This window comes from Nostoc sp. DedQUE07 (genome assembly GCF_034530975.2).
Taxonomy (GTDB): domain Bacteria; phylum Cyanobacteriota; class Cyanobacteriia; order Cyanobacteriales; family Nostocaceae; genus Nostoc.
Genome location: NZ_JAVRCC020000054.1, coordinates 1 through 52,688, shown reverse-complemented (window position 1 = coordinate 52,688; position 52,688 = coordinate 1). Strand labels below are relative to the sequence as shown.

Here is a 52,688-nt window from a genome sequence, read left to right as displayed (position 1 = left end):
TATTTTTACTTCCTAGCTTTATCGTAAGCGATCATCCGGACATGATATAACTCCTGGCTACTGGATCTAACTGCGATCGCCCTCCTGGAACAACCAGACCTATCAGGCTTTGGCGGGCGCGTGTCCGATTCGGGTGAAGGACGCTGGACGATCGCAGCCGCCATTGACGAAGGTACTCCTGTCCCTGTACTCAGCGCAGCCCTGTATCAACGGTTCAACTCACGCGGCGAAAATGATTTTGCAGATAAACTACTGTCTGCCATGCGTTTCCAGTTTGGCGGACACGTAGAACAACAGACGGAGATAAAATCATGACGATGACTCATCGAGTAAAAGAAATTCTCAGTTGGTATGGCAGCGACAATCCCGGAACGCTGACTAATTTAGCCCGGTTGCTGAATCATGGCAAACTAGCTGGAACTGGCAAAGTCGTTATGCTGCCTGTGGATCAAGGCTTTGAGCATGGGCCAGCTAGCAGTTTTGCGCCTAATCCACCAGCCTACGATCCTCGCTATCATTTTGAGTTAGCGATCGCAGCAGGATGCAATGCCTATGCCGCACCGTTAGGATTTTTGGAAGCGGGAGCGCGAGAATTTGCAGGTGAAATTCCCCTAATTCTGAAAGCTAACGATCGCGATGTGTTACTAGCTGAGTCAGACCCAACACAAGCACTCACTGGCAGCGTGGAGGATGCGCTGAGATTAGGATGCGTGGGGATCGGCTTCACTATTTACCCAGGTTCAGCCCATCGGTTTGAGATGTATCAGCAGATTCGAGCCTGTGCCGAGGTAGCAAAGCGGCATGGATTGGTCGTGATGATTTGGTCTTATGCGCGGGGATCGGGTTTAAGTAAAGTGGGTGAGACAGCGATCGATGTGATTGGCTATGCGGCTCAGATTGCGGCTCAATTGGGCGCTCACATCATCAAGGTAAAGCTACCAAACGAACACGTTGAACAGGATGCAGCCCGTAAAGTGTATGAGCAAGAGCAAATTCCGATCGCAACATTATCTCAACGAGTGCATCATGTGGTGCAATGTGCCTTTAACGGACGGCGGATTGTCATTTTTTCGGGTGGGCCCATCGACAGTGATGATGCTTTCCTCAATGAAGTTCGTGCCATTCATGCCAGACATGGATTTGGTTCGATTATCGGACGCAATTCTTTCCAGCGTTCCAAGCCAGATGCACTGCGATTGCTCAACACAATCATGGATATTTACAGTGAACAGTCTGAGACCATTCGCACTCCTGCACTGACCTAATTTGTCTATCAAAACAGCCTAAAAATTGGGTTTTTTGTCTCTATTACGAACCGACTCCTCACCTTGAAGCAATCTTCCCCACCCCAATATGCCTGACTTTTTTCATCGCTTGCATCTCTCTACTGCTGTCAGGAAAGCTAGATCGTGAGAAAATCCCGTCCAAAGCCTACCTTATTGAAAGATTATCGTGCCATCATTCCTGCTTCCTTTTTTGGTATGATTCTGGGTTTGGCAGGATTAGGTAGTTGCTGGCGAGTAGCTGCTAAACTTTGGCACTTGCCTACCTGGATTAGCGAAGCAATTATGTTGCTGACAATTGCAATCTGGCTCGTGTTGTTGCTGCTTTATGTGGGTAAATGGCTGTGGGCGAGAGCAGATGCCTTAGCTGAATTTGAGCATCCTGTTTTGTGTTGCTTTATCGGGTTAGTGCCTGTGTCTACGATGTTTGTGGCGCTAGCGAGCGCACCCTACTCTCGTGCGATCGCCATCACATTATTTGTTGTCGGTGCAATTGGTCAGTTAAGCTTTGGCGTGTATCGTTCCGGTCAGCTATGGATGGGAGGACGTAAGCCAGAAATTATTACACCCATTCTCTACCTCTCTACAGTCGCAGGTAGTTTTGTCAGTGCGATCGTTGCTAGTACCCTCGGTTATCGAGAGTGGGGCCTGTTGTTTTTTGGAGGAGGGCTGTTTTCGTGGCTAGCACTGGAGTCGATGATTATGCAGCGCCTCTACTTGTTAGAAGCATTGCCTAAACCACTACGGCCAACGCTGGGCATTCAACTTGCCCCCCCTGCCGTTGGCTGTGTTGCTTATTTGAGTATCACCACTGGTCAGCCCGATGCCTTTGCCCAGTTCCTCTTCGGCTATGGACTGTTGCAAGCACTGATTCTACTGCGGCTGCTACCGTGGTTGTTTCAACAACCCTTTACAGCTTCCTACTGGGCATTCACCCTCGGCATTGCTGCCTTGTCGCTGGCATCCTTGCGCCTTGTTGAACGCGGCATGACTGGAATGATGCAAGAATTGGCACTACTGCTATTCATTGGCGCAAATATTGCGATCAGGCAGTATTGCTCTAGGGACACTGCGGCTCTTGCTGCGGGGCAAATTACTAAGCTAACGATCGCTCATTTTTCCAGAACATATTGGAAGTAGAACTTATGGCTGCAACAACTAAGCAAAATGACACTAAATCGTTCGTTTACTCAACTCGAAATAATGACGAGTATGTTGTTTAATAGGGTTCCAATTTGATTTTAATTATGCAAAGAATTATAGGCTTCATTGAGTTTGTTGCCTGATTCTTCTAATAAGCGTTGTTCATGAGCATTTCTTGATAACAGCAGTTGGCGGTCAATACCTTTTGAGCCAATGATACATGGAAGTCCAAGAACAACTTCATTGCCAACTCCATAGTTAGCATCTGCTCTAGCCGATACTGGAAATATCTGCTTTTCATCTCGCAGGATGGTATCAACTAACTGACAAACTACTGTTGATATACCATAGCTTGTATTTCCTTTGCGTTCAAAAATGTTATGGCCTCGTTTACGAGTTAACTGTGCGTACTCTTGCTGAATTTGTTCTAGCGTTGCTCCTTGTGGTATGGGAAATTCAGTTAACAGAATTCCTCCAATAAATGCACTAGACCAAACGACAAATTGACTGTCTCCATGCTCTCCAATCACATAAGCATGAATGTCTTGTTTTGCAACATTCAGTTGCTTTCCAAGTTGATATCTCAGTCTAGCAGTATCAAGAACGGTTCCTGAACCGAAAATTAGGTTTTCTGCTCTGGTGGAAGTAGCGATTGCAATCCGCGTGAGTACATCCACTGGATTGCTAATGATAATTACGATTGAATTCGGTGCAACTCGATCCAATTCTTTGATTGTCGAACGTATAATCTCTGCATTGTCGCTCAATGTATCTAATCGCGTCTGTCCTTGTTTTGGCTGCACCCCAGCAGTCACAATAATGATATCTGAATCAGCTAAATCTTCATACTGATTTGATGGTATAATCTCCATCTCTTTAAGTAAGGGAATGCTGTCTTCGATATCCCATACTTGTCCTTCAGCTTTTGATAAGGTTCGGTCAAAAAGGACAACCCTTACACATCTACCGAGTAAAACTAAAGCATTTGCAACGTCTGCACCTACATTACCTGCACCAATAATACCGACTTTAGATGTTTTACTAATCATGCTATATCTACTTGACCTTCAAGAATGAAATGTCGTTTGTTTGGTAAGTCCTTGGGTCTGTAATTGCTGTCTTTTTACAACTTGGAAAACAATATATTTAACCCTTCGGTCATCGTGGGATGAGTCAAAATACCATCGCGTAGAACAGTGTAGGGCATCTGAGCTTGCATCACCATCTGCACTGTTGAAATCACTTCACCTGCTTCATGACACAACAGGGAACACCCTAAAATACGACCTGTATCTGCATCCACGATCGCCTTCAGAAGTCCATCAGTTTGACCGAGCGTTCTTGCTCTAGGAACGGCTGACGCATCTACCTTCGCCACACGGATTGTATATCCTTGTTGCTGTGCTTCAGTTTCAGTCAAACCCACATGAGCTAGTTCTGGATCGATGAATAGACACGATGGAAGCAATCGATCGCCTGTACTCCGGTTGCTCCCATCAATTAAATTAGCTTTGATAATGCGATAATCGTCGAGCGATATATGGGTGTATTGCGGGCCGCCATTGATATCGCCTAACGCCCAAATCCCCGGTATGTTCGTCTCTAAGCGATCGTTAACTTGAATAAATCCGCGTGTATCGGTTGCCACACCAGCAGCAGCTAAATTTAAGCTCTCGGTATTGGGCGCACGACCAACGGCGACGAGCAAATGCGACCCTTTGAGGGTGATTTCACGATCGCCAACTTGGATTTGCACGATGGTTTCATTACCAGTGCGATTCTCCAAAGGAGACGCTTCGCGAACGACCCTCAACACCTTCGCCTTTAGCAAGAATTCAATACCATCTTGTTCCAGCAAGGTTTGAACTGCGATCGCTATATCTGGATCTTGCTGAGACAGGATTTGCTCACTTTGCCCAATGACAGTAACACGAGAGCCAAAGCGCCGAAACATCTGGGCAAACTCTAAACCAATATAACCACTACCGAGAACGATCAGGTGTTCGGGCAGGTATTCTAGCTCCATAATCGACTCACTTGTTAAAAACTCAACTTCAGTGAGTCCGGGGATGGATGGAATTAACGGTCGTGTGCCTGTATTAATAAATAAGCGTTCGGCGGTAAGTACACGATTGTTCCCCTCAGTCGTCGTTACTTCAATTGTTTTAGGAGCAACAAACCTTGCTTCGCCAATAATCAAGTTCTTATCCAGAGCCGTTTCTAAATTGTGCAAGTTTATTTCACGCGCAGATTGCACAACCGATCGTTTTCGTTGGATTACCTCTGCTAGATCAACGATGGGTGTATTAGCTTTAACACCATAAGCAGCGCTATTTCGCACTGTGTTTGCGACACTGGCACTCGCCACCATAGTTTTAGTAGGAATGCAGGCAATATTAATGCACCCACCACCAATCATGTTTAAGCTGCGTTCAACTAGAGCGGTTTTACGTCCGTCAGCGACTAACGCTGGTGCTAGTGTTTTACCCGCTTTGCCGCCGCCGATAATAATGTCGTCGTAGTGTTGAGCGTTCGCTTCCATATCCTTTGAGTTTGATAAGGTGAATACGATTTCTAGAAGGTGTTATGAATTTCAGAAAAAACTGACTAAGAGGGTTTTAGCGATAATGTATTTGGCGAACGTAACTCAAGATGCTTGCCCTAGCTGGGTTGACAAAAAGTATATAACACCTGCTAGAAGATTCAACTTTTTCTACAAGCTTGCTTCATCAAAATACGGTTGTTTTTATACACCTCTAAAGTTCCAGACTGCGGGTTATCCAACGTGCCATCCCACACCCAATATTGATAAATTCCACTCCGAAACTTATACACTCGAACACCTTCTGTCGCTTGGCTAGTTCCTTTGCCCAAACTTAAATTACCGTTGGGACTAGTGGCGCGATAAAGCAGTTCACCGTTCGTATACTTCTGCCAAATATTTACGTTGTAGCCGCCTCGGCATTTCGTACTCAGGACGATGCCAGCAGTAGAATCAGCAGAAGCTCTTAAGGAAAAATTAGCTAAGATACTTATTGGTAGAGCCAGGAGTAACGCAAATGTTTTCATGAGTGTTGTAAAATTAACGAGTTTGACATTCTTACCTACCAAATCCCAGGAAACCCCTTTTTCGTTCAAGACATCGTTTTGCGGATTGATGACGACTACTGCGATGTCATTCTTGTTAATGTTCATGGTTTTTCTTGTTGATTTTCACCGTTCTCTTTCTTAAAAACTACCCGCGATATGCAGCGTTTTTCCAGTGATTCAAAATCAGAATATCTTGGTTATCAGGGCGATCGCGGTGGGCGAATTATCTAGCAGTAGTCACCCCAGTTCAGACTTTGACACCACTCCTTAAATACTGTTTCAAAAACGCCAAAGTGCGATCGCGTGCTAATTCTGCAACTTATTTGCGATCGGCGGAACTAAGTGCTTGATGGATTAAAGGTGCAATGATAGCGATATTTTTCACCAACTCATCACAGAGAGAAAATCGCTGTTTTAAGTAATTAGGATCGTTGTAACTCAACCACACCTTGCCGTCAGTTGCTTCCCATGCCAGTACTTTCAGGGGTAAATCCAGGGCGATCGTTGGTTCTGCCACCATGAGGGAAGTTCCGGCTTTCGGGTTGCCAAACAGCAACAACTGTGTAGGACACAGGCTTAGTCCGACTTTTTCGGCTTCAGCCTGTTGATCGATGCGGGCAAAAATGGTGATGCCTTTTATTTGAAGGACGGCTTCTAATCGATCAATGGTTACAGGCACTGAATATTGACTGAGCTGGCTAATGATGCCGTTGTTTGCATTCATAGCAGTGGACTTCTTGTAGGATAAAAACTAGGTGATATAGCCATTGGGCTTTTCAAAGATTGAGGTCTGACAATTCGGGGTGATCGTCAGGACGACGACCTAGTATCCAGTGGTATTTGCGATCGCTTTGGTGAATTGGCAGGTCGTTGATGCTGGCAATACGCCATCGCATGAATCCATGTTCATCAAACTCCCAATTCTCATTGCCGTAAGAGCGAAACCAGTTGCCGGAATCATCATGCCATTCGTAAGCAAATCGGACAGCAATGCGGTTGTCTTGAAAAGCCCAAAGCTCTTTTATCAGACGATAGTCTAATTCTTTAAGCCACTTACGTGTCAAGAATTGTGCGATCGCCTCACGGCCAGATAGAAATTCTGAGCGGTTGCGCCAAATGCTATCCGACGTGTAAGCGAGTGATACTAGTTCAGGGTTACGTGTGTTCCAAGCATCCTCTGCAATTCGGACTTTTTGGATAGCGGATTCATTATCAAAAGGCGGCAGGGGTAGTCGAGAATTTTCAGGGTTGTTCATAGTATGTAAGTGATATGATGGCGATTCTCGTTCCGAGAGGCTTTGCCAACGTCTCAGCATGATTAGATTAAAATTACAGCAGATTTCAAGTTGGTGGAGTACACAAACTAAGTCCCAAAGTCAGGTATGAATCCTGTTTTAATTCTGGATTCTGAATTTTGCTGTAAGTACGTGCCGGCCGAATTACCTCAAAAGCAGTTTAATACAGATCGACGACTACCACCCGCAATGTGCAGCGTTTCCGCAGAAGCCCCCGTCACAACTGCGATTTTTCCCTCTAGTTTTTTCATGATGATTTCTTAAAATCGGGCAGCGTGAACTCTACAGTTTCGCTAGTGATTACTTTGTGCGTGGGATCAGCTAGTTCGATCAGCACCTTGTGTACGCCAGGTTCTAGTCCGACTAGGATGATCGTTTCCCCACTGGAATCTACAAAGTGCCACGGCGCATCGTCAACGGTGATGTGGATATGACCGATGCGCGGCGATACTTCGAGGGCACCTTTGCCGAACACCGGCAACACGCGCAAATTCTCCGTCCGGTACTGGATAAAGACGCGTCCCTGTGCCAGTGGTTCGGGAAGCGGTGGATCGACAATCAGCTTGGGTGGTGCTTCGTTTGCGATCGCAATCAACGGTGATGATCCAATAATGTCCCTAGCGCTCGGTGTGTGGCTGTTCATAGCAGGTAATTACCTGAGAGTAGTTTGTATTACGATCCATTTAAAGGTGAAACGGCGCAGAGTCGAATGGTACTAAGAAAAGCCCAAAGGCTTGTTTAGTCTCGTTCCCAGTCTGAAGACTGGGAATGTATTCAGAATGGGCTGCTGCCTCTCGTCAAGAAAGAGGAGGCAGAGCCTCCCAGAATGGGTTCCCAGCCTGGAGGCTGGGAACCAGTTACAGCAAGGGCTGTATCTTAACTTAGTGCCATTCCGCTTTACTCTTTTCCCCTGCGCTAACTCGGTAAGCAGCAAAGCGATGGAAGAGCGTCTTTTCCTTTCCCCAAAAACATCGATCGCATCCTATTGCAGATGTTTCTTCAATTCAGCAGCAGCTTGAACAAACAGAGAGCGGACTTCTGGCAGTTCGGCTAAACCATTGAGCAGTCCAAAGTCATGAATCATGCCGTTGTACTGCACCGTTGTCACCTCTACCCCAGCTTCATCGAGCTTGCGTCCGTAGGCTGTGCCTTCGTCATGCAAAATATCGCTTTCTGCAACTGCAATTAATGCTGGAGGCAAGCCTTTGAGTTGCTCAACCGTCGCTTGTAAGGGAGATGCGTAGATGTCTTTGCGCTTTTCTGGGTCAGGGATGTACAGGTCATACATCCACTTCATTGTGGGTACGGTTAGATATCGTTTGTCGCCGAATTGATGATAAGAATTCGTTTCAAAATCGGCATCGACGATCGGCCACATCATGATGTGTAGCTTGATGTGTGGCCCTCCGTTTTCTTTTGCCTTCAAAGCAGTGACAGCTGTCATATTTCCGCCGACACTGTTGCCGACCACTGCCAAATTCTTGCCATCCACCCCAATTTCCTCACCATGCTCGGCAACCCATTTGGTCGCAGCATAAATCTCATTGATCGCTTGTGGGTACTGAGCATCTGGCGTGCGCGTGTAGTTGACAAAGACTCCTGCAAACCCTGAAAGCACAACCAGATCGCGCACCATGCGCTTATGTGTTGGATAATCACCCAACACCCAACCACCACCATGAATAAAGATGAAAACAGGCAATGTGCCTTTGATACCTTCCGGTCGCACGATGTTGAGCATAATCGAATAACCGTCAGCAGTAATTGTCTTCTCAGACTCTTCAATGCCTGAAAGGTCTACTGGAACGGAAGCCTGTGCATCTACGAGAACTTGACGCGCTTCGAGTGGAGGTAATGTCTCTAGAGGCACACCTCCTGAGTTCAGCACTTTCAAAAATGCCTTCACTCCTTTAGAAAGACGTGGATCGTCTGCAACTTCCAAAATCTTTGCTTGTGAATTTACTTGAGCAACCATGACATTCTCCTTTGATAATTAGTAAACAATCTGTTGAAATGACACTGTTAAGTGAATTGGTTTAACAGTGATGCTCGATCGGCAGCGATCGTAAAATGGCGATCGCTTTCTACTGACATCGTTTAAGAGCCGGAATTCTTTGTTACTGGTGAAAAAAATTGTCCACCTAGCGGGTCGCTACCTCGATCGGTTGTTTCCACACCGCAGCAGCATAGAGCGAGTCCTCAAAATCGGGGGCAATATCGCCTGCGATCCGTGCCTCATGATGCGCCCAGTCCTTAAAGAACAAGTCGTGGCTGATGCGCGATACTATTGCAGGTACGTCGCGGCGGATGCTATGGATGTCACCAACTGGCAATCCGAAGCTGACCAAACCAGCAGGATTAAATACGTGAATGTCTTTCAGATAAGGGGCAGTGCCAGGTACTTTTTCTTGGTATTCGTGGGCGCTACCAAGGTAAGGATGTGCCCCCAAACCGTCGTCGCGCAGTCCTTCTGGTGGCTGGTAGCGATCGCGCCAGAGGGCAATATGCTGGGCAAAGTCGGCTAGTTCGGGACGCTTGGTTGGGTCAACGAAGTAACCAGTGCCAGCGATTGCAAAATCAAACTCGAAAACATCATCGTTCACCTGGATGGCAATGCGATTACCCAGTTTCCGTGCCGATTTCCAAGGTGCAGATAGATGGATGTGAAAGTTCGGGAAAGCGATCGCTCGCTCAATCGAGTTCGGGGGTGGCGCGGTGCCTGCTTGATGAAAGCGCCAAGCCTGGAGCCAGCGTGCTGCATCGGGTAGTTGGGGATAGTTGTCGTAAGCACCAGGGTAATCCCGTACCCGAAGGAGTGACAGAGATGCGATCGCCGATCGCCGTACAAATAAATGTACTGCCTTAGCTCCCGATTCCAGCGCCACTCCTGCTGCATCGAAAGCTGAAGCCGCCGCACCCAGCACCGCCACAGTCTTACCGCGCAGTGCTTCAAAATCGATCGCATCGGCGGTATGCGCGTACAACGTGCGGGGTAAGTCAGCCAGTATTGGAGGTATGTTCGGGCCACCCGTGCCAGCCACGCCATTGGCGAAGATAATTTTGCGCGTAGTCTCTAAGAGCGGGACACCGTTTACCTCAAGGTGTAGGCGGAAGAAACCTGCGACTGGTTCAATCCGCACCAACTTCGTCTGGTAACGAACCTGGATACCCAGGAAATGCCGATACCAACTGAGGTACTCAGCCCAAGTCACTCGCCCAATGCGATCAATCTTCGCGTAGGCTGCCGCACCGTGCCGCGCTTCGTACCAGGCTTGAAAGGATAATTCTGGGATGCCTAGTTCTGGGCCAGGCAGATGTTTCGGTGTGCGGAGCGTTCTCATCCGCGCTCGCGTCAACCACACGCCTGCATGATCCTCGTCATCGGCTGCATCAATCTCCGTCACGCGACCGATCCCAGCACGTCGTAGCGCAAATACAAAGGTGCTACCGCTACCGCTGCCACCTATGATAGTGACATTATGATCGATGCCAGGGCGATCGGGTACCCAGTTTTCGGGATCGGGACCGAGCAGGCGTAGTGCCTCGCGGGCAGCAAAATCGAAATTGCTCGTTGTTGTCATGTCGATCTCCTCAGATATCGTTGCGATGGATGAAAAAATCGGAATAGTAGACAATTAAGCTGTTACTAGTAGTACGCCAAGGCAACGCAAGCGGGGTAAAGGGGAAGGGTGAAAGGGACTCATGTTTTTTATCCCTTACCATGAGTCCCTTTTCCCTTTACCCAACCTCACAAGCGCATTTTTGGGTTGGCAGACCACTAGGTTCTTATTCGCGAGTTTGGATTCGCTAAAGCGTGTTATGAACAACTGCCAGAAGCTAGAAAAGGGTTCGTGTTGCTACCACATCGTTTAAAGCTAGAAATCCCAGGCTGTTTTCTAACGGTGCTGTATCGATTGCTGCCATGACCAATCCTCCTTAATTTTTCACTAAAAGCCCTTACAAAGGTAGGTATTTTTTATTTTTTTAGAGAATTGGTATAATCCATCATTGCCACCGATCGGGTGAGAACGGATTACAGCCGTGATGTGAGAAATTGATCGATATAGTTTGCGATCGCATCTCCATCTTCTTCCAGGGCAAAATGTCCGGTATCGAGTAGATGGAACTCAACGTCTTTCAAGTCACCCTGGTAGGGATAAGCACCGTCAGCAGGAAAGATGTAGTCGTTCTTGCCCCAAACAATCAGGGTAGGGGGTTGATACTGGCGGAAATACTCTTGCCATTGGGGATAGAGCGGTGGATTGGTACCATAGCTATACAGCAGTGCCAGTTGAATCTCACCGTTGCCGGGGCGATCGAGGAAATGTTGATCGATAGTCCAGGTATCGGGGCTGATCGCTTCTAGATTGCGAACACCATTGGTATATTGCCACTTCGTTGCTTCTAAGCTGACAAGATATTTGAGCTTTTCAGCATTTTCAGGCGATCGCTCTTGCCAGTATGCCTTAATTGGTTCCCAGAATTCGCGCAGACCTTCCTCGTAAGCATTGCCATTTTGAACAATCAAAGATTGCACGCGCTCTGGATATTTAGCGGCAATCCGATAGCCAATCGGCGCACCATAATCCATTACATAAAGGCTATACTTTTTGAGAGCGATCGCAGCAATGAATTTCTCTACAATCTCAGCCAAGCGATCGAACGTGTAGTCAAATTCATTTACACTTGGCATCGAACTGTTGCCGTAGCCAGGGTAGTCAGGAGCAACGAGATGGAATTTATCAGCGAGGGCAGGTATAAGATTGCGGAACATGTGAGACGACGTTGGGAAGCCGTGCAATAACAGAATCGTCGGATTATCACGAGAACCAGCTTCACGGTAGAAGATATCTAAACCATCGATTGAAACGGTGCGATATGTAGTCATGGGATTACTCTTTGTAAGCGATCAAAGCCTTTTGAACTTCAAATTTGTGCCATACCGCCATCGACAAACAACTCAATGCCGTTCACAAAGCTGCTGTCATCTGAAGCGAGAAAGACAACGGCTTTGGCAATCTCATCGGGTTTGCCGACTCGTCCCAGTGGGATGGTGCTGGCTTGGCTGTCCACAAATTCTTGCAACTGCTGGTCATTCAGTCCCAAATGATCGTAACCAGGAGTCGGAACCACACCAGGGCTAATGGCATTCACTCGGATCTTGCGTTCTCTGAGATCGAGTATCCAATTCCGAGCAAACGATCTCACGGCGGCTTTGGTGGCGCTGTAAACACTGAAAGCTGGCGTACCTTTTATAGAAGTAATCGAAGCATTCAGGATAATAGAAGCGCCCTCTGGTAACAGTGGCAGTGCCTTTTGTACGGTGAACAGCAAACCTTTGACGTTTACGTTGAATGTTTTGTCAAAGTGTTCCTCAGTGATTGCTCCAAGTGGGGCAATTTGTCCACCGCCAGCATTAGCGAAGATGATATCGAGGTGTCCTTGTTCTTGCTTAATGGTAGCAAACAGACGATCGAGGTCTGCCAGATTAGAAACATCGCTCTGCACAGCCGTAACATTTTTACCGATGGCTTCTACAGCAGCATCCAGTTCGGCTTGGCGACGACCTGTGATGTAGACATAGGCACCTTCAGCAACAAACTGTTTGGCTGTGGCAAGACCGATACCACTGTTGCCACCCGTGACAAGGGCGATTTTTCCTTCTAGTTTTTTCATTATGCTAATCCTTCGATTGTTGGGTTTAAAGCAGTCAGTTGCTAATAGAGAGCGGAGTCAGAAGGAAGAATGGTCAGTCCGTATTGGGGAGTAAGGGCGATCGTCTTTTGAATATCTGCATCTGTAATTGGGGGTAGGGGTGCAGTGGGATCGTTCGCTGGAGTCTCCACGATGCGAGGCTTATTGAATACTAACTAATCTCTAAGGGATATCTCCAGGTACACCCAGAATTTCGTCGCCAATTTCGGTAGAGATGCGAATGAACAATTCCAAATCAGGTGCCTCATTCTCGTTTAGCGTCCCTGTTGCAGCAATTAGTTGAGCAAAGGCACTGGGGGCAGAAACGACTAACGCACGAGCTGGTCGATCGCCGAGTGTAGCAACAACATGGGGTATGCCCATAGGAATCAGAACACTTTCACCTATGCCTAGCACAACCTTGTTTTTACCAAGCCAGACAGTGTACTCTCCTTGGAGCACATAAAGTTGTTCGGAATAGTGTGTATGGCGATGGGGTGGAGTCTGCATACCAGGAGGAGAATAGCCTTCAATCAGGTCGTATTTACCATCAGTCGTGGTGCGATCGGCGAGGATGGTGAGGCGAGAACCAAGAAGCCAGAACGATTGTGTCATGGAATAGATATTTCTAATGAATTGTGTCATGAATGCTCAAGCTTGCGACTCAAATAAAGCAGGCGTTCATACCGTCAATGCCAGTACGTCATAGAAACCGAGCGCTAAAGCGAAGCGTCCGATAAACTCTTGAAAAAAGAGATTTCCGAACTCCTAAATAGATGAGTGTGTCAGATTTTGAACATTAAGCTTGTTAAGAACACTTTGCGAAGTACGCTCCGCTTTAATTAAATCTGCTGCCTTCTCAGAAATCATGATAGTGGGTGCGTTTGTGTTGCCTGTGGTAATTGTTGGCATGATTGATGCATCAACCACACGAAGACCTTGAATTCCATGTACCCGTAGTTCAGGGTTTACCACTGCCATTGGGTCAATGCCCATTTTGCAAGTGCCAACCGGATGCCATACAGTGCTGCAAGTGTCCCGAATGTAAGCTTCGAGTGCTGCATCAATCTGAATTTGGGAACCCGGAGCAATTTCTTTGCCACGAAACTCATCAAAGGCACTGTTCTGAAACAATTGGCGGATTAATTTCACTCCCTCAACCAACTTCTGCACATCAGCTTGACTTTGTAGATAATTCATCCGTATGGTTGGTGGATCGTTGAAATTAGATGAACGCAAACGAACGCTGCCAACATTTTGGAGACGGGTAAGAGAGACTGCACCTGTAAATCCAAAATCAGCAGGAGTATAACCAGGTGACAAGAATTGAATCGGGCCGAAAAAGAACTGCAAATCGGGTGCAGCCTCCACATTCCCTTTGCTATGCAAAAATAATCCGGCTTCAACTCCATTACTGGTAATGGCAGGGTGTATATCTTGAGTAGCTGCTTGAACGACACAAGTGAGAATGTGATCCTGAAGGTTTTGACCGACACCCGGCAAATCTGCGATCGCAGAAATTCCCATCGCTTGCAGATATTCTGCATCCCCAATACCAGAAAGCATTAGCAGTTTGGGCGAATCAAACGCACCCGCACTTAAAATCACTTCTTGGTTGACTCTGACCTGGTGGAGCCTACCTTCATGCAGATATTCTACTCCCACACAGCGAGTGCCTTCAAACAGCAATCGCGTCACCAATGCCCCAGTCGTTACAGTCAAATTGGGACGATGGAGAATGGGTAGAAGAAAAGCAGCAGCAGCACTGTGCCGTTTACCATCCTCGATCGTCAACTGATAAAGTCCTACCCCTTGTTGCTGTACACCATTAAAATCAGGATTGTAGTTGTATCCCATTGATACACAGGCATCTACAAAGCGTTGGGAAACCACAGCAGGGGACATCAAATCGGTAACGCTCAACTCCCCATCAACCCCGTGAAATTCTGACGCGCCTCGCTGCTGCTGCTCCGATTTCTTGAAATAGGGCAAGACATCAAGGTACGACCAACCGGGATTTCCTAATTCCTGCCAGCGATCGTAATCTTGAGGATTGCCCCGGACATACATCATGAAATTAATCGAACTGCTGCCCCCCAAGACTTTGCCACGGGAACAAAACATTTTGCGGTAATTCAGGTAGGGTTCCGGCTCAGAAACGTAACCCCAATCTACTTCAGAGCCTATTAGGCTAAAGCACTGCGCCGGAATTTGAATTTCTGGTTTTGTAGCTGGGTTGCCCGCTTCGAGGAGTAACACGGTTGTGTCACAGTCTTCGGTTAGACGATTGGCAACCACACAACCAGCCGAACCTGCACCAATTACAATGTAGTCATAATTAGTCATAAAGTTCTCTTCCTCTGTTATCTACAATGGATAAATGGAGTCAAGAATGAACTGATTTAAAGAGCGATCGCTGAAATACTGTTAGTCAATAACTAGGTCTGTTCTATTTATTTGTACTGAGAAACTGCTTCTCTTACAATTGCGATTACTTCACAGCAGTACTTGCTGCTTCAATCACTTTGGCAACCTCTTTTGGATGAGAGATAAAAGGAACATGACTGGAGTTAACTTCGGTTGTCTTAGCATTAATCCGTTTAGCCATAAATCGTTGAAGTTCGGGGTTGATGGCGCGATCGCTTTGAGTCACGATAAACCAGGAAGGAATCGTTTTCCAAGCGATTTCATTCACTGATTGCTCAAACGCTGCGCTGGCGATCGGCTTTTGGGTTGCTGCCATTACTCGCGCCTCAGCTTTTGATACATCTTGGGCAAAAAATTCGTGAAACTTCCCGCGATCTACATAGAGAAAGTTTGCAGCATCAGACACGATCGCCGTACTAATCGGAGGTGCTGCGTACCTTTTATTCAAGTCACTCGTCTTTTCACCGACATCTGGTGCGAAAGCATTAACATAAACCAGAGCTTTCACCTGTGAATTGCCAGCCGCCGCGCCCGTAATCACATTTCCACCATAGGAATGTCCGACTACAACAACAGAACCCTTTTGAGCCTCAATCACCCGCTTCGTCGTTGCCACATCATCAGCAAGCGAGGTGAGCGGAATCTGCACAGCAGTTACTCTATAGCCATCTTTCTCCAACAATGGAATAACGTGTTGCCATGATGTACCATCAGCATAAGCCCCATGAACGAGAACGATCGCAGGTTTAGAGTTGGATGCTTGAGGTAATTCCTTGGAGGTGGCTGATGTTGGATGCATTGATATGACAACGACAACACTTAATGCAAATAACCACAGCAACAATTTTTGAACTTTTTTCCATGTAAAAACTATCATTGCGATCGCCTCTGTATTCTTGCTAAATTGCTCAAATCTTTGGTTCTTGTTGTCCGTATAGAAGTTAGGAAATACTCTCTGCCGAAATACTTATTAAGATAAGCACTAAAAACATTAATCATTTGCAGCAACAATGGCTGCCATTATCTGCTCAACAGTCCAGCGATCGAGATAGCGAATTCCATTAATAAACAAAGCGGGCGCAGCCTCCACTCCACTTCGCAGTCCACCTTCGATGTCCGCATTGATCCGATTGACATACCTTCCCCTGGATAAATCCTGCAAAAATTGAGAAATATCAAGTCCTAAACGATTGGCATACTCCACTAGATAGCCATTTCCCAATTCCTGTTGATAGATAAACAGCATCTCATGCATTTGCCAAAACTGCCCTTGAGCCGCTGCTGCTTCTGCGGCTTGTGCTGCCCTTTGAGCATGTGGATGAATCTGAATTTGTGGAAAATGACGGAAGATAAAACATAAATAATTCTCCCCTAAAGAAACACTAAGTTGTCGCCCAATGACTTTAATCAGCCTGTCAACATTTGCACTCTCTTGAGATTGATAGTCCCCATACATCACCAACACTACAATCGCATTCAGTACACCTTTTATGCGATCTTGTGTTGAAGGTGGGACGAATAACAAACTGCGATCGCTCTCAAAACTCACTGAGACCTCCGAAAAAGAAAATGCTCATCGCCAGCGATCTCTTCTGAAATCCTTGTACTACCTGAGCTAAAATCTAGTTTTTGGAAAGGTCTAAGTCATTCAGAAGAAAATTAGATGGTGCGTTAACGAAATGTAATAAGGTATACCAGAAACCTCTCTTCAAAGCCTCTTTCTACTTCGAGGAGAGGCTTTGAAATTCCCATTCCCTTGTAGGGAAGGGGGCTAGGGGGGTTAGGTTTCCGAGCCTCAGAAGTTACCAAAAATACTTTTCAAACATCCTCTAAGGCTTAAATACACGACCATGGCCGGCAGCCTGCTAGCAAAGTTTTTTTCTTATCTAGAGCAGCATTTCTATTTTGAGATTGAGTTTGTTTGATGCTGTAATTAATTTTTAGGGCATCGTCTCCTAATGTATTGTGCTTTTTAATCGCTGTGTTTAAGGTAGGTGCATTCAGATTATTCTCTAGAGTCACACCCTGATTGATTTTGGCAATAGCAGAGTTTCCAGAGAAAGCTATTGCGCCAACGATTACGACTCCTAAACCTTTAGCCAAATTCCAAACATGCATAATTGTATTCCGCCTTTTTTACCAATTCTAAATATTCTTTGGCATCAATTAACTAGAGGATTTCGCCGCCAGTGAGCAACTAAACGTTTACATACTTTTGTTGAAGCTTTGGCGGCTTTGTGTACAAATATATGCAATTAACTCTAACTTGTCGTCCTCTAAAAGTTGAAACTTTTGCTCAATAGAGTGATTGATAAATCAGTCCATCTCAAAATGGAAGGTTGCCTCCAACTCAAGTTGGAATCCAAATTTCAACTTGAGTACAACTTATTTACAAATTGACAATCCCACGCTTAACAGCAGTAATCACAGCTTGTGTGCGATCGCTCACTCCCAGTTTGCTTAAAATCCGATTCACATGCGATTTGACAGTGCTTTCACCAATAATCAAAGCAGTCCCAATTTCTTGATTACCCATTCCTTGTGCCATCAAACGCAACACTTCCAACTCTCGTTCACTCAGTTCTGGATTGCTCATTCGCTGCAATAATTTTGCGCCCACTTCTGGCGGAATGTATTTCTGACCATTATGAATAGCGCGAATCGCATTCAAAAGCTCGCCAGGTTTAGCATCCTTAAGCAGATAGCCTTGAGCGCCCGCCTGTAAACCGCGATAGATATCTTCATCGCCATCGTAGGTTGTGAGTACCGCGATTCGAGCCTGCTTAAATTCAGCACAAATCGCCATAATTGCTTCAACACCTCCCATTTTGGGCATTCGTAAATCCATTAGTGTGACATCAGGTTGGTATTCTCGAAACAAGGCGATCGCCTGTTGCCCATCTTCAGCTTGAGCGATCGCTGTCATTTCTGGATCGCGGTTAATGATGGTTGCTAGACCCTTTCTGACTATGGCATGGTCATCAACAATCAGCACTCGAATCGTAGTGGATTGGCTCATTGTAATTTTCACACTCGATTGATGGTGACAATAATTTCTGTTCCTTGACCAGGTTGGCTTTGAATCGTTAGTTGTGCGCCAATGCGCTCTGCCCGTTCGCTCATTCCTAATAAGCCAAACCCACCGCTCAAAGGAGTGCTACCTACTCCAAAGCCCCTGCCATCGTCTTTAACCCGTAAGATACACTGTGTTTCGTTATACACTAACTCAACCCGAATTTCGGCAGCATCAGCGTATTTAATCGCATTGGTTAATGCTTCCTGCCCAATTCTAAGTAAGTTATTCTCCACTTCGATTGATAAGGAATAGGCTATACCCTGAGTTTCGCAAATCAGAGCCGTGTCGGTCGTTGCTCGCATTTGAGCCACTATACGATGCAGGGCACTCTCTAAATTACCTTCTTCTAGTAGCCGCGGACGGAGTGCTGATACGGATCGCCGTGTCCCTGCTAGCCCAGCCCGTGCTAGTTCCTCAATCATTTCCAGATGTACTTGGGTTGCTTCTGGGTCGTCCGCCAGCACTTGTGTTGCTGCTCCAACTTGAAGCAGAATACCTGTGAAAGATTGAGCTAGTGTATCATGAATTTCTCGCGCCATCCGGTTGCGTTCTTCTAAGATAGAAGTGTGTTCAGCTCGTTTGCGATCGCTAATATCTGTCATGAGACTGTAGAAACCTCTTACCTGAGCATTGTCATCGAAATCAGGAATAAAGGTCGCGCTGATGCACCGCTTATCATCCAAAAAAGGGATTTCTGCTTCTAGAGGGACAGTTTGCCCTGCAAACACCTGATTAATATACGGCTCAACCCGTTCATAAACCGCCTCACCGAGCAGTTGACGAACAGGGTTGCCCAAAATTTGATCGCGGCTACGGTTGAACCAAACCTCGTATGTACGGTTGATAAATTGAAAGCAGCAATTGGCATCGACGTAGCTAATCAGAACGGGTAGAGCGTCGGCAATCAGTCGTAATTCCTGCTCCTGTAAGCGAAGCTCCTCGTAGACACCGCGTAGCTCTGCTTCGCTTGCCTGCAATGCTGTCGTTCGTTGGGCAACTTGTTGCTCTAGGGTGCGATTGTATTCTGCTAAAAGCTTCTCTGCTTGTTTACGTTCGGTGATGTCTTGAAAGGCTGCGATCGCATACAGAATGTTGCCAGACTCATCAAAAATTGGAGTTCCCCAACTTTCGATCGGAATGATGCGATTCCCCTGATGAATTTCGATATCATCCACACTGCCCTGTTCGCCCTTTAGCGCTCGCCTAATCATCAGTTGTTCGGTTGGGTAGGGGCGATCGGTTCCTGCCACATAGAGTTGATAGACCTCGGCAATTTGCTCTGGGGTGACAGACGGCAGCACGCCCTTGCCCAAGAGTTGGATTGCCTTCTGATTCGCGTAATAAGGGCGGCCTGTTGCATCCATAACTACAATTCCTACCGGAACCGACTCTAAAATTTTCTGGAGGCGGGTTTCACTTTGGGCGAGGGTCTGATTTAAAGACTCCATTTTGGCAAATGCGATTTGAAGCTGCTGTGCCATCTGGTTGAACGATCGAGCCAGTTCGCCCAAATCGCCCGATCTTTCAATTTCTACCGTCTGATTCCATGCACCGTCTGCTAGCGCTTTTGCCGATTGACTGACGCTGACAATCGGTTTAGCGATCCATCGGGCAATCAAAATGCAGATCGCAATGCCAAGCAGCAAAGCTGCAATACAAAGCAGAATCGTCGTGTGGATGCTTTGATTAATCTTGGCCATGAAATCGGATTCAGGCAACACCGTGACAATCAGCCAGTTTAGCCCACGAGTATCTTTGAATGGCATCACTTGAATCAACTGCCGCCTGCCATCGAACTTAAAATCAAGCTGTTCCGCAGTCTGGATCTGCCACAAATCGCTGAAATGCTCGCGCAAATAGGCAGCAGTAGCTCGCACGGTAGGGTTAAGGCTCTCAACTGCGGACAATCGATTTGCTGCCGCCTCACTACTAATAATCGCCTCTCCGGTGGAGGTGGCAACCAGTTGTCCCGATCGCTCTAGAATAAAGGCGATGCCTGTCTTGCCAATTTGCAGGCTAGCCAAAAAAAGGCTCATCTCATTAGGCAGAAATACATCGGTGGCACAGACTCCCAACAGCGATCGATCGGCAGTGCTATAGACAGGCGTACTGGCGGTGATCGTTGGCAACTGGCTAGCAAAGTCGGCATAAATTCCACTCCAGATTGGTTCGCCTGCCGTCACTGCTGCTTTATACCAGGGACGAACCCGCGCATCGAAGGCTTTGTTGCCTTGACTGATTAACTGGTCTCGCTGACCATTGCGATCGAGGCTGTAGCCGTAGAGTTGACGATCTGTAGCAACATTACTCGACCGCAGTTCAATTGAGCGATCGCCAGGGCTACGTCGCACCCCTAGAAGAGAACCTTTGCGATCGCCACAGTAGATATCACTCACCATTGGATAAATCTGAATTTGCTGCCAGAGTGGAAATTCACCTTTGACTGCGCTAGGGTCAATTTTTCCCTGAGCGAAGGTGCTGGCATTGAGCCGATTGATGTTATGGGGTATCTCGGTATAGGTTTGTAGTTTGCCTTCGATCCGGTTCGTCAGTTCGCGCCGCAGTTGACTGGCGAGATCGTTGATGGCTTCCTGTCTATTTTGGAAGGAAAAATACCCCACTAAGCCGACTGTCACCAAAGTTTGCAGCACAAACGGCACAATCAAAACCGTCTGCAATGGCACCGTTCTGGAAACTTGAGCTACAACTTGCTTGAGAAGACTGCTCATCAATCAGATTCCTCATTTACGGCAGTTCACGCACGTTAGTCCATTTATTGACCGAAGAAAGGCAGAGGGCAGGAGGCAGAAGGAAGAAATACAATTTTTGCCCTCAGCAATCAAGGGACACAAGCCCCTAAATTTATTTATGAAAAAATAAATAAATATGTATTAACGAGTGGCGCAGCGCATATTTACTGTGTCAAAAGTTAAATCCCCTAAATTTATTTATGGGGATTCCCTTCTGCCCTCTGCTTTCGTACTTCTGCCTTCTTAAGAAAATACTAGCCATGAGAAGCTCCAACGATCGCAACAAGTAGTGGCTCAAACTCTAAAGCGTCTCTATAACGCACACCATTGATAAATAAAGCTGGAGTGCTAACTACCCCACTATCCATTCCGCTGGTAATGTCTCGATTGATGCGATCGACATGCACTTTTTGGGCAATGTCTCGAATAAACTGAGTCACATCAAGCCCTAAATTGTCAGCGTATTCTGCTAAATACCCATCTTCTAGCTCTTGATGATGCTTCAATAACGTCTCGTGCATCTGCCAAAACTGCCCTTGTGCTGCTGCTGCTTCTGTCGCTGCTGCTGCCTTTTGAGCTTGAGGATGGATTTGAGGTTGAGGAAAATGTCGGAATACAAAGCATAGAGAATCTCTCCCGAATAAGGTCGCCTCAAGCTGGCGTTGAATTGCCTGAATTGAGGTATAAAGTTCACTACATTGGGGACACTGATAATCCCCATACTCAACAAGCACAACGCGAGCATTCAACGATCCTTGTCGATGGTCTTGCTCAGAAGGAGGTACAACTAATTGATTGCGCTCTGCTTCGCAGTTACTGCAAGGGTCGCTAGGTGTGTCGTCAGGAATAACATCGCTCATTCTAAATCTTTGAGGAAAAGAGATTCATCGTGCGCACTCTGAAATTTCTTCCCTTCAAGCCTATAATCGTTTGTATGAGTTTAATGTATGAGACTTGCTTAGACTTGTCGTCAATTCAGAGTCTGTATTTTAATCAACAAAATGATTGAGGATGAGTCAATTTGAGGGAGCAGAACGAATCAAACTCAGGTTTGATTGCCTCACAGACTAAAATATGATGGTTAACCCAGGCAGAAGTGCCATCTTTGCTTTTACAAGCTAGCAATTCCGCGTTTCAACGCAATAATGGCTGCCTGGGTGCGATCTTTGACATCTAGCTTGCTTAAAATTCGGTTGATATGAGTCTTCACTGTACTTTCACTAATATTGAGAGCAGTGCTAATTTCCTGGTTGCTCATGCCCTGTCCGACTAACTGGAGAACTTCTAACTCACGATCGCTCAGTTCTGGAGCAGTTATCCGTTGGACTAGCTTGGCAGCCACGTTGGGGGGAATATACTGTTGTCCCCTGGTCACTGTCCGAATAGCTGTCAATAGTTCCTCTGGCTCAGAGTCCTTCAGTAAATAACCCTTTGCCCCGGCTCGTAATCCTCGATAAATCTCTTCATCGGTGTCATACGTGGTCAGCACAATAATTCGGGCATTGGGAAACTCATTGCAAATAAGCGTAATCGCCTGAACACCCCCCATATCGGGCATCCGTAAATCCATCAAAGTCACATCAGGTTGCTGTTGCTGAAAAACTGCGATCGCCTCATGCCCATTTCGCCCCTGACCCACAATGACAATATCTGGAGCCTCCTCTAACATTCCGATCAACCCCTGGCGGACAACAGGATGATCGTCCACAACCAGAACGCGAATGCTACTGGGCTGATTCATGCTGACTTAACCCCCGATTAATGGATACCGCGATCTCTGTCCCTTGCTCTAAGTCACTTTGAATCTTTAATTTAGCTCTAATGCGTTCAGCCCGTTCTGCCATCCCCAGTAGACCAAAGCCATTCTGTATCGCCTGGTTTTCTACATTAAATCCCTGCCCATCGTCTTTAATTCGCAAGCTGCATTGGGTCGGTTCATAGATCAGTTCAATGTGGATTTCACGTGCTTTAGCATGTTTGATTGCATTTGTCAAAGCTTCCTGCCCAATCCGAAACAGATTATTTTCCAGATCGGAGGATAGGGGATAGGGCGTACCCATGACTTCGTAGACGATTTGGGTTGCGATCGAGGAGTCTAATTGAGCAGTAAGATGGCTTAAGGCATCCTGTAAGTTACTGCTCTCTAAAAGGTATGGGCGGTGTAGTGCCTCTACTGAACGACGTGCCTCCGCAAGCCCAGAACGGGCTAAGTCGAGGATCTGAGTGAGGAGAGTTTGCGCTTTTTCTGGGTCTGCCGTTACCTTATTGGCGGCAGAGCGAGCATGAATGATAATACCTGTAAACGCTTGGGCTAAAGTGTCGTGAATTTCCCGCGCCATGTGATTGCGTTCTTCTAGAATCGAGGCTTCTTCGGCTCGTTTGCGATCGCTGATATCTCTTGCCAGCCAAATGACAGAATGTTCTGAAATGGGCGAGATGCGAGTTGCAAACCAGGTTTTCCACCCTCCCACGATCGAGCTATACTCAACCGTTAGGGGCTGCTGAGTGCTTAATGCTTGCCGAATACAGCCAAGAAATGTATCGGCTTGCGATCGCTCAAAAATTTCGGAAAATGTTCGACCCACCTGTTCGTCAATCGGGTTAGATAATTTCTCTGACTCGATCAGGCTTGCTCTCAAAATCCGCCCTTCTGCATTTACTACCAAGAGCGGATCGGGCATTGCACAAAAGAGCGCCCGAAGTTCTGCTTCGGAGGCTTGCAACGCTTCTTCTGCCTGTTTGCGTCTAATTCCTAATGCAATCTCACGGGCTGAAAACTCCAACGCCTCAAAGTTGGACGACGGAATGGGATGTCGAGTAAACATCCCTATAACTCCAACAAGTTGCTCATCCAGCAGTATCGGATAGCCTGCAAATGCCACCATGCCTTCTCGTTTTGCCCATTCTTTATCAATGGATGATTCATCAAACACATTGTTAGTCAACAGAGGACTGCGTTCCTGAGCAATTTGTCCAACTTTGAGGCCACCTACAGGAATTCGACTGTATTCACCGTCAAGACGGGTATACATCCCCGCACTGGCTTGTAACTCCAAAACATTCTTGTCTTTATTTAGCGTCCAAATCCGAGCAAATGCCGCATTAAAGTGCTTAACAACGGCTTGGGCACAGCGATGCAGCATCAAGGGCAAACTAGCACTTTGAGCCAAGGCACTATCCACATCGGCGCGAAAATCGGAGAGGATTGCCTGTTCTCGAAATTGAGCCTCGGACTGACGCAACACTTCTTCTGCTTGTTTGCGTTCGCTAATATCTGTCATGATACTGTAGAAGCCTCTGACTTGAGCATTGTCATCGAAATCAGGGATCAAGGTCGCGCTGATGCACCGCTTGCCAAGCCCAAAAGGGATCTCTGTTTCTAGAGATACCGTTTGCCCTGCAAACACCTGATTAATGTACGGCTCAATTCGTTGATAAACCGCCTCACCGAGAAGTTGGCGAACAGGGTTGCCCAGAATTTCATTGCGGCTACGATTAAACCAGACCTCATAGGTATGGTTGATGAATTGATAACATCGATTGGCATCTACATAGCCGATCAGAACTGGTAGAGCGTTGGCAATCAGTCGTAATTCCTGTTCCCGATGGCGCAATTCTGCTTCACTTTGCTGTAAAGCTGCCGTTCGTTGGGCTACTTGTTGCTCCAAGGTACGATTGTAATTGGCTAAGAGATGTTCGGTTTGTTTACGCTCTGTGATGTCTTGAAAGGCTGCGATCGCATAAACCACATTGCCCTGTTCGTCAAAGACTGGAGTTCCCCATGCCTCAGATGAAATAGTTGCGTTGTTTTGGCGAATATCTATATCGTCAGTCCTGGTGCGTTCGCCACTCAACGCCCGAATAATTGGCAGTTTCTCTGACGGATAGATTTGATCCGTTCCCGTCACGTAAAATTGATAAATTTCTGAAAGTTGCTCTGGTGTCGCAGCAGGATCGACGCCTTTACCCATAAGCTCAATTCCCCGCTGATTGACATAGTAAGGGCGACCTGTCGCGTCAATAATGCCAATTCCCACTGGAATCGCTTCTAGAAATTGAGTCATCTGACTTTCGCTAGCGCGGAGCTTTGAGTAGAGTTTGGCATTCTCAATTGCGATCGCTGCTTGAGTAGAAAGTAGATTCAGGACTTGCGATCGCGTAGCGTTTCCGTTGGCGCAGCCTCTCGCAGGGAAGGAGACTCGCTCTGGTGTAAATGCTCCAGCCGCTAATTTATTTTCTAGATACAACACGCCCACTAGCTTACCTTGATTGAGCAGAGGTAAACATAAAATTGATTGAGTTTGATTCTGTTGAATATATGGCTCATTAATAAAATTACCTTCACGAGTAGCATCATTTAAGATGACAGATTCATGAGTACGAATAACATAATTAATAATTGATTCAGGTAGATGATTTGCAGTTGGGATAGATTGCAGCACTTGTGTAACATCGACATTCTCACCCTCATTAAGTTCACTAGACGCTTCAATCACCCATTTTCCTGAGTTTTCTAAAATCAAAAATCCTGTTTGTGCGCCAGCATTTTCGATTAATATCTTCATCAAGGAACGGAGCAGCCGATCTAGTTCAATTTCGCTCGAAATCGCCTGAGTTGCCTTCATTACTGCCGTTAAATCAAAAGCGATGTGTGAGGTATTAGAAGTGGTTTCAGCAGTAGTGCAGATTGGTGTGGAAGCCACGCTCGACTGTTCAGGAAATAGCTGCGGATAGCGAGTTTCTAAATCTCTCACTTTCGCAGTTGCTCCCCACCGTTCATAACAGTAGTGAGCTTCTTTCATGTAGGTTTGGGCGATCTTTTGCCGACCTCGCACTAGATAATGTTTAGCAGCTAACTCGTATGCTAACGCTTCTTCCTGGATATATTCATTTTCCCTGGCTCCTTGAATTGCTTGTTCATAGAATTCCTCTGCTTCAAACCACTGACTTAGAACTCGTGCAGTCTCTGCTTGCACCAGATGATATTTATGCAAACAATTCATTGGCGCATACTGTGCCCATTGCTTCATTTTCTCCTGACTAACCGTAACTTTTTTGAGGAGTTCCTCTTGCACTTGAGTGCTGCTTTCAGAGTATATGGCGAGTCTTGCCAGCGCATCATATAGATAGTAAAAAGGAGCAACAGGTGTGCCTGTTATTCGGATTAAATAACGTTCTGCTATGGTTGAGTTTTCAACTGCCTGAGCGTATTCAGAAAATAGGTAACACAGGATAAGTTTATTGAAATAGACATCAAAGGTTGACGTTCCATCATTTGTTACTTCATGTTGTGGCAATCCATTCTCTTCGTTGTAGAACTCGCCAACTAGACGAGTTGGGCTGACCGAAAAGCCCATCAAATTTGCGATCGCCTGCTGATATATTTGGTTCCAGGTTAGCGCCGTTTTCTGTTTGATTTGACGAATTGCTTCATTGTATTTCGTCATCTCGCGCTCAACTTCTACGAGTTCCTTTCCAACTGCGTAGGATTGGAAGCAATAACAATGAGCACAATAAGCAGCAAACTCTAAATCTCCAACTTCTAAACCTTTTTGGTAGGCTTCTAGCAAGGGCTGGATTGTGTTTTTAATATGCTTTTTCCAATGAATAATAAAGTTATTCACAATGAGTAATGTTCTAGCTCTGAGAGAATGAACATTAAGGTGTGACAATAGATTTAGCGCAAGTTGCCCAAACTCGTACCCAATCGCAATGTTCCCACTCGTTCCACAAAGAATTAATCCGTAAAATGCATAGGCAAAGGGAGATACAACAGCATTACCAGATTGAATAGATAAGTTTACTTGTTTAGACACAAGCAGAGGCATCAAATCAGGAGCCGCAACATAGGCAGCGATCGTGATGCTTGATAAGATTCGCATCGCCGCCAACTTGTCCGGTTCGGTCATTTCCGGCAAATAGAGCAAGTTCTCGATTGGCTTCTCGCCAATGAGTGATGCGATCGCATCTAGCTCAAGCTGAATGTCTGACTGAGTTGGCGTTTCAGGAAAACTGATTCCCAGTTGCTGCAAAACTTGTAATCCAGTGTTGATTGCTTCTAATGGCTGGTTCTGCGCGATGTCAGTTTGAATTTTGACTTCGTAAACTTTCACGATGTCGAGAACCGTTTTGGCTGCTTGCAGAACGATCGCTGCCCAGGATTCTACCTGCTCAAACTCGCCACACAAATACGCGACTTCTGTTGTTTGGGTATATAACTCTAAGGTCAGCTTATAGTTAGTTTGCCAACTGGAGTCTGCCAGCCATGCTCTACCTCTGGCTAAATAGTTTTGAGCCACACTATAGGCGATCGCAGCTTTTGCTTTCTGTCCTGTGATTAAATTTAATCTAGCAATTTCATTGCGTTCTAGTCGATCTGTGACAAGCTCAATTCCATGATTAAGATGATCGACAATTTCAAACAGTCGGTCTGATAGTCTCTCTAGCAAAGTTTTTTGGAGGAGATTGCGACCAATTTGTAAATGAACAATTTGCTTTTGCGACTCATCGATTAAGGTGTATGAGGCTTGTTGCACGCGATCGTGCAAGAACTTATACTCTTGAATTAACAAGTTTTCATCTAATTCAGATAGTGGTTGAATTAATCCACCTTGTATGGCTGTTAGTAAATCTTGAAAAAGCGTTTCAGGTGGTCGATCGCAAACAATCGACAACGTATCTAAATTAAATTCAGCACCGATACAAGCTGCTAACTGGAGAATTTGCTGTGTGTTTTTTGGTAATTTATTTAACTGAATCAGTAGTAACTCCACCACATTATCGGTAATATCCTGGGCTTGAATATCAGCTATGTTCCATTGCCAGCATAAGTTTTGTGCATCAAATGTCAGCAGATTTTCGCTATGCAGCATTCTCAAAAATTCACTGACAAAGAAGGGATTGCCCTCAGTTTTACGCAACACCAACTCAGCTAACGGACGAACGATGTCTGCATTTCGATGTAGCGTCTCGGCAATCAACTGACTCAAAGGCTCCAGCGTTAAGGGTGCTAAGATAATTTCTTGAAGCACTGCCCCTTGTTTTCGCAGTCTCTCTAGCATTAATGCTAATGGATGCGTTGGATTTACTTCATTATCTCGATAGGCTCCAATTAAAAATAGTGATTTGGTTTGCTCATCCAGCAGCATCAACTCGATTAATTTCAGCGTTGCTGAGTCTATCCACTGCAAATCATCTAAGAATATCACCAGGGGATGTGATTCTGAACAAAACACCCGCACGAACTGCCCAAAGATTCGATGAAAGCGATTTTGAGCTTCAGTTGCTCCAATTTCTGGTACGGGTGGCTGCTTGCCGATAATTAATTCAACTTCGGGGATCGCATCAATGATGATTTGTGCGTTGTTTCCTAAAGCTGTGAGTAAGAGCGATCGCCACTGTTGCACTTTGTCATCAGGTTCACCCAGCAGTTGCTGCACCAATTTTTGTAGGGCATGGGCGATCGCACTGTAGGGAATATTGCGCCCAAATTGATCGAATTTACCAGAGATAAAATAGCCGCGCTTTTGGGTAATTGGTTTATAGATTTCTTGCACTAACGCAGATTTACCTACTCCCGCATAGCCAGATACCAACATCATTTCGACTTGGAATTTTGATTTGCCTGTTTGTTCCCTTTGTGAAGTTGTTTCTGAATTGTTTGGTAAAGAAGCAACGCGATTTGACTCTGGACAGGCTACACGATCAAACGCCGCCAGTAACATTGCAACTTCCTTATCCCGTCCATACAGTTTTTGGGAAATTTGAAACTGGCCCGAAACGTCTTGAAGCGCCAGTTGAATGCTAGAGATTTGACCGATTTCTGCTAATTGTTCAGCACAGATTTCTAAATCCGCTTTGATGCCCCAGGCACTTTGATAGCGATTTTCAGCATTTTTCGCCATCAGTTTGAGAATTATATCTGAAACTGGTTTGGGAATTGTTGTATTTATTTCATGAGGCGGAATAGGATGTTTGGCAATATGACAATGGACTAGCTCCAGCACGTCTGTAGTGGGAAATGGTAGTTGTCCGGTGAGCAGTTCGTAAAATGTCACACCAAGGGAGTAAAAATCGGTGCGGTAATCGAGTAAACGGTTCATCCGCCCGGTTTGCTCTGGAGATAGGTATGCGAGTGTCCCTTCTAAAACATGAGGACTTTTGAAAGTCGGATTCGTGCGGTTAAATTGGGTAGCAATTCCAAAGTCAATAATTTTGATAACGCCAGTATCCAGATTGAGGACTATGTTTCCAGGGTTGATATCTTTATGAATGATATTGGCTGCATGGATTCTGCCTAGAATGTCGGTGAGGGCGATCGCAAGACTGAGAAAAGTGGATAAGGGCATGGGGCAGAAGTTCTCTGGGTACCTGTGCATCCATTTCTCTAGGGACTCTCCCCCAAAATCTTCTAAGAGAATCACCAGAGTGCGTTGATAGTCCTGCTGGCTGTATGCTTTGATAACTCCTTCTAATTTTAGGGAGCGGGTAATTTTATATTCCTGTCTGTAGCGAGTCAGTTCTTGGGGAGAAGGATAATCAAGCTTTAGCATTTTTACGGCGATCCCTACTCCATCGTCTCTGATGCCCCGATAAACTAGAGAGTTAGAACTTTCATATATCTTGTTTTGAATGGCAATACCAGGTAGAGCAATCATAGAGCAACTCTTGAGAGTATGATCTGGCATAACTTAAACTATACAGCAATTCTTATTCTGAGAATTATTACTTGCTGTTTGCTCCCATCGAGAATAAGTTTGATGAAATAAGAGATTGATAACTAAACTTTAATTTTTGACTTCAAAACATTCAACAATTTTTCTTCCAACGCCGTCAAATAAGCCCGATTCAGCTTTCCTAACGACTCCAAAAACTTCTGTACCGATTCCTCCAGCCCACTAGAATACATCCGATTGATGCGTAGGCGTAGCCCGCCGCAGGCATCGCAATTACCAACGTCAGTGATGATAGCTCCAGCGATCGCAGTTAAGATTATGGTAATTCTCCACAATGGCTTCATGTTGCAACAATAATTGTTGCAACATGAAGAAATCACAATTTTAACCGCACTGAACATTTATTAGCGATTGTTTTTTCAACTTATGTAAATAACTGAACATTGCTACAATCAAGGCATTTACGCGTCCGCAGCTTTTCACCTTCCCCCCACCCAGCCCCATCAGCCCGGAAATACACGTAATTTTTATATAGGACTCATATTTGATTGCGTGAAAAAAACTCAGTACAGCTTTATTCCTTCTTCCCAGTCCCCAGTCCCCAGTCCCTAGTCCCTACGATTAATTCAGAAATCAAATCAGATTGCTATATGCTAACAATGTGTTTTAACCTGAACTGGGGTGATGTTAAGACTCCCCCATGATGAGTCCCTCAATCGTATGCGCTTGTACGATAGGTTCTAATTCATCGACGATTCGGCAGGCGAAGTGCTTTCGCTGTTCTGCGGGTATAGTTTTGTAATAAGCACGAGTGAACTGGAGATCGTGCCGCTTTGCGTTTTGGGCATCTGGAGCATCCACACCAAGCACTAGCGTCGGGCGGGATTTTTGGGATTGGTTGGCAGTACCCCGATGAATGGTCAGCGCTGACCGGACAGATATATCTCCACGCTTTGGGAGCTTCCTGACAGCACGCTCCTGGTATCGGTCGTAGAGAGATTTTGGCGGAAACATTTCGTGTTTGAAGCCGATTGGCCGATCCCACTGGGTACCGAGTGCTATCTCGAACGGCCCCATGTCCTCTTCGACATCCACGGTGGTTAAGTTGAAGGCAAGCGAGTTGAGCCTGCGTCCTGTCAGAGTGGCTTCGGGTGCGGGAAAGTCGCGGTGCCAGGGCTGATTCATGGAGCCAGTCAGAGGCACGTCAAACCCAATCTCTACGATTTTGTAGTCCTCTCCAAGGACTGCGGTTGACACTGCCACTACCCAAGGATGTGTGACCAGATCGAGAAATCCCCCGATCCTCTCCGGGTGAATCTCTACGTAGTATCGGTTGGGCCCGCGCCCCACTGCTCCTCCCGGACGCGCAAGCGCTTCAGAGAAGAGAACCTCAATATCCTCACCAAGGCGATCTGCCCAGGTCGGCTCGAATGCGCCTTTCAACCCAACGATCCCATCGCCGTAGAGTCCGCCCATGACGGCGGCAGTATCATACTGCTCAAAGAGCGCGGTTGGGGGAATCTCTTCTGTTTTCTGGGCTTGGACGGTATTCGTGTAATCAAAAATAACTTCGCGTGCGGCGGTATTCATCCTAATCCCCTTCTGAAATAATTTTGAAAAAAGGACATAACAGGGGTCATTTTGGGCGAGATGATAGCAATATAGTTCTGCTGCCTAACTACAATAACCCCAAGAACTAATAATAAATTGGGGTACAAGGTGCGTAATTGGGCTATAAAATCTAAATAAAAGGATTTTGGACGATAATATCCAAAAAATGCTCTAGTTTTTAACCGAAAAATTGTAAATAAAGTTAATAAATACTTTTGCTGTTGTCGTCATACATACGCAAGATTTATACTTTAGTGTCATTTTTAAGGTTTCTGTTTCTTTTCTATAGCTTCAGTGCATGGTGATGTAACACAGAACACACTATCGACCTTACTTTTTAGCGATGGACTGAAACTCGCTTACCTGGGTCTTGTTTTTTTACCCAAACCAAGAATTTTTGCATTTGCGGCTCATTTTTGAGCTTGTCTAGTGTGTTGAGTTCAAGGGCCAGCAGCTTATTATCGAATAAAACATGAATCTGTCGATGGCAGGCAGAACAGATATTTGCTGTTGGGCCTGGGTCTTGTTTTTTGCGTTTGGTATTTTGTCGTGGAATTAAGTGATGGACAGTTAAATATTCCATCTCTCTTTGACACAGTTGGCATTGCTTGTGTTGATTATTTGGCACCTGATGAATGATAAAACTCTATCTAATATCATAGCGATTACTAAACTAGGGCTAATCGGCTCAACATAAAACTGCCCTGGAGTTATCCAGAGCAGTTTTTGATAGAAGTAAATTATATGGGAGACAATTAATCTTGTCCCCGGTTTATCCATAATAGATACTGTTATATAATACTATTCACCTCAAGTTTCGTGCTTTATGCAAAAAACGAATAATCTTCAAGTTGGCATTACAAAGATTAGAAGTCAGCATCAGCCAGCGTATCACAGATGGCATCCGCTTCTCTACTGTCCACCTCTGATTTTCCTCAACTGGGCTAGGACTTGCAGATAGAGAGCGATCGCACTTGGTGTCGGCTCACTCCCCAAAATTAACGCCGCAGCTTGCAGGGCTTTGGTATTGTTCATTGCACTGGCCAGATTACCCAAAGCGATACCCATCAACCTGAGACACTCAGTAACATTTTCTTTGGGTGGTTCATGTGCAAGCGATCGCAAATCAATCGCATCTGGAGATTTCTGAACATTTTTGAGCTTGGGATGACTAGCTAGCACTGCTCAACTTAAGGTAGCGCGTCAAGACTGTCCAAAATGCAGCGTTAGCATTCGATAGAATCCCTAAAACTAGTTTCCAAGCCACAAAACCAGCACCTAATGACTTAAAGGCATAAATGATTAAATGATTTAAGCAATTCCGGCAAACACAAAAATTCAGTCAAATCCTAGCGCTGAAGTAACGGACACAAAGAAGGGAAATGCGATGCCTGCGGCGGGCTGCGCCAACGCAATCATGCCTAGTACAATCATGACGATTGCGATGGTATACCCGCCATAAGCCGATGGCGATCGCAGTTAACCAACCAGAATTAATTTGAAGGTTTTCCCTATTTTCAAGATCGGTGACTCTTATAAAAGTTCTCCTAGAGTCGTTTCAACATTTTGAACTAGGCAATCCCGATGCCGCCTGTTACACCATAAACTTCTCCGGTGATGTAGCTGCCTTCTTGGGAAGCAAGCAACACATACACAGGAGCAATTTCCACAGGTTGCCCAGGTCTTCCGAGCGGAACTTCAGAACCAAATTTCTCGATCTTCTCCTGGGTCTGACCACCACTCGGCTGTAGCGGAGTCCAGAATGGACCGGGTGCGACTGCATTAACGCGCACTCCCTTCTCGATCATCTGTTTGGCGAGAGATTTGCTGAAATTCTCAATGCCGGCTTTGGTCATCGCATAGTCAAGCAGACTCGCTGAAGGTTGATATGCCTGAATCGAAGTGGTGTTAATAATTGATGCTCCGGGTTTAAGATGTGGAATAGCAGCTTTGGTAATCCAAAATAGCGCGTAGAGGTTTGTCTTCATCACTTTATCGAAATGCTCAGTCGTGATATCGCTAATTGATGGGTAAGATGTCTGTGCGCCAGCATTGTTCACCAGAATATCTAAACCGTTCAAAGATTGCACTGCATCTGTCACCAGCTTTTGGCAAAAATGCTCGTCGGTGATGTCACCTGGAAGCGCAACTGCTTTGCGCCCTGATTGTTCAATCAATTGGATGACTTCTTGAGCATCAGCCTCTTCGCTCTTAAGATAGCCGATCGCGACATCAGCACCTTCTCGCGCAAATGCGATCGCAACAGCACGCCCGATACCAGAATCGGCTCCGGTGACTAATGCCTTCCGACCTGCAAGTTTTCCACATCCAATGTAGCTCTGCTCACCGTGATCCGGTTGGGGCTGCATCTTTTGAGCAAGTCCTGGTACGGGCTGTGGTTGTTGAGGAAAGGGCGGAGCGGGATATTGCTGCCGGGGGTCTTGCATCTCTAATCGATCGGATTTCATCACTTAGTTGTTTTGATAGTTTTTGCAATTCAAGACTCAAGTATCAAGCATTAAGGAGAACGATTCCTCACCCTTTGAGCAGAATAATCTTCCAGAGTATGTAAGACTTAGGCGCGGGCTTGCTCGATGCGCTTGTATTGGGCTAGAGGTAACATCAACTGCTGGAAATCCCTTTCCTCCAACGAGTGAATCTGACCAATCATATCGGTTAGTTGACTCTACAAAGCACAAAAAGTCTTATTTTTCGGGTAAAAATTGCAGAAAAGCTGTCAATGCACTTTTCTGCATGTTCCAGGTGGAGAAACTGCACCTAAAGCAGCAGAAAAGGTTGCTGTGTTACATGAAGTTCTCAGATATTGTGTAAGTCATTGGCAACAGTAAAACTACTGAACGCCATTATTTCCTGGTTTTTAAGCTAAGTAATTACACAACTTCAGATTTGTACAAGTTAATTGCATACATATTTTAGAAGGATGTTGAAACGATGATTATTGTCATGAAATCCGGTTCTCCTCGACAAGAAATTGACTCATTGCTCACAGAACTTTCACGCTGGAATGTTGTCCCAGAAATCTCTGTAGGTAAACATAAAGTAGCTATTGGTTTAATTGGTGATACGGCAGAAATCGACGTGCGCCAAGTGCAAAATTTAAGCCCTTTTATTGAGCAAGTGCTACGGATAAAGAAGCCATTCAAACGCACTAGTTTAGAGTTTCGTCATGGTGAACCCAGTGAAGTCAAGGTGTTTACACCCTCTGAAACCATCACTTTCGGTCAAAACCATCCTGTAGTTGTAATTGCAGGCCCCTGTTCTGTAGAAAGCGAAGAAATGATTGTAGAAACTGCACTGCAAGTCAAAGCCGCAGGTGCAAAGTTTCTCAGAGGAGGTGCTTACAAACCCAGAACTTCACCTTATGCTTTCCAGGGACATGGAGAAAGTGCCTTGGACTGGTTAGCAACAGCTAAATCGGTTTCTGGCTTGGGCATTATTACCGAGGTAATGGATGCAGCTGAATTGGAAATAATTTCATCAGTTGCAGATATTTTGCAAATTGGCGCACGCAATATGCAAAACTTTTCTCTTTTGAAAAAAGTCGGTGCAACCAATAAACCTGTGTTCCTCAAACGTGGTTTGTCAGCCACTATTGAAGATTGGCTGATGTCAGCGGAGTATATTTTGGCAGCAGGAAATCCCAATGTGATTTTGTGCGAACGAGGCATTAGAACTTTTGATCGGGAATATACACGCAACACGTTAGATATATCTGCAATTCCGGTTTTGCGTAATTTAACTCACCTGCCAATTGCGATCGATCCTAGCCACGCTACTGGTAAATCGGAATTGGTGACATCAATGGCGCTGGCTGCGATCGCGGCTGGTTGTGATTCGCTAATGGTTGAGGTTCACCCCAACCCTCAAAAAGCCCTTTCAGATGGGCCTCAATCGCTCAATTTTCCTAACTTTGAGCAATTTATGAAAGAAATCACTCCTCTGGGCAAATTCTTTGGTCGCTGGCAAGAACCAAGATACACAAACAGTAAAGTCACTCAGTCGCAGACATCTTTAGTAAATTGGAAGATTGGGGTTCTTTAAGAATTGTTAGCTCGTCAGCCAAGATTGAAAACTTTAGTCACAACAAACTCTAGAAAACATGAATACAGTTAGCTTAAGTACAAACACTGGCCAGAAAACAGCTTTTTCTTTTGTCCCTAGTTCTGATGATGCTGTAGTCGTAGGCGATCGCAATCTCACTGTTGAAGAAGTAATTAGTGTAGCGCGTTATGGCAAACAGGTACGTTTAACTGACGATCCAGAAAAACTGGGTAATATTCAAGCATCCTGCGATTATATTCGTAATGCCGTTGAATCTGGTGAACCTATTTATGGGGTGACAACTGGTTTTGGTGGTATGGCAAACGTGGTAATTTCTCCTGAATCTGCGACTTTACTACAAAATAATTTGATGTGGTATCACAAAGTAGGTGCAGGTAAAAAAATACCTCTAGTTGATGTTCGGGCTGCCATGCTGCTACGTGTGAATTCTCACATTAGTGGTGCATCGGGGATTCGTTTAGAAATCCTCAAGCGGATGTTGATATTTCTGAATGCTGGTGTTACACCTCATGTCTGCGAATTTGGTTCCATTGGTGCTAGTGGTGATTTAACACCCTTAGCATATATTACCGGAGCATTGATTGGTTTAAATTCCAGTTACACCGTTGACTTTAACGGTGAAGAAATAAATGCCCTAACAGCACTCAAAAAGCTGAATTTAGAGCCATTGCACCTACTTCCTAAAGAAGGGTTAGCAATGATGAATGGTACTTCAGTCATGACAGGTATCGCCGCTAATTGCGTCTACGACACCAAAAATCTTTTAGGATTGTCAATGGCTGCCCACGCCTTAGCTATTCAAGGTTTAAATGGGACTAATCAATCATTTCACCCATTTATCCATAAACTCAAACCACATTCAGGACAAAAATGGGCTGCTAGCCAAATGCTCAACCTGTTAGAAGGTTCGCAGTTAGTTCGAGACGAGTTAAATGGCGCTCACAACTATCGCGGCGAACATCCGATTCAAGATCGTTATTCACTGCGTTGTTTGCCTCAATATATGGGGCCAATTGTCGATGGTTTTGACCAAATTCAAAAACAAATTGAAGTAGAAATTAACTCTGTAACTGACAACCCACTTATCGATGTAGAAAACCAAGCAAGTTATCATGGCGGTAATTTCTTAGGGCAGTACATTGGCGTAGGTATGGATCAATTGCGTTACTACATCGGGTTGTTAGCTAAACACTTGGATGTCCAAATAGCGTACTTGGTTGCACCAGAATTTAACAATGGGCTATCTCCATCTTTAGTTGGTAACACAGATCGAGTTGTAAACATGGGATTGAAGGGATTGCAAATTACTGGCAACTCGATTATGCCTCTGTTAACCTTCTATGGAAATTCTATAGCCGATCGTTTTCCCACTCACGCAGAACAATATAACCAAAATATCAACAGCCAAGGTTTTGCTTCCGCAAATTTAGCACGTCAATCAGTAGAAATCTTTCAACAATATATAGCGATCGCTTTGATGTTTGGTGTGCAATCGGTTGATTTACGCACATACAAAACTGTTGGACATTATGATGCCCGCGTCACCCTCTCGCCAGCAACCAGAAATTTATATCTAGCAATCCGTGATGTCGTCGGACAAGCGCCTTCTGCCGACAGACCTTACATCTGGAATGACCACGAACAAGCCCTAGACGAACACATCGCCAAAATTGCCAGTGATATCGCCAATGGTGGACAGATTGTGCAAGCAGTTAAGGAGCTTTTGTTGACCTGAAACTCCTAAGTCTTAATCTGTTACGAACGGTGATGATTTTTTCTAATTAAATTGGAGAGAATACAATGATCAAACAAAGCATCTACCAAAATGCACGTAAAAAACCTCCTGGCCCACCTGGTTTTCCGATTATTGGTTGCTTTCCACAAATGTCAACAAATCCGCTGCAATTCCTCACCAATGCAGCGCGTGAGTATGGTGGCGTTGTCCATCTGGGGTCAATCGGCCCGCAACAACTTTACTTGATTGCCGATCCCGATTCTATAAAATATGTCCTGCAAGAAAATCCTCAGAACTATACAAAAGGTGAAAATTTCCAGGACATAAAACTAGTAATTGGCGAAGGCTTGGTAATTAGCGAGGGTGATTCATGGCGTTCCCAGCGTCGCCTCATGCAACCATCTTTTCACCGCCAGCAAATCGCCGCGATGGTCAATGACATGACCCAGCTTACCGCCGAGATGGTAGAACGCTGGCAAAAAATTCCACCCGGTGCAACTCTCGATATCTCTGCGGAAATGCTCGTGCTGACACAGAAGATTCTGCTGAAGACGACTTTGAGTATCGATGCTGATAGTGACACCAGCGAACTAATTCAGGCTTGGAATAATATCTACAAGTTCCTTAGCGATCGCTTATGGGCTGTCATCAAGCCGCCTATTAGCTTCCCCACACCAAAAAACCGCCAGTTTACCCAAGCAATCAACACCCTCCGCACAGTTGCTAACAACATTATTCAGCAACGCAAACAAGGCAATCATACTACTCATGACATACTTTCAATGTTCATGAGTACTCAGGATGAATCTGGCAAAGGATTGAGCGATCGGCAATTACATGACCAGATAGTTGGACTCTTCTCGGCTGGATTTGAGACTTCAGCTGTAACACTTGGTTGGATCTGGTACTTGCTTTCCAAATATCCCACCGTGGAACGCGAGTTACAGGCAGAACTGGCTACGGTATTGGCTTGCAGAACCCCTACTTTCGAGGATTTGCCATACCTGAAATATACCAAAATGGTTGTCCAAGAGGCAATGCGACTTTATCCGGGTGCGTGGGTTTATGCCCGCAACAACTTGGGCGATGATTTGATTGGCGGCTATCATATTCCAGCTGGCTCGATGCTTTTGTTCAGTCCCTTTGTCACGCACCGCCTCCCTATTTTTTGGGATAATCCTGAAGGCTTTGATCCTGAACGATTCACACCAGAACGCTCTGTTGATCGTCCCCGTTATGCATACTTTCCTTTCGGCGGCGGCCAACGTCAATGCTTAGGTGACATGTTTGCATTAACAGAAATTCAGTTGATTGTGGCAATGGTGTGTCAACGTTTCCGCCTCAATCTACTGCCTGAACATCCAGTTGAGCCGCAGCCATTGCTAACTCTGCAAACACGCAAAGGCATCCTGATGACATTGCAGCCACGAACGGAACTTGATAGCGTCAGTCAGCTAAATACTCAAAAGACATTATTAACACTGAATTCTTCTGAGCAATGACTGTCGAAGTAGACAAAGGTAATGAAGTTAAGTGAGTCTTTTTAGCCATGAATATTGCCCATCATATCGAGCGGGGTTATCAACTATATCCTGATAAAATCGCGCTGATATTTGAAGAGAAATCTTTTACTTACAAACAGCTTAACCAACTAGCAAATCGTCTAGCTAACAGTTTAAGTGGATTAGGAATTAAAAAAGGCGATCGCGTAGTTTTGTTTTTGCCAAATATTCCAGAATTTATCATTTCTTATCTTGGCATTCTCAAAATTGGTGCGGTTGTTGTCTCAGTCAACGTCATGCTGAAAAGTAATGAAGTTAGCTACATTCTCAACGATTGTGCTGCTAAAGCAATAATTACTACAGAGTCACTCATTGAAAATGTACCAGAGGCAGATTTACCCGAACTGCAACACATTTTGATTGCAGAGGGTAGCGCCAAAAAGGGAATTACTTTAGCAAAACTGATAGAAAGTGCTTCTGGTAATGCAGATGCTATTGAAATAGATCGCCATACTCCTGCTAGCATCGTCTATACGTCAGGAACAACAGGTTTTCCTAAAGGAGCGACCCTTTCTCACGGCAACATAATTTCTAATATGTATTCCCAAAACCGTTGTTGTGGAATGCAATCAGATGACCGATTACTACTTTATCTACCGTTATTTCATTGCTTTGGTCAAAATGCTATTCTCAATGCAGCATTAAACGTATGTGCCACAATTATCCTGAAACGTCGATTTGATCTTGAGCAAATACTCAACGCGATCGCTACTCATCAAGTAACAATGTTTTTTGGAGTACCAACGGTATTTATCAATCTTCTAAATAGTAATTTATCTGGTTACAACCTCAATAGTGTTCGTTACTACTTTTCAGCTGCCGCACCAATGCCAATTGAAGTTGCACAAACTTGGCGAGATAAGTATGGGAAAGTCATTAATGAAGGATATGGCTTAACTGAAACATCACCATGTGCGTCTTATAATCACGATTTGAAATACAAACTCGGTTCCATTGGCGCTCCAATTGAGAATGTAGAAATGAAAGTTATTGACGATAATGGTAATCAGGTAGAGCTTGGTGAATTGGGTCAGATAGTAATTCGAGGGCCTAACGTCATGCTTGGTTATTGGAATCGCCCATTTGAGACTGCGGAAGTAATTAAAAATGGCTGGTTCCATACTGGTGATATTGGTAGGATAGATGAAGACGGTTTTTTCTACATCGTTGACCGCATGAAAGACATGATTAATGTGTCTGGATTTAAGGTATATCCGACTGAAGTTGAAAATGTGATTTATCAACATTCATCTGTTGCCGAGGTAGCTGTATATGGCGTTAAGGATGCTATCAAAGGTGAGATAGTTCAAGCAAATATTATCTTGAAGCAGGGTAAGATAATTAGCGAAGAACAAATCCTAAAATTTTGCTCGGAAAGAATGGCAAAATACAAACTTCCTTGTGCTATTAATTTTGTAGATTCCCTGCCAAAGAACCCAACAGGTAAAGTTCTAAAACGAGTTTTACGCCAGCAATCAAGCTCTCAATTAGTTGCTGTTAATAACTAAATCTAGCTTGAGCTAAGTCATCAATAAAGCTAAAAAATCAATAAACAGGAATCATTGGCAATGGTGAATACTAAGTATATCAACAAAAAAGCTAATTCTCCTCAAGCTTTGGGAACAAAAATTAACCCTTCATCTAATCAAATTTCATTTGAAACTTCAACTGGATCTTCTATTTTCTCTCCTGCATCGCTGAATGAAAAATTTCCAGAGTCAGAATTAAATCCTACGGTTGCAGAGGCTCTAGTTAAGATTCTGGAAAATTTGGGAGTTAACTATGCATTTGGTGTTTCAGGAGGCGGTATTGGGCCATTATGGGCAACATTAAACCGTAGTAGCATCGAATTGCTTCACTTTCGCCATGAATCAGGAGCAGCCTTCGCCGCGACTGAAACTTATTTTGCCAGCGATCGCCCCGTCGTGGTATTCACTACTACAGGCCCTGGGATTACAAACGCTCTGACTGGGCTTTTTGCAGCGCGAGGGGAAGGAGCAAAGGTAATTTTCTTGTCGGCTGCAACCTCAACTGCAAATCGCGGTCGGGGAGCTTGTCAAGAAACTAGCGCCCACACAATGCCCTTCTCAGGAATTTTTACTTCGGGCCCACTATTCAATTACGCAACTATATTAGAGTCTGGAGATCAACTGCCAGAAATTTCTCGCAGACTTGCCCAAGGTTTAGCCCAACCAGGCAGCTTTGTAGCCCATATTAGCGTTCCTACCCCAATCCAGACGACACCATTAAAAGCACAGTTACCTCAGCAAGGCTTTTCTCAATCTGTACCAACAGCTAGTGAAGAAGCGATCGCTGAATGTGTAAAACTATTATCTGAAGAATCCTTTGCTATCTGGGTTGGCTTTGGGGCGCGACACGCCGCCGAGGAAATCCGCCAGTTGGCACAAAAAACCGGGGCGGCGGTAATGACATCACCTCGCGCCAAAGGGATTTTTCCAGAACATCATCCCCAATTTATCGGTGTCACAGGTTTTAGCGGACATTTATCAGTCCTGACATATATGCAAGAGCAACGACCGCAACGCATATTAGTGTTGGGAACGCGCCTTGGTGAACCTACTTCATTTTGGAGTCCGGCGATGATTCCCAGTAATGGATTCATTCATGTTGATATCGATGCGCAAGTTCCAGGAGTAGCTTATCCATCAGTAGAGACTGTTGCTGTCCACTCAGAAATCAAAGCATTCCTCAAAGCGATATTAAAACACTTGCCAAAACGTCTTAATTGGTTTCCTAATTCCTCACTACCCCGTCCTGAAATTTACACCAATGCTCCCCGCAACAATGGCTTAGTGCGCCCCGAAGTTCTGATGGATGCAATTCAAGGGCTGATTATTGAGGGTAGCGATGCCTCAATCTTAGCTGAAGCGGGTAACTCCTTTGCTTGGGCAACTCACTTGTTGCGATTTAAGCAACCAGGTCGTTACCGGATTAGTACTGGTTTTGGCTCTATGGGTCATGCTACCACCGGGGTAGTTGGCACAGCATTAGGGCGAAAAGGTAAAGCCGTTGCTATTGTTGGCGACGGAGCAATGCTGATGAACAACGAAGTCAGCACGGCAGTGAGATTTGAGGTTCCATCTGTCTGGATTATCCTCAACGATGGACGTTACAATATGTGCGCCCAAGGAATGGCATTGCAGGGGTTAAGTGGCCAGGTTCCCATAGATACAGAAATACCGAGTACTGATTTTGCTGCGATCGCTAGAGCTATGGGAGCCGATGGTATCTGTGTTAATACTGAATCAGATTTGGGAGCAGCGCTACAAAAAGCACTTTTATCTACTGTTCCATTCATTGTTGATGTGAAAATTGACCCAACGCGACCCGCACCTATTGGAGGCCGCATTCAAAGTTTGATTAAGCAAGGAGCCATAGAAGCTAAAACGGTTATTGGTCATTAGTCATTAGTCATTAGTACCAATGATTAATAACTACAGCATATTTCAAGTTACTGAAGTACACAATGATTCATATCAAAGCCAGGTATAAAGCCTGTTTTACTTCTGACTCCTGAATTCTGAATTCTGCTGTATATAGCGTTTCCAAATCATACAAGGTATATCATAGCCCCCTCATCGCTTGCGGGGAGGGGGTTGGGGGTGGGGTTCTTTTACCTCACTCAACTGAGAATCGTATCAGTATTTTCCACTTTCATCGTGTAATACCAAAAACAAAATCAAAAGGATATTTGTCATGACAACATTAGAACCAGTAGGTATTCGTGCAGTTTCAGTTAACTTTCCTAGCATCATCCGCACAAACAATTACTACAGAGAGAATTTCCCAAAGATGGTTGCTGAGGCTGAACAAAAAACTCTAGCGAAATTGTTTGTACCCGATCAAGCCACAGTCACCAGTGATGATGATATCTGGTCACAAGAGGTAACACCATATATGTCAGACCCTTTCCGTGGTACTGTCGAACGAAGGGTCTTAGCTCCCGATGAGACTTCGCTCTCACTAGAGTATCGCGCCGCTCTCGATGCCCTCGAAGCCGCAAAGCTATCTCCTGAAGACATCGATCTCATGCTCGTTACTTCACTATTTCCAGAGCAAATCACACCTGGTAATGCTGCTTTTCTGGCTGGAAAATTGGGACTACAAGGTGCGGCGTGGAATATAGAATCAACTTGCACTTCAGTATTAGTTTCGCTTCAAACGGCCTGTTCTTTAGTGCAAACGGGACAGTATCAGAATGTGTTAGTGGTCGTCTCAACTACGTATTCGCGCTATACTGACGAAAATGATACTTTAGCATTTTTATCAGGCGACGGTGCTGGAGCCTTTGTAGTTGGTAAACTGAAAGCAAACCAAGGTATTCTCGGTACGAAAATTGCCAATACTGCTGCGACCTGCGGTGCTTTCTATAATGAATTCACCACCGATGAACATGGTAACGTCAAAATGTTTATCCGAGGCGGCAAGGGTGCAAGCAAGATGTTTAACGAGACAACAGTGAAGTTTATTCGTCTATGTTGCCACGGTGCGATCGCTGATGCTGGACTCACTTTAGATCAAATCAACTTTTTTGTCTTTAATACACCCAGTGCCTGGTATTCACGAGTTTGCACCCGCGCTCTCGGTATTGAACCAGAGCGTACACTCAACATTAATCCCCTATATGCCAATATTGGGCCAACCTTTCCCGTTGCGAATCTCTACCATGCCGCCCATGCAGGTAAAATTCGTGAAAACGATCTAGTTCTCGTCTACACAATGGGTTCGTCATCTAATGCTGGTGGCTGTGTAATGCGCTGGGGCGATGTCGCGCTAGGCCCTGCTCCTGCTCCATCAGTTAGTTTTTCTCAACAAGAGGATAGAATTCTGATTCGTCAATAGGATTCTTGACTTTTATAGAGACGTGATTAATTGCGTCTCTACACTGCATACATCTAAACAGCAAAATACATACATCTTTGAAAGGAGTTTTGTGATGGAGATTACAGAGTCAATGGCACAAGTCCTGACCAATTCCAACTCCGTGCTGAATGACCCAGCTTTTGTCCAGGCTTTTTTATCAGTAGCAGCATTTCCTCAAGATCCTGAGCTTGCATGGTATTTCAAGTTAGAAGAAACAATCAGGCATCTGGATGACATGCAAGCTTCTGACCATGTTGAACAGTTGCAGCTTTATCCTGGGATGGCAGAAATGATTTCGCAACGCTATTTGGGGCCTCAGTATAAATTAGAAGACCTCAATAAAGACTGCGCTCCAGGAACTCTAGGTTATGTCTACTATCATCACATGACTGAAAATGGTATTCCTGCTTATGACTATAGCGCTTATGATTCACCTGATGATTTAAACTATATCAAAATACGCAAAATGCAGACTCACGATATCTGGCACGTCATAACTGGCTATAACACAGAAATTTTGGGAGAATTAGCACTCCAGGGTTTTTGTCATGGTCAAGGCCCAACAGTCTATCAAACCTTGTTGATGACAGCTTTGGTTCTGCACTTTGCAACCATTAACACCAAGAATCTAGGCTTGGCTCTAGAGGCGCTATTTGAAGGCTGGCAACGGGGTCGTGCTGCTCATCCCCTTTGGGCTGTGCGCTGGGAAGAAATGTGGCACAGACCTTTAGAAAGTATCCAGGCAGAGTATAATATACTCCCAGGTCAAGTTTTACAACGCGATCGCCTGCCAAATAATAAAATTTTCAGCCTGAAAGTATAACCATAGCAATCTTAAATGATATGCGAGAAAATACTGAGGCAAAAATACTTAATTATACAAGCATTACAGCTTTTATTTATTCTCCCGTATCATTTAAGACTGCTATATATTGATTGGGACATAACTAAAATGGCTTTGTTGAATAAATTCTCAATTGCTTCTGCTGTCAGCATTGTAGCATTTTTAGCTTTAGGAACGCTTGGTACAAATCCAGCCCAAGCTGCCTTGTTGAAATTTAGTTTCGAGGGTGAGGAAGTAAACGGTTACTTTACTTACGATGACAGTGCTATAGGAAGCAGTCCCTTTACACCCAATGCTACAGCATATCCTGATGGAGGATATGATTATAAATTTGACTTTGGGGAGAAGGGGGTTTTTGAAGGAAGTGTTGGTAATCCGATTATTTTTTTAGCTCGTGCTGAAGATGGTATTCCATATCCTGACACTGATGATTTTATTTGGGAAGTACGTGCTTTTCAACGACAACCAGCGTCTGAGTTTGCTTTGGTGAGCTATTTTCATTACCCAGAAGATACATTTGGTGGATCTACCGCTATACGGACAACAGTCCCAAGTACTGCAATTCTTGATGTTTATCCAAATGTAGACCCTTCTTCTTCAAGAGGCAACCTGGTGTATACAGGAACTGTCCGAACTCGGATTGAGAAGGTTCCTGAGCCTACATTCTTGCCTGCATTGTTAGGAGTAGGCGCTTGGTTTTTGTTCCGTCGTCAGCACCGACATATTATTACTGAAGAGAATTAATTATAGTAAACCAACTTAGTATATTTAAGTCTTTTTTAGTACTTTATTAAAGTTAGTTTCAGAAACTAATTGGGCAATCAATGTTTTTTAGAGGTAATAAAAATGGCTTTATTGAATAAATTATCGCTTTCGGCTATTTCAAGTGCAGCAGCGTTACTTGCGTCAGTAACATTAAACATAAATACTGCTGAAGCTGCCCTGTTTAAATTTACTTTCGAGGGCGAGGGAGCAAATGGTTACTTTATCTATAATGATTCAGCTAAGAAGCTAGAACCTCTCGGAGAGAACTTTCCTCTTGCTGAGTATGATGGCTCAGTGGAACAATATTCCATTAATGCAGGGGGTGTTCTGGCCGAGGGAACAAAAGGATCGCAGCAAGATATACATGATGAGGCCAGAAATATTGTTTATCTTAGCCGTGCTGGTAATTTAGGCTATGACGATACCGTTGATGACTTTATTCTTTACGTTCCTCCGACTGCCAGTGGGCGGCAATACGGTTTGTCAATTCGCTTTAGTTACCCAGAGGGAACCTTTTCAGATTCTGTTGCCATCCGAACGAGCGTATCTGACACCGCTAGACTCAGAGTTTACCCATACTGGGATTTCCCTAATACGACAGGAGACTACACATTTCAAGGAACTGTTAAAACAAAAATCGAACAGATTCCTGAACCTGCATCAGTGTCTGCATTACTGGGAGTGAGTGCTTGGTTTATTTTCCGTCGTCAGCGCCGACAACTATTATCTGCATAAGATTAGTTCACCGAGCTATTAAAAAATTTAATTTGGCAATCAATCTTTTTTAAAGGTAAGAGAAATGGCTCTATTTGATAAATTCTCACTTCCTGTTATTTCAAGTGCAGCAGCATTCCTCGTATCAATAATACTAAATATAGACACTGCTCAAGCAGCTTTGTATCGATTCAGCTTTGAAGGTGAGGGAGTGAACGGTTACTTTACTTACGATGACACTGCCATAGGAACTCCAGATTCACCGAAGTCTACCCTATATTTTGAAGGGGGATATGATTATAAATTTGATTTGGGGGAGAAGGGAGTTTTTCAAGGAACCGTTGGTAATCCGATTGTTTTTTTACCCCGTCAAGAAGATGGTCTTACATCACCTGATACCGACGATTTTATTTGGGAAGTACGCGCTTCTCAACGGCAGCCAGCGTCTGAGTTTGCTTTGCTGAACTATTTTCATTATCCAAAGGGTACATTTGGGGAATCTACCGCCATCCGAACAACAGTTCCAAGTACTGCAATTCTTGATGTCTATCCAAATGCGGACTTTCCTAATTCAATAGGCAATCTACTGTATACAGGAACTGTCCAAACCCGAATTGAAAGGGTTTTTGAACCTGGATTGTTGCCTGCATTGTTAGGGGTAGGCGCTTACTTTATCTTCTGTCGTCGTCAGCGCCAAGGAAAACTAATTGATATCTAAGACTGACGCTGGTTTAGTTAACTTTTAGCCCAATCTAGATTGCTCCTCTTTCATCACCTTTGGTTAAACTTTCTATTGTTAAACAATCGTTATATCTAAAGAATGAAAGAGGGTTACAAATAGTTTTATTGTTTTTTAACTCTTTAATCTCAATAATCTCTCTAGAATTTTTTCAGAATATATCATCTAGACCTGATATATATCGCATCAAAACTATAATAGGCGATCGCACTCTTCAAAGCAGCACATAGCTATTGGTATTAAGAAATAGCAAGAATCAATAAAAATTAGACTAAAAATCCGAAAAAAAGTTCCAATTGTTTTGGGTTGAAAGAGTAGCTAACTAAAACTTTGTGTTGAGACAAAAATTAAGTCTTTAAGGGTTAAATCAACATGGATAAGTTCACATTGCTTACACATACATACCAACAAAATCACATATCAGCGTCACTTGGAGAATGGCGGGTGCGAGGACTCCGGGGTGCAACTACAGTTAGCCAAAACTCAGCACAAGCGATCGCTGAGGCTGTAGATGAGTTATTGAATGCTTTAGAAGCAAACAATCCTTTAGATCCTGCTGAAATCGTTAGTGTCACCTTTTCAGCGACTCCTGATCTAGATGCAATGTTTCCAGCTGCGGTGGCACGTCAACGTCCGGGTTGGGATCGAGTTCCTCTATTGGATGTCCAGCAAATGCAGGTAAACGGTAGCCTGAAATGCTGTATTCGGGTGCTAATTCACTTTAATACCCCGATGCCTCAAAATGCATTACGCCCGATCTATTTGCGTGGCGCTGCACAGTTACGCCCGGATATAGCGAGATGCAGTTAAGCGTAAGCGTAGACTGTCGCAGACATCGCTATCTCTGAAAAAATAATCATCTATTGAAGAGGTCTTATGCTTCCAGAAAAGCTGAAACAAATTGACCAACAACTCATTGATTTACTAGGTAAAAGAATTGCAGTTTTAGCTGAATCACAATCTATATCTTTAGAAGAACAAATTACTAATTTTGCATTCTCCTTAGTGCAGGCTGGTGTTCCAGAGTCAATGTGGAAAAACCTGGTTACAGGTTGTACCTCTGCTGCTAATGCATTTTCGCCTCCAGCAAATACCAAACCACGACGGGTTACTCTAGTTGGTGGGCGCGGTATGATGGGGTACTTTTTTCAGCAGAAATTATCAGCCGCCGGTCACTACATCAGTATTCTCGACCAGGGGGACTGGGAACAAGCAGAATCACTACTAAAAAAAGCAGATTTAGTTTTAGTTTGTGTTCCTATTGAATATACAATAGACGTTATCCATAAACTTGCTAAATACCTATCTCCAACTACTGCTTTAGCTGATATTGCTAGTATTAAAACTCCAATATTACAGACTATGCTTGAGCAGCATAGTGGGCCTGTAATGAGCTTACATCCAATGTTTGGCCCAGGCATAAAATCGTTCTTATGCCAAAAAGTGGTAGTCTGTTCTGGTCGTGGAGACGATGCATTTCAATGGTTTTTAGATTTAATTGAACATGATGGTGGTAAACTGATTGTGTCCACACCAGAAGAACACGATGAAATGATGATTGCTGTTCAAGCAATCCGTAATTTTACAACGTTTAGTCTTGGTGTTTTCCTAGCAGAACAAAACATTGACATCCATCGTAGCTTAGATTTTTCTAGCCCAATTTTTCGTCTAGAAATGGACATAGTTGGCCGCTTGTTCAGTCAGTCTGCACCTCTGGTAGTAGATATTATGCTTGCGACATCAGAGCGTCGAGAAGCTATTGGGCAGCTAGCGATCGCTTATAATCGGTTGGCGCAATTAGTTATTCAAAACAATCGAGATAGTTTAATTCAGGAGTTCAAAGCAACTCATAGCTTTTTGGCAGAAGAAATGCACTCTGCTGTAGAAGAAAGTACTCATGTGATTGACACCTTAAGTACACTCTTAGCTGCTAAAGATGTTGAACAAAAACAACTATATTTCGTTAGTAAACAAAGTGCGATCGCTAATCAACCTATAGCATCACGAGCCTAAATTGCTTCATATGGGAGAACTATTGAACCAAAATAGTAGGGTGCAAAGGATACAAAGAAATAAAGAGTTCTTGCATAAGTCCAAGTTTTTGTAGACTCAATGCTAATTTTTACAACCAAAATCAAAAATGTTAACTAGAAAGCAATTTTTAACGATGAGTGCAGGTTTAGGAGCCGGAGTTCTGCTCCCCGAACTACTTAAAGGAAAGAGAACCTATGCAGCCTCGCCCTCACTTTCAAAATTTACCGAGTCTCTGCCCATTTCATACCCAATTTCACCGCCTAGTACCTTAGATATTGCACCAGGTACACACTCGTTCCATAGCAGCTTAGGATCTTCTACCACCTGGGGTTACGGCGGATTGTCTTATCTTGGCCCCACTTTCGAGGTAGCAAGGGGAACGCCTGTTAGGATTCAGGCATTCAATAAACTTGGCACTCATCCATTAGCTGGGTCAGTAGATACAAACTTGCATGGTGTCAATGCATCCGACATAACTAATCCCCGAACAATTATACACTTACACGGCAGCAATACCGAACCTGAGAGCGACGGTTATCCAGAAGATACATATCTGCCTGGACAGAGCAATGTGTACAACTACAACAACAATCAAGAGGCAGGAACACTCTGGTATCATGACCATTCCCTTGGCATGACCGCTTTGAACCTCCAAGCCGGTTTAGCTGGAATGTATCTGATTAGGGATGATGACGATCCCATTGGTGGCAATGGCCCCCTTGGTATCCCTGCTGGAGCGCCTTATGAAATACCGTTGGTGCTGCAAGATCATTCCTTCGATTCCAATGGTTCGATGTCCTTTCCAGCGACATGGAAAACTGAGTTTTACGCTGATGTTGCTGTCGTCAACGGCAAGGTTTGGCCAAACCTCAATGTTGACCGAACTTTGTACCGCTTCCGCATCGTCAACGCCTCAAACTCCCGATTCTTCAGATTAAAGCTGTCGTCAAATCAGCAACTAATTCAAATTGGCAGTGACGGAGGATTCCTAAACGCTCCAGTATATTTGTCTAAGCTACTGCTAGGGCCTGGTGAACGAGCAGACGTACTCATCGATTTTTCTCAAAGCCTGCCAGGAGACAAGATTGTATTGCAAAACGACGCTGCTGCACCGTATCCCAAAGGTTTAGCTACGGTAATTGCTCAGGGTTTCTTTAAAATGCCAGAAGTTATGCAGTTTACAGTGAATCAGGGTGCTGCCGTTCCTAAAGCTATTCCCACAAGGCTGCGAGTAAACAATCCATTAATCACAAAAATTGCTACGAAACCAGTCAAAGAGCGCAACCTGGTTCTAATAGATATTTTGGACTCTAATTTTAAAGTCTTAGCCATGATACTCAACGCTGTTTACTGGCATGAGGCAGCCAACCACCCAGAATTGAGAGAGCAACCACAAGTAGACACAGTAGAGCAGTGGAACTTTATCAATCTTCAGCCATATGCCCACACAATGCACCTGCATCTAGTACCATTTCAAATCCTCAACCGACAATCAATCAATGATAGTGCGTACTCAGCAGCATACAGAGCTACTGGCCCGCGTAAAGTACTCATGCACAATGCACCTGGTGGGGATACAGTGCCTTATGGTTATCCACCACTCGACCCTACCCCCTATTTAAAAGGTTCAGCAAAACCGCCAGCAGCGAACGAGGCTGGTTGGAAAGATACTGTAGTAGTCAATCCGTTTGAGGTGGTTCGTGTGATAGTTCCTTTTGGTGCTAAAGCCGCAGCAAATTTACCTTTTGGCAATTCATTCACTGGACGATTTGTGTGGCACTGCCACATGCTGAATCACGAGGATAACGACATGATGCTACCTTTTGACGTTCTACCGTAGCTTCGTATGTGTTGAGAAGAGAATCAAAGATGGGGTTCTTTAGGAATAAGTCATTAACCAAAGACGATCTTAATAGTGATTTGAAATAAAAGGGGAAATGGAATGAATTTTGACAAAAAACTTGCAGCTACTTTTACTGGCACGATCTGTTTTCTAATGGCTATGATGGCTCCTGTTTCGGCTGCCATGTTTAATTTTTACTACTCTGGTACAAGTGTACTGAACCCAAATGACAATGTTATAGCCAGTGGAACATTAACAACTAGCCCTTACCATTCCGCCACAAATAGTTATGAGATTATAGATATTACTGGTATTAGAAATGGCGATCCAATAGAATCTTTATTATCTCCAGGTTCATTTCTTGACAATGACAATCTCTTACTAGCTGATTCTCCAGCATTGAGTGAATTTGGATTTGCTTACACCGCAGCAAAAGTGTCATATAATGTTTTTAACACTTATGACTATTTAGAAGTTGGATATCAAGGTTCCTATACAGGTTATCCCCTCAGTTATTTTTCTATAACACCTATACCTGAGTCTTCTTTAATGTTGGGAATACTAAGTGTAACTGTTTTAGTAGCTATCAACAAAATAAACGGTAGGCTCGTTCTTAAAAAACTCAATCATTCCAATGGAGGCATTGCTAATTAACAGATATTTTTAAAAGTCGATCGCCGGGATTTTAAGTACTTTTAGATTCCCTCTAACCTCCTACAAAAGCCTACGGAGTACACACAAATAATTTAATTATCCCAAATCCCGTTTTTAGTTGCACGTCAAGGCTAAAACAGTGTATTAGAAAAAAGCAGAACGCATTAATTTATCTCAATTTTATCAAAAATCTATTACAACATTTTAGCCTTGTCAGCCTAATTCATAATAGGGATTTTAGGTAATTACAATTGTTATTGGCAAATCTCCCAGAATACTTTTTAGTCGTCGTTGATACTCTAGTTCACCTGAGTTTGATATAAAAAATTAGCTTGAAAATCTTGTCTGATAAGCTTTCAGACCAAATGATATAGGCGCTTTCTCACAGCGATTATTGAGAATTAAAGATATTTGTTGAAAATAGAGTGTTTATTATCATTATAGGAGCCTAGTTGAGAAGAAAAACCGAGTGTGTTTTTCAGCGAAAAGCTTTATATCTAAGGCTTTTAGGCATTTTCTTACGTCGAACTCAGGTTAGTTCAGGTAAATTCCAGCAATGGTAAGTTGCCAATTATGACTTCTATCTCGCTTTAATTGCGGAATCAACCTCGCAAAGACCACCGAAATAAATCCCATAGATGCCAAGGTAATTTTAATTCGTTGTCACTTAGCTCATATTGGGAAGCGAACCATCTAAGCCAATTTCTAAACTAACCAAACCCCTTATAGAAGTCACCATCGAGTTTGATGACAACTAACTTGTTCGTAGTCTTACCACTCCTACCTCCACACAAAACCTCTATTGTGAATTCGCTTCGCCTGGCAATATTTTACGCCAATGGCTGAGATTGTCACAGATATTTACAGAGAAACATTCTACTCTAGATAAATTGCGATCGCGCTACCGTTCTCAAATTCTCCCATACATCCTATTGCATCCGATTTGAAACCACATTGCATAGATACATCCCATTGGTCACTTACTCTATTACCTCTTTGCCAAGCAATTTGACTGACGTAGAAATCTTCGCCATCTCCTAGATTAGCAAGTTGGCTAGGAGTAAGCATAAGGATTAAACAATAGCGTGTAGAACAGAGTTTGAGGTTAGCGCTAGCATCGCTGAAAGCCCCCATAACTGTATAGTCACAGCCATATTTTTCGCCATCAATTGCAATGCTGCAAGTTGATGGATAAAAGGTTTGGTGATATCTAAAATTATTGGCTGGTTTTGCTAATGTAGGGCTAGCATTTAGGCTTAATAGACCAACGGAGGTGAGTAGGGATACAACCATTCTTTTGAACATTATTCTGACCATTATAAAAATTATTGTTATGGGTGATGCAACCTTAGTAAAAATTCGTACACTAGTTTTACTGTTGGCAATGAGTTACACAATATCTGACATATTCATGCAACACATCCACCTTTTCTGCTTGTTTGTGTGCAGTTCTCATACCTAAAGAATGCACAAATGCGATCGCCTGATTGCAGAAAAGTGCATAATTAACGAATATTCGCTTATTTATTATCCAAAGGTGCAGTTTTATTAGATACTCAAAGAATCTATATGAAAGCGCACCTATGACTAAACAATACGGATTACACAAGTGTTTGCAGTTCGGATTGGCAGGGTTGCTAGGCTGGTTAATTGTCAGTATCTTTACTGATAAAGCTCAGGCACAGCAAAGTAATATCGTACCTGACAAGACACTTGGCGCTGAGTCCTCTCAAGTTATATCATGTCCGGATGATCGCTTACGATAAAGCTAGGAAGTAAAAATATGA

The 52,688-nt window shown here is 44.4% G+C and carries 44 protein-coding genes and 1 pseudogene; 18 read left to right on the top strand and 27 right to left on the bottom strand.

Annotated features, from left to right (window positions below; translation table 11 throughout):
* Positions 1-120 precede the first annotated feature (120 nt).
* From RMZ95_RS28200 to tehA, 3 genes are all read left to right on the top strand, one after another.
* Positions 121-315 carry a hypothetical protein gene (locus tag RMZ95_RS28200; RefSeq protein WP_322685800.1) on the top strand — a complete coding sequence of 65 codons (195 nt, stop codon included), beginning with the start codon at positions 121-123 and terminating at the stop codon, positions 313-315.
* A complete protein-coding gene (locus RMZ95_RS28195) occupies positions 312-1,265 on the top strand; it encodes a class I fructose-bisphosphate aldolase (protein WP_322685801.1) in 954 nt (317 codons plus the stop codon). The genes RMZ95_RS28200 and RMZ95_RS28195 overlap by 4 nt, the downstream gene beginning before the upstream one ends.
* A 144-nt stretch (positions 1,266-1,409) precedes the next feature.
* Positions 1,410-2,423 carry a dicarboxylate transporter/tellurite-resistance protein TehA gene (gene tehA, locus RMZ95_RS28190; RefSeq protein WP_322685802.1) on the top strand — a complete coding sequence of 338 codons (1,014 nt, stop codon included), beginning with the start codon at positions 1,410-1,412 and terminating at the stop codon, positions 2,421-2,423.
* A 101-nt stretch (positions 2,424-2,524) separates the two neighbouring features.
* On the opposite strand, the gene RMZ95_RS28185 is transcribed toward tehA, so the two are convergent.
* The 26 genes and pseudogenes from RMZ95_RS28185 to RMZ95_RS28060 all read right to left on the bottom strand — a co-directional run bounded on the left by RMZ95_RS28185 (position 2,525) and on the right by RMZ95_RS28060 (position 33,512).
* Positions 2,525-3,475 (bottom strand): lactate/malate family dehydrogenase, encoded by a 951-nt coding sequence (locus RMZ95_RS28185; protein ID WP_322685803.1) that lies wholly within the window; start codon positions 3,473-3,475, stop codon positions 2,525-2,527.
* Between the two features lie 74 nt (positions 3,476-3,549).
* Positions 3,550-4,968: a mercuric reductase gene (locus tag RMZ95_RS28180; protein WP_322685804.1), complete on the bottom strand. Its 1,419-nt coding sequence runs from the start codon at positions 4,966-4,968 to the stop codon at positions 3,550-3,552.
* Positions 4,969-5,129: 161 nt separating this feature from the next.
* Complete coding sequence (locus RMZ95_RS28175) at positions 5,130-5,621, bottom strand: hypothetical protein (RefSeq protein WP_322685805.1); 492 nt, start codon at positions 5,619-5,621, stop codon at positions 5,130-5,132.
* Between the two features lie 214 nt (positions 5,622-5,835).
* Positions 5,836-6,240 carry a DUF302 domain-containing protein gene (locus RMZ95_RS28170; RefSeq protein WP_322685806.1) on the bottom strand — a complete coding sequence of 135 codons (405 nt, stop codon included), beginning with the start codon at positions 6,238-6,240 and terminating at the stop codon, positions 5,836-5,838.
* 52 nt (positions 6,241-6,292) lie between these two features.
* Complete coding sequence (locus RMZ95_RS28165; RefSeq protein WP_322685807.1) at positions 6,293-6,772, bottom strand: nuclear transport factor 2 family protein; 480 nt, start codon at positions 6,770-6,772, stop codon at positions 6,293-6,295.
* Positions 6,773-7,058: 286 nt separating this feature from the next.
* The gene (locus RMZ95_RS28160; RefSeq protein ID WP_322685808.1) at positions 7,059-7,454 is read right to left on the bottom strand and encodes a DUF6130 family protein; all 396 of its coding nucleotides are present in this window, start codon (positions 7,452-7,454) and stop codon (positions 7,059-7,061) included.
* A 339-nt stretch (positions 7,455-7,793) separates the two neighbouring features.
* Positions 7,794-8,786 (bottom strand): alpha/beta hydrolase, encoded by a 993-nt coding sequence (locus RMZ95_RS28155; RefSeq protein WP_322685809.1) that lies wholly within the window; start codon positions 8,784-8,786, stop codon positions 7,794-7,796.
* Between the two features lie 166 nt (positions 8,787-8,952).
* Positions 8,953-10,392 carry a SidA/IucD/PvdA family monooxygenase gene (locus RMZ95_RS28150; protein ID WP_322685810.1) on the bottom strand — a complete coding sequence of 480 codons (1,440 nt, stop codon included), beginning with the start codon at positions 10,390-10,392 and terminating at the stop codon, positions 8,953-8,955.
* 452 nt (positions 10,393-10,844) lie between these two features.
* Positions 10,845-11,699 carry an alpha/beta hydrolase gene (locus tag RMZ95_RS28145; RefSeq protein WP_322685811.1) on the bottom strand — a complete coding sequence of 285 codons (855 nt, stop codon included), beginning with the start codon at positions 11,697-11,699 and terminating at the stop codon, positions 10,845-10,847.
* Positions 11,700-11,737: 38 nt separating this feature from the next.
* Positions 11,738-12,487, bottom strand: a complete 750-nt coding sequence (locus tag RMZ95_RS28140) for a glucose 1-dehydrogenase (RefSeq protein WP_322685812.1) — start codon at positions 12,485-12,487, stop codon at positions 11,738-11,740.
* 41 nt (positions 12,488-12,528) lie between these two features.
* The gene (locus RMZ95_RS28135; protein ID WP_322674598.1) at positions 12,529-12,657 is read right to left on the bottom strand and encodes a hypothetical protein; all 129 of its coding nucleotides are present in this window, start codon (positions 12,655-12,657) and stop codon (positions 12,529-12,531) included.
* Between the two features lie 31 nt (positions 12,658-12,688).
* Positions 12,689-13,150: a cupin domain-containing protein gene (locus tag RMZ95_RS28130; RefSeq protein WP_322685813.1), complete on the bottom strand. Its 462-nt coding sequence runs from the start codon at positions 13,148-13,150 to the stop codon at positions 12,689-12,691.
* A gap of 123 nt (positions 13,151-13,273) precedes the next feature.
* Positions 13,274-14,851, bottom strand: a complete 1,578-nt coding sequence (locus tag RMZ95_RS28125) for a GMC family oxidoreductase (protein WP_322685814.1) — start codon at positions 14,849-14,851, stop codon at positions 13,274-13,276.
* 145 nt (positions 14,852-14,996) lie between these two features.
* Entirely contained in the window at positions 14,997-15,809 is an 813-nt protein-coding gene (locus RMZ95_RS28120) for an alpha/beta hydrolase (RefSeq protein ID WP_322685815.1), read from the bottom strand.
* 114 nt (positions 15,810-15,923) lie between these two features.
* Positions 15,924-16,481, bottom strand: a complete 558-nt coding sequence (locus RMZ95_RS28115) for a DsbA family protein (protein WP_322685816.1) — start codon at positions 16,479-16,481, stop codon at positions 15,924-15,926.
* Positions 16,482-16,768: 287 nt separating this feature from the next.
* Complete coding sequence (locus tag RMZ95_RS28110; protein ID WP_322674603.1) at positions 16,769-17,050, bottom strand: hypothetical protein; 282 nt, start codon at positions 17,048-17,050, stop codon at positions 16,769-16,771.
* 271 nt (positions 17,051-17,321) lie between these two features.
* Positions 17,322-17,951, bottom strand: a complete 630-nt coding sequence (locus RMZ95_RS28105; protein WP_322685817.1) for a response regulator transcription factor — start codon at positions 17,949-17,951, stop codon at positions 17,322-17,324.
* A gap of 8 nt (positions 17,952-17,959) precedes the next feature.
* A complete protein-coding gene (locus tag RMZ95_RS28100) occupies positions 17,960-20,737 on the bottom strand; it encodes a PAS domain-containing protein (protein ID WP_322685818.1) in 2,778 nt (925 codons plus the stop codon).
* A gap of 275 nt (positions 20,738-21,012) precedes the next feature.
* Positions 21,013-21,618 carry a DsbA family protein gene (locus RMZ95_RS28095; protein ID WP_322685819.1) on the bottom strand — a complete coding sequence of 202 codons (606 nt, stop codon included), beginning with the start codon at positions 21,616-21,618 and terminating at the stop codon, positions 21,013-21,015.
* 251 nt (positions 21,619-21,869) lie between these two features.
* Positions 21,870-22,499, bottom strand: a complete 630-nt coding sequence (locus RMZ95_RS28090; protein ID WP_322685820.1) for a response regulator transcription factor — start codon at positions 22,497-22,499, stop codon at positions 21,870-21,872.
* Positions 22,483-29,415, bottom strand: a complete 6,933-nt coding sequence (locus RMZ95_RS28085) for an AAA family ATPase (RefSeq protein WP_322685821.1) — start codon at positions 29,413-29,415, stop codon at positions 22,483-22,485. Before RMZ95_RS28085 ends, RMZ95_RS28090 begins: the two co-directional genes overlap by 17 nt.
* 122 nt (positions 29,416-29,537) lie before the next feature.
* Positions 29,538-29,777, bottom strand: a complete 240-nt coding sequence (locus RMZ95_RS28080; protein WP_322685822.1) for a hypothetical protein — start codon at positions 29,775-29,777, stop codon at positions 29,538-29,540.
* Positions 29,778-30,120: 343 nt separating this feature from the next.
* Entirely contained in the window at positions 30,121-31,023 is a 903-nt protein-coding gene (locus RMZ95_RS28075) for a phytanoyl-CoA dioxygenase family protein (protein ID WP_322674610.1), read from the bottom strand.
* Between the two features lie 358 nt (positions 31,024-31,381).
* Entirely contained in the window at positions 31,382-31,672 is a 291-nt protein-coding gene (locus RMZ95_RS28070) for an HNH endonuclease (RefSeq protein WP_322685823.1), read from the bottom strand.
* Positions 31,673-31,983: 311 nt separating this feature from the next.
* A pseudogene (locus RMZ95_RS28065) lies at positions 31,984-32,175 on the bottom strand (hypothetical protein); the annotation flags it as partial.
* 440 nt (positions 32,176-32,615) lie between these two features.
* The gene (locus tag RMZ95_RS28060; RefSeq protein WP_322685824.1) at positions 32,616-33,512 is read right to left on the bottom strand and encodes an SDR family oxidoreductase; all 897 of its coding nucleotides are present in this window, start codon (positions 33,510-33,512) and stop codon (positions 32,616-32,618) included.
* Between the two features lie 484 nt (positions 33,513-33,996).
* Between RMZ95_RS28060 and aroF the strand changes: the two genes are divergently transcribed.
* The 14 genes from aroF (at position 33,997) to RMZ95_RS27990 (ending at position 50,901) form a co-directional block, all read left to right on the top strand.
* Positions 33,997-35,106, top strand: a complete 1,110-nt coding sequence (gene aroF, locus RMZ95_RS28055; protein WP_322685825.1) for a 3-deoxy-7-phosphoheptulonate synthase — start codon at positions 33,997-33,999, stop codon at positions 35,104-35,106.
* Between the two features lie 58 nt (positions 35,107-35,164).
* Positions 35,165-36,862 (top strand): aromatic amino acid ammonia-lyase, encoded by a 1,698-nt coding sequence (locus RMZ95_RS28050; protein WP_322685826.1) that lies wholly within the window; start codon positions 35,165-35,167, stop codon positions 36,860-36,862.
* 65 nt (positions 36,863-36,927) lie between these two features.
* On the top strand, positions 36,928-38,364 hold the full coding sequence (locus RMZ95_RS28045; RefSeq protein WP_322685827.1) for a cytochrome P450: 1,437 nt from the start codon (positions 36,928-36,930) through the stop codon (positions 38,362-38,364).
* A gap of 47 nt (positions 38,365-38,411) precedes the next feature.
* Positions 38,412-39,932 (top strand): long-chain fatty acid--CoA ligase, encoded by a 1,521-nt coding sequence (locus RMZ95_RS28040; protein WP_322685828.1) that lies wholly within the window; start codon positions 38,412-38,414, stop codon positions 39,930-39,932.
* 60 nt (positions 39,933-39,992) lie between these two features.
* Positions 39,993-41,849: a ScyA-related TPP-binding enzyme gene (locus RMZ95_RS28035; protein WP_322685829.1), complete on the top strand. Its 1,857-nt coding sequence runs from the start codon at positions 39,993-39,995 to the stop codon at positions 41,847-41,849.
* A gap of 292 nt (positions 41,850-42,141) precedes the next feature.
* Positions 42,142-43,287, top strand: a complete 1,146-nt coding sequence (locus RMZ95_RS28030; RefSeq protein WP_322685830.1) for a 3-oxoacyl-ACP synthase III family protein — start codon at positions 42,142-42,144, stop codon at positions 43,285-43,287.
* 94 nt (positions 43,288-43,381) lie between these two features.
* Positions 43,382-44,131, top strand: a complete 750-nt coding sequence (locus RMZ95_RS28025; protein WP_322685831.1) for a Coq4 family protein — start codon at positions 43,382-43,384, stop codon at positions 44,129-44,131.
* 129 nt (positions 44,132-44,260) lie between these two features.
* Positions 44,261-44,896 carry a PEP-CTERM sorting domain-containing protein gene (locus RMZ95_RS28020; RefSeq protein WP_322685832.1) on the top strand — a complete coding sequence of 212 codons (636 nt, stop codon included), beginning with the start codon at positions 44,261-44,263 and terminating at the stop codon, positions 44,894-44,896.
* 102 nt (positions 44,897-44,998) lie between these two features.
* Positions 44,999-45,652, top strand: coding sequence for a PEP-CTERM sorting domain-containing protein (locus RMZ95_RS28015; RefSeq protein WP_322685833.1), 654 nt, complete (start codon positions 44,999-45,001; stop codon positions 45,650-45,652).
* A gap of 64 nt (positions 45,653-45,716) precedes the next feature.
* Complete coding sequence (locus tag RMZ95_RS28010) at positions 45,717-46,349, top strand: hypothetical protein (RefSeq protein WP_322685834.1); 633 nt, start codon at positions 45,717-45,719, stop codon at positions 46,347-46,349.
* Between the two features lie 393 nt (positions 46,350-46,742).
* Positions 46,743-47,180 (top strand): chorismate mutase, encoded by a 438-nt coding sequence (gene aroH / locus RMZ95_RS28005; protein ID WP_322685835.1) that lies wholly within the window; start codon positions 46,743-46,745, stop codon positions 47,178-47,180.
* A 66-nt stretch (positions 47,181-47,246) separates the two neighbouring features.
* A complete protein-coding gene (gene tyrA, locus RMZ95_RS28000; protein WP_322685836.1) occupies positions 47,247-48,383 on the top strand; it encodes a bifunctional chorismate mutase/prephenate dehydrogenase in 1,137 nt (378 codons plus the stop codon).
* Between the two features lie 127 nt (positions 48,384-48,510).
* Entirely contained in the window at positions 48,511-50,244 is a 1,734-nt protein-coding gene (locus tag RMZ95_RS27995; RefSeq protein WP_322685837.1) for a multicopper oxidase family protein, read from the top strand.
* A 102-nt stretch (positions 50,245-50,346) separates the two neighbouring features.
* On the top strand, positions 50,347-50,901 hold the full coding sequence (locus tag RMZ95_RS27990; protein WP_322685838.1) for a hypothetical protein: 555 nt from the start codon (positions 50,347-50,349) through the stop codon (positions 50,899-50,901).
* Between the two features lie 876 nt (positions 50,902-51,777).
* Here RMZ95_RS27990 and RMZ95_RS27985 read toward each other — a convergent pair.
* Positions 51,778-52,194 (bottom strand): hypothetical protein, encoded by a 417-nt coding sequence (locus RMZ95_RS27985; RefSeq protein ID WP_322685839.1) that lies wholly within the window; start codon positions 52,192-52,194, stop codon positions 51,778-51,780.
* A gap of 290 nt (positions 52,195-52,484) precedes the next feature.
* Here RMZ95_RS27985 and RMZ95_RS27980 point away from each other — a divergent pair, with 290 nt between their 5' ends.
* Positions 52,485-52,667, top strand: coding sequence for a hypothetical protein (locus RMZ95_RS27980; RefSeq protein ID WP_322685840.1), 183 nt, complete (start codon positions 52,485-52,487; stop codon positions 52,665-52,667).
* Positions 52,668-52,688 lie beyond the last annotated feature (21 nt).

Coding starts and splice junctions, on each gene's coding strand:
- RMZ95_RS28195 (WP_322685801.1), top strand. CDS start 312: ATGACGATGACTCATCGAGTAAAAGAAATTCTCAGTTGGTATGGCAGC.
- RMZ95_RS28185 (WP_322685803.1), bottom strand. CDS start 3,475: ATGATTAGTAAAACATCTAAAGTCGGTATTATTGGTGCAGGTAATGTA.
- RMZ95_RS28180 (WP_322685804.1), bottom strand. CDS start 4,968: ATGGAAGCGAACGCTCAACACTACGACGACATTATTATCGGCGGCGGC.
- RMZ95_RS28175 (WP_322685805.1), bottom strand. CDS start 5,621: ATGAACATTAACAAGAATGACATCGCAGTAGTCGTCATCAATCCGCAA.
- RMZ95_RS28170 (WP_322685806.1), bottom strand. CDS start 6,240: ATGAATGCAAACAACGGCATCATTAGCCAGCTCAGTCAATATTCAGTG.
- RMZ95_RS28165 (WP_322685807.1), bottom strand. CDS start 6,772: ATGAACAACCCTGAAAATTCTCGACTACCCCTGCCGCCTTTTGATAAT.
- RMZ95_RS28160 (WP_322685808.1), bottom strand. CDS start 7,454: ATGAACAGCCACACACCGAGCGCTAGGGACATTATTGGATCATCACCG.
- RMZ95_RS28155 (WP_322685809.1), bottom strand. CDS start 8,786: ATGGTTGCTCAAGTAAATTCACAAGCAAAGATTTTGGAAGTTGCAGAC.
- RMZ95_RS28150 (WP_322685810.1), bottom strand. CDS start 10,392: ATGACAACAACGAGCAATTTCGATTTTGCTGCCCGCGAGGCACTACGC.
- RMZ95_RS28145 (WP_322685811.1), bottom strand. CDS start 11,699: ATGACTACATATCGCACCGTTTCAATCGATGGTTTAGATATCTTCTAC.
- RMZ95_RS28140 (WP_322685812.1), bottom strand. CDS start 12,487: ATGAAAAAACTAGAAGGAAAAATCGCCCTTGTCACGGGTGGCAACAGT.
- RMZ95_RS28130 (WP_322685813.1), bottom strand. CDS start 13,150: ATGACACAATTCATTAGAAATATCTATTCCATGACACAATCGTTCTGG.
- RMZ95_RS28125 (WP_322685814.1), bottom strand. CDS start 14,851: ATGACTAATTATGACTACATTGTAATTGGTGCAGGTTCGGCTGGTTGT.
- RMZ95_RS28120 (WP_322685815.1), bottom strand. CDS start 15,809: ATGATAGTTTTTACATGGAAAAAAGTTCAAAAATTGTTGCTGTGGTTA.
- RMZ95_RS28110 (WP_322674603.1), bottom strand. CDS start 17,050: ATGCATGTTTGGAATTTGGCTAAAGGTTTAGGAGTCGTAATCGTTGGC.
- RMZ95_RS28105 (WP_322685817.1), bottom strand. CDS start 17,951: ATGAGCCAATCCACTACGATTCGAGTGCTGATTGTTGATGACCATGCC.
- RMZ95_RS28100 (WP_322685818.1), bottom strand. CDS start 20,737: ATGAGCAGTCTTCTCAAGCAAGTTGTAGCTCAAGTTTCCAGAACGGTG.
- RMZ95_RS28095 (WP_322685819.1), bottom strand. CDS start 21,618: ATGAGCGATGTTATTCCTGACGACACACCTAGCGACCCTTGCAGTAAC.
- RMZ95_RS28090 (WP_322685820.1), bottom strand. CDS start 22,499: ATGAATCAGCCCAGTAGCATTCGCGTTCTGGTTGTGGACGATCATCCT.
- RMZ95_RS28085 (WP_322685821.1), bottom strand. CDS start 29,415: ATGATTGCTCTACCTGGTATTGCCATTCAAAACAAGATATATGAAAGT.
- RMZ95_RS28080 (WP_322685822.1), bottom strand. CDS start 29,777: ATGAAGCCATTGTGGAGAATTACCATAATCTTAACTGCGATCGCTGGA.
- RMZ95_RS28075 (WP_322674610.1), bottom strand. CDS start 31,023: ATGAATACCGCCGCACGCGAAGTTATTTTTGATTACACGAATACCGTC.
- RMZ95_RS28060 (WP_322685824.1), bottom strand. CDS start 33,512: ATGAAATCCGATCGATTAGAGATGCAAGACCCCCGGCAGCAATATCCC.
- aroF (WP_322685825.1), top strand. CDS start 33,997: ATGATTATTGTCATGAAATCCGGTTCTCCTCGACAAGAAATTGACTCA.
- RMZ95_RS28050 (WP_322685826.1), top strand. CDS start 35,165: ATGAATACAGTTAGCTTAAGTACAAACACTGGCCAGAAAACAGCTTTT.
- RMZ95_RS28045 (WP_322685827.1), top strand. CDS start 36,928: ATGATCAAACAAAGCATCTACCAAAATGCACGTAAAAAACCTCCTGGC.
- RMZ95_RS28040 (WP_322685828.1), top strand. CDS start 38,412: ATGAATATTGCCCATCATATCGAGCGGGGTTATCAACTATATCCTGAT.
- RMZ95_RS28035 (WP_322685829.1), top strand. CDS start 39,993: ATGGTGAATACTAAGTATATCAACAAAAAAGCTAATTCTCCTCAAGCT.
- RMZ95_RS28030 (WP_322685830.1), top strand. CDS start 42,142: ATGACAACATTAGAACCAGTAGGTATTCGTGCAGTTTCAGTTAACTTT.
- RMZ95_RS28025 (WP_322685831.1), top strand. CDS start 43,382: ATGGAGATTACAGAGTCAATGGCACAAGTCCTGACCAATTCCAACTCC.
- RMZ95_RS28020 (WP_322685832.1), top strand. CDS start 44,261: ATGGCTTTGTTGAATAAATTCTCAATTGCTTCTGCTGTCAGCATTGTA.
- RMZ95_RS28015 (WP_322685833.1), top strand. CDS start 44,999: ATGGCTTTATTGAATAAATTATCGCTTTCGGCTATTTCAAGTGCAGCA.
- RMZ95_RS28010 (WP_322685834.1), top strand. CDS start 45,717: ATGGCTCTATTTGATAAATTCTCACTTCCTGTTATTTCAAGTGCAGCA.
- aroH (WP_322685835.1), top strand. CDS start 46,743: ATGGATAAGTTCACATTGCTTACACATACATACCAACAAAATCACATA.
- tyrA (WP_322685836.1), top strand. CDS start 47,247: ATGCTTCCAGAAAAGCTGAAACAAATTGACCAACAACTCATTGATTTA.
- RMZ95_RS27995 (WP_322685837.1), top strand. CDS start 48,511: ATGTTAACTAGAAAGCAATTTTTAACGATGAGTGCAGGTTTAGGAGCC.
- RMZ95_RS27990 (WP_322685838.1), top strand. CDS start 50,347: ATGAATTTTGACAAAAAACTTGCAGCTACTTTTACTGGCACGATCTGT.
- RMZ95_RS27985 (WP_322685839.1), bottom strand. CDS start 52,194: ATGGTTGTATCCCTACTCACCTCCGTTGGTCTATTAAGCCTAAATGCT.
- RMZ95_RS27980 (WP_322685840.1), top strand. CDS start 52,485: ATGACTAAACAATACGGATTACACAAGTGTTTGCAGTTCGGATTGGCA.